The organism is Streptomyces rishiriensis (assembly GCF_030815485.1).
Lineage (GTDB): Bacteria > Actinomycetota > Actinomycetes > Streptomycetales > Streptomycetaceae > Streptomyces > Streptomyces rishiriensis_A.
This window is the reverse complement of the sequence record NZ_JAUSWV010000002.1, coordinates 4,762,843-4,819,592: the sequence shown is the minus strand read 5'-3', so window position 1 is coordinate 4,819,592 and position 56,750 is coordinate 4,762,843. Positions and strand designations below refer to the sequence as shown.

Genomic DNA, 56,750 nt, shown 5'->3' with positions numbered 1-56,750 from the left:
ACGCCCATGTCCTTCATCTCGACGCTGTTCTGCGCGACCAGCATCGTGATCTGCATGAGGCAGCCCATGCCGAGACCGACGACGGCCATGAACACACCGGAGGTGAAGCGGCTGGTCCCGGTGTCCATGGTGGACAGCAGGTACAGGCCGATGACCATCGCGACACTGCCGACGAGCGGGAAGATCTTGTACTTGCCGCTGTTCGTGGTCACCCGGCCCGCCACCATCGAGGTGACCAGCATGGCGCCGAGCATCGGCAGGAGCAGCAGACCGGAGTTGGTCGCGGAGGCGCCCTGCACCGACTGCTGGTACAGCGGCAGGAAGAGGGTGGCGCCGAACATCACGAAGCCGGTGACGAAGCCGATGATCGACATCAGGGTGAAGTTGCGGCTGCGGAAGATGTGCAGCGGCACGATCGGCTCGGCGGCCCTGGTCTGCCAGAAGACGAACCCGATGAGCGAGGCGACGCCGATCCCGATGAGCTCCATGATCCGCGCGGACGACCAGGCGTACTCGGAGCCGCCCCAGGTGGTGACGAGGACGATGGAGGTGATGCCGACGGTCAGCAGGGTGGCGCCCAGGTAGTCGATCCGCGACTGCGAACGCTTCTTCGGCAGGTGCAGGACGGCGCTGATGAGGGCCAGCGACACCACGCCGAGCGGCAGGTTGATGTAGAAGGACCAGCGCCAGCCCCAGTTGTCGGTGATGGTGCCGCCGACCAGCGGTCCGCCGATCATGGCGAGCGCCATGACGCCGGCCATCATGCCCTGGTACTTGCCGCGCTCCCGCGGCGGGATGAGGTCACCGATGATCGCCATGACGCCGACCATCAGACCACCGGCGCCGAGGCCCTGGATCGCGCGGAAGCCGATCAGTTCGCCCATGTTCTGGGCCATGCCGCTCAGCGCGGAGCCGACCAGGAAGATCACGATCGATGTCATGAAGGCGCCCTTGCGCCCGTGCATGTCGCCGATCTTGCCCCAGATCGGGGTGGAGGCCGCGGTCGCGAGGGTGTACGCGGTCACGACCCACGAAAGATGTTCGAGCCCACCGAGTTCGCCGACGATCGTCGGCATCGCCGTGCCCACGATCATGTTGTCGAGCATCGCGAGCATCATTGTGATCATCAGCGCGAGCAGGACGACCCGCACGCTACGAGGCTGTTTCTCGGCCTCGGTCCCCGCCGTCTTCGTGTCCGCCATGTCTGCCACTCCCCTGGGCTTCCCCCCGGTCGGCCACTTACTTGCCGCCCGGCTAGTTCACTACACTGGGAAGGTAGACCTGCAACTAGCCGGGCGTCAAGTAAGTTACCGCCTCTGACTAGCCGGACGGCAAGTAAGTTCAAGCGGAGCGCTAAGACCACGAGAATGGACGTCACCATGGACGGCACGAAGCAGCAGCGGCGCGGTAACACCCGCCAGCGCATCCAGGACGTTGCACTCGAACTCTTCGCCGAGCAGGGCTACGAGAAGACCTCGCTCCGCGAGATCGCGGAGCGCCTGGACGTCACCAAGGCGGCCCTGTACTACCACTTCAAGACCAAGGAAGAGATCATCGTCGGCATCTTCACGGATCTGACGAAGCCGATCGAAGACCTCATCGACTGGGGCAGGAGCCAGCCGCACACCTTGGACACCAAGCAGGAACTCATCCGGCGCTACAGCCGGGCCCTCTCCGAGGCCACCCCGCTCTTCCGCTTCATGCAGGAGAACCAGGCGACAGTGCGGGAACTGCAGATCGGCGACTCGTTCAAGGACCGCATGCGGAGTCTGCGCGACATCGTCATCGACCCGGACGCGCCCCTCACCGACCAGGTCCGCTGCGTGAGCGCCATCTTCACGCTGCACGCCGGCATGTTCTTCCTCCAGGACCTCGAAGGCGACCCCGAGGACAAGCGCGCAGCCGTCCTCGAGGTCGCCATCGATCTGGTGACACAGGCGCACCAGGGCGCCTGATCACCTCGGCGTCAGACCTTCACGCCCTTGCTGTGCAGGAAGGTGACCGGGTTGATCGCCGAACCGTAGTTCGCGGTCGTACGGATCTCGAAGTGCAGGTGGGGACCGCTGGAGTTGCCCGTGTTGCCGGACAGGGCGATCTTCTGGCCCGTCTTGACGATCTGCCCGACCTTGACGTTGATGTGCGACAGGTGGGCGTACTGCGAGTACACGCCGTTGGCGTGCTTGATCACGATGGCGTTGCCGTAGGCGGGGCCGTCACCGGCGCCGTTGCCACCGGCCTTGACCACGGTGCCGCCGTGCGCGGCCATGACCTTGGTGCCGCTCGGCACGGCGAAGTCCTGACCGCTGTGGGTGGACTGCCACATCGCACCGGCCTGGGCGTAGCCCGCGGAAAGCGTGTACTTCTTCACCGGGTCGATCCAGGAAGCGGCCGAGGCGGCCGTCTTGGCGGCCGCGGGCGCGGCGGCAGGCGCAGCGGCGGACGCCACTCCGGTCCCCAGCACGACCGAGGCGCCCAGGGCGACGGCGCCGACGGCCATGCGAGTGCGGAGCTGGGACGTACGGGAAGAACGGAACGTGACGCGCTGGAACATCGAAGACCTCATGGGGACGGGGACAGAAGAAACCACCCGGCGGGAACCTCCGCCGAAGTGGCCATCCCTTGGTAACCCCGAGGCCCACAGACCCCCAAACGTGTGATGTACGACGGAACCTAGTACTTCACCCCAAAACTTCATACTTCTTGACAGAAGCCCCTTTACGGACACACCCGACAGTCGCCCACGTCGGGGGCTGGAACGCGGATCCGGAGCCCAGGCAGATTAGCCCGATTTATTCCGATTCAGGTTACGACTACGCGAGCTAGTAGGGTCCTCATCGCCTGTGCGCCATGTCACCGGCCGCCCCCTGTACGGGACTTCGGAATGTGACGGCGACTACTCCCTTACCTCGCAGGGCACTTGTGACCCCGCTCACGTTCGTGTGCACGGGTCTGTGACCGGGCTCTCATCTGCCTCTACCGTCCAGTAACCCGCTGGTTCCCCTCCAGCCATTCCCAGCGATCAGCATGCTCACGACACCGGCAGCGCATGGACGCGAGAGGACCCCACACATGACCAGAGGCAGCTGGACGCGCCGCATCGCCATGACCGCCGTGGCGACGGCAGCCGTCACGGCGATGGCCGTCCCGGCCGGCGCCCAGGCCGCGACGGCCACCGGCACCTCCATCACCACCGCAGCCGCAGCCGCAGCCGCTGAGGACGTCGACTACGCGACCTGGCAGCAGGACTGCCAGGCCGTGATGGATCAGGCGCTGCCGACGCTGAAGCAGCGCATAGCCGCCACCAGGCCGGGTGAGAAGCAGGCGATCGTCCTCGACATCGACAACACCACGCTGGAGACCGACTTCGGCTTCAGCTACCCCCAGCCCGCCAACAAGCCGGTCCTCGACGTGGCCAGGTACGCCCAGGAGCACGGCGTCTCCCTGTTCTTCGTCACCGCCCGCCCCGGCATCATCGCCGGGGTGACCGACTACAACCTCAAGAACGTCGGCTACACGGTCTCCGGCCTCTACGTGCGCGGCTTCCTCGACCTCTTCAAGGACGTCGCCGCCTACAAGACCGCCCAGCGCGTCGCCATCGAGAACAAGGGCTACACGATCATCGCGAACATCGGCAACAGCGCCACCGACCTCTCCGGCGGCCACGCCGAGACGACGTACAAGCTGCCGGACTACGACGGCCAGCTGTCGTAGGGCCGCAAGACCGCAAGACCCGCAAGAGCTCGCAAGACCCGCAAGAGCCCGCAAGGCCGCGCGGTACCCGCGGAACGCATGCGAGAGGGGCCGGTGCTGTGAAGCACCGGCCCCTTTCTCCGCTCAGCCCCCGAAGGGTCAGGCGTCCTTGCTCAGGTTCGGTCCGGCGCCGCCGGCCGCCTGCTCGATCGGCGGGACGTCGGGCAGGGCCGACTTCTCCTCGCCGCGGAAGGTGAAGGCCTTGGTCTCACCCTCGCCCTCCGTGTCCACGACCACGATGTGACCGGGGCGCAGCTCGCCGAAGAGGATCTTCTCCGAGAGCGTGTCCTCGATCTCGCGCTGGATGGTGCGACGCAGCGGACGCGCACCCAGCACCGGGTCGTACCCCTTGGTGGACAGCAGCTCCTTGGCGGACTGGGAGAGCTCGATGCCCATGTCCCGGTCCTTGAGGCGCTCGTCGACCTTGCCGATCATCAGGTCGACGATCCGCAGGATGTCGGCCTGGGTCAGCTGCGGGAAGACGACCACGTCGTCGACACGGTTGAGGAACTCGGGGCGGAAGTGCTGCTTGAGCTCGTCCGAGACCTTGTTCTTCATGCGCTCGTAGTTCGACTTCTTGTCGCCCGAGGCCGCGAAGCCCAGGTTGAAGCCCTTGGAGATGTCCCGGGTGCCGAGGTTGGTCGTCATGATGATGACCGTGTTCTTGAAGTCCACGACCCGGCCCTGGGAGTCGGTCAGGCGACCGTCCTCCAGGATCTGCAGCAGCGAGTTGAAGATGTCCGGGTGGGCCTTCTCGACCTCGTCGAAGAGGACGACGGAGAACGGCTTGCGACGGACCTTCTCGGTCAGCTGGCCGCCCTCTTCGTAGCCCACGTATCCGGGGGGCGAACCGAAGAGCCGCGACACCGTGTGCTTCTCGCTGAACTCCGACATGTCGAGGGAGATCAGCGCGTCCTCGTCACCGAAGAGGAACTCGGCGAGCGCCTTGGACAGCTCGGTCTTACCGACACCGGACGGACCGGCGAAGATGAACGAACCACCGGGCCGCTTCGGGTCCTTGAGGCCCGCACGCGTACGACGGATCGCCTTCGACAGCGCCTTGACGGCGTCGATCTGGCCGATGACCCGCTTGTGGAGCTCGTCCTCCATGCGCAGCAGACGGCTCGACTCCTCCTCGGTCAGCTTGAAGACCGGGATGCCGGTGGCGGTCGCGAGGACCTCGGCGATCAGCTCGCCGTCGACCTCGGCGACGACGTCCATGTCGCCGGCCTTCCACTCCTTCTCCCGCTTGGCCTTGGCGGCCAGGAGCTGCTTTTCCTTGTCGCGGAGGGAGGCGGCCTTCTCGAAGTCCTGCGAGTCGATCGCGGACTCCTTGTCGCGGCGGACGCCGGCGATCTTCTCGTCGAACTCGCGCAGGTCCGGCGGCGCGGTCATCCGGCGGATGCGCATCCGGGAACCGGCCTCGTCGATCAGGTCGATCGCCTTGTCCGGCAGGAAGCGGTCCGAGATGTACCGGTCGGCCAGGGTGGCGGCCTGGACCAGCGCCTCGTCGGTGATCGAGACACGGTGGTGCGCCTCGTACCGGTCACGCAGACCCTTGAGGATCTCGATCGTGTGCGGCAGCGACGGCTCCGCGACCTGGATGGGCTGGAAACGGCGCTCGAGGGCCGCGTCCTTCTCCAGGTGCTTGCGGTACTCGTCCAGCGTGGTCGCACCGATGGTCTGGAGCTCACCGCGGGCCAGCATCGGCTTCAGGATCGAAGCGGCGTCGATGGCGCCCTCGGCGGCACCCGCACCGACCAGCGTGTGCAGCTCGTCGATGAACAGGATGATGTCGCCGCGGGTGCGGATCTCCTTGAGGACCTTCTTCAGGCGCTCCTCGAAGTCACCGCGGTAGCGGGAGCCGGCGACCAGCGCGCCGAGGTCCAGGGTGTAGAGGTGCTTGTCCTTGAGGGTCTCGGGCACCTCGCCCTTGACGATGGCCTGGGCGAGGCCTTCGACGACGGCGGTCTTGCCGACGCCGGGCTCACCGATCAGGACCGGGTTGTTCTTGGTACGGCGGGACAGCACCTGCATGACCCGCTCGATCTCCTTCTCGCGCCCGATGACCGGGTCGAGCTTGGACTCACGAGCGGCCTGGGTGAGGTTGCGGCCGAACTGGTCGAGGACCAGGGACGTCGAGGGGGTGCCCTCGGCAGGCCCGCCACTGGCGCCGGCGGTCTCCTTGCCCTGGTAACCGGAGAGCAGCTGGATGACCTGCTGCCGCACCCGGTTGAGATCTGCGCCCAGCTTGACGAGGACCTGGGCGGCGACGCCCTCGCCCTCGCGGATCAGGCCGAGCAGGATGTGCTCCGTGCCGATGTAGTTGTGTCCCAGCTGAAGGGCCTCGCGGAGCGACAGCTCCAGGACCTTCTTGGCACGGGGGGTGAAGGGGATGTGCCCGGACGGGGCCTGCTGGCCCTGGCCGATGATCTCCTCCACCTGCTGGCGGACCGCCTCGAGCGAAATCCCGAGGCTCTCAAGGGCCTTGGCGGCGACACCCTCACCCTCGTGGATCAGGCCCAGGAGGATGTGCTCGGTGCCGATGTAGTTGTGGTTGAGCATCCGGGCTTCTTCCTGAGCCAGGACGACAACCCGCCGCGCGCGGTCGGTGAACCTCTCGAACATCGTTAATCGCTCCTCAGAGCGGTCAGGCAGTGGGGGGAACTTCCCCTCCCTGTCCTTCCGCAGCTTAGTCCCGCAAGCGGGGACCGCTCATTCCAACTGCCGACACCGTCGATGGCCTCCTGACCCCGAACGCCGACATCTGCTCCAACCCGATGGTGCGAGACGATGTTCCCGCAGGCCAGGCAGTTACCCCAGTCGCCAGTACGCCGATGGCGAACGTGAGACGGCCTTTCCTGCGTGTCGCCCCCTCCCACTAGGGATGTCTTACCCGCTGCAACCGACAGTCCATGCCGTGGGCACCGGTCCCCTCCGCTATGGGCGAACAACCTTCCGCCTCCCGCCGCCCCCACACGCCCCGTTTGTCGACACCGGGCGCATCCGTACAAACACCCAGCGTAACTCGCGGGCCTTTTCGGCGGTTGCACTTGGCATGGTTGGCTCAGTCCCGTCGGCTGTCTGCTCGGCCGCCGCCGCGATCCTCACGGTCCCCCTCCCCCGACGCCCCCTCGACCCGGACGATCCGGCCGACCGGCTCCGCGGCTGGTACGAGAACGAACTGGGCTGGCCGACGGTGCCCGGCGAGCCGGTACGACTTTCGGTGGGCGAGCGCTTCGACGTGCTGGACGTGCCGGCCGAGGCGGGCCTCCCGGCGCTGCGGCGACTCGCGCCGGGATCGCCGGTGGCCGTGCGGGGCGACCGGATGCGGCTGCTGATCGCGGCGGGCGGCTCGGAGGAGGTGCCGGGGATCCTCCAGTGGCTGGAGTGGGGCGCGCTGCCCCTGGATCTGACGGCGATCGGCGCGGGCGAGGTCATCGAGGCTCCGCTGCCGCCCCCCGGCGCGAGCCAGGGCCGCACTCCGGGCCCGCACCGCTCCGGGGCGGTGCAGGGGGCCGCCGTCTGGCTGCGGCCCCCCGTGGCAGGGTTCGAGACCGAGGCCTCGCTGCCGACGATGTCGGCACTGGGGGGCGTTGGGGGCGCCCCCGATCTCGTACGGCTGGTGGACACGCTGGCGACGCAATGTCACCGTGTCCGGCTGTGGCGCGCCAGCGCTCAGCCGTTGGCCTTCTCGTAAGCCTCGCGAATGGACGCCGGAACGCGGCCGCGGTCATTGACCTCGTGACCGTTCTCCTTGGCCCACGCGCGGATCTGCGCGGTGTCCTGGCTGCCACCGGTGGCGGCGCGTGCCTTTCCGCGGCCGCCGGAAGCACGGCCACCGGTACGCCGGCCACCCTTCACGTAGGGCTCGAGAAGTCCACGGAGCTTGTCCGCATTGGTAGTCGTGAGATCGATCTCGTACGTCTTGCCGTCCAGCGCGAACGTCACGGTCTCGTCCGCCTCGCCGCCGTCGAGGTCGTCGACAAGAAGGACCTGAACCTTCTGTGCCACCGGATTTCCTTTCATCGAAAACGTGAGGGCCGGGGGTCCGCGGCATCCGCCGTTTAGCCGCGCCCTGTTATATGCAGTACAGCAGTACGTCGGAAAGCAAACCGCTTTTGCTGGGAAAACACAAACCCCCGGCGGGGGCCCGCAGCCCGCTCCTCGCCCGGAAACGTGCGCGTTTCGGACATAGGGAACCCGGGCAAGGCGGCTCGGTGTGAATGGACGTCGACGATCACAGATGCAGAAGCATCCGGCTGTTGCCCAAGGTGTTCGGTTTCACTCGTTCGAGTCCGAGGAACTCCGCGACGCCCTCGTCATAGGAACGCAGCAGCTCCGCGTAGACATCGGTGTCGACCGGCGTCTCACCGATCTCGACGAAGCCGTGCTTGCCGAAGAAGTCGACTTCGAAGGTCAGGCAGAAAACGCGTCGAACCCCGAGCCAGCGCGCGGTGTGGAGCAACTTCTCCAACAACCGGTGGCCGATGCCCGCGCCCTTGAGGCCCGGCTTCACCGCGAGAGTGCGGACTTCCGCCAGGTCTTCCCACATCACGTGGAGGGCGCCGCAGCCGACCACCTCGGCGTTGTCGTCGCGTTCGGCGACCCAGAACTCCTGGATGTCCTCGTAAAGCGTCACCGTCGCTTTGTCGAGCAGGATGCCGCCGCGGACGTGGGCGTCAAGGAGACCGCGCACGGCGGAGACATCGCCGGTGCGGGCCCGGCGGACGGTGATGGCTTTAGCGGTGACTTCGGGGTTCTCGGCCGAGGGACTCTCTGCTGACATGTGGGGACGCTATCGCCCGTCGGCCTCCGTCGCCGAGCCGGGGTTCTCACCGGTACTCCGCGTACTCTCCGGACTCCCCGCAGTCGCGGGTCCGGCAGTTTCCGGGCCCTGGACCATACGTACGGCGTCGCGCAGCGCGTACCGCTGTTCCTCGCTCATCATCCCGAAGAAGGCGACGAGAGCGGCGGCGGGGTTGTCGCTCTGCGCCCAGGCGTCGTTCATCAGGGCGGCCGCGTAGGCGGCCCGGGTCGAGACCGCCTCATATCGATAGGCCCGGCCTTCGGCTTCACGGCGGACCCAGCCCTTCTGATGGAGATTGTCCAAAACGGTCATCACCGTGGTGTAGGCGATGGACCGTTCCTGCTGAAGGTCTTCCAGGACTTCTCGAACGGTCACCGGGCGGTTCCACTTCCACACCCGCGTCATGACCGCGTCTTCGAGTTCTCCCAATGGGCGAGGCACAGTTCAGAACAATAGTGGGAGATCTCGCCAATCGCGTGCCGGACGTGCGCTTTCATCGGCAAACGGGAACAAAAAGGGCGTGCGGCTCCGGAAAGAGCCGCACGCCAGGAGCTGTGCGGGAGTGTCGCGGGCCGGTCAGGCGTCGGGGCTCGCGGCGGCCTGACGGGCGCCGTCCGCGCGCGCGAGGACGGCGTCGACGGCCGCGTCCTCCTTGGCCTTGTTGGCGCCGCCCTGGGTCTTCACGATCACCCTGATCACACCGATGAAGAACACGGCCATGACGACGGGAGGCACGAGCGCGGAGACGTAGTCCATGGCTCCAGGGTAGCCAGGGCGGCACGGAACACCGGGGCGGGGTCGTGCGTGTCAGCCTGCCGCGAGCCTCTGCTGCTCCGGGTTGGCGGGCGGCGGGGTCGGTCTGCGGCGCGGGAAGACCTCGCCCGGCGTGGGAACGGGCCGTCGGCCCGGCTCCGGGGCGGGCTCGACGGGAACCGGTCCGGGAGCGGGCGTGGCGGGCTTGCCGGTCGGCTTCCTGCGCGGTTCCTCGACCGGCCGGCCGCCGGGATCGTCGGCGGCGAGGGACGGACGGGCGCAGCTGTCCCCGGAGAGGCCCCCGGGAAGGGCCAGAAGCCGGGTACGGGACGCCGGGACGGTGGGAGCGGCCTCCGGGGCCCTGCGGGTCGCCCGGCGTGCCAGGCGGGCGCGTACGTCCCGTTCGGCGAGCATCTGGCAGCGACCCAGGAGGGCGGCGGCCGTGGGGTTGCCGCGCAGGGCGCGCAGAGCGGCGAGGTCGTCGGGTTCGGGGCGGTAGCCGGTCGGCAGTACCTCTTCGAGAAGCGTGAGGTAGCCGGCGGCGGTGCCGGGGAGGGCGGCGCGGTACCGGGCGAGATCGGCCACCAGGAAGGCCCGCAGTCGGGCGGCCTCGCGCACCGCCTCGTCGAGGGACTCGGCGAGGCGATGACAGTCCTGGATGTCCTCGGCGGAGACGGGGCCGGGGTGGAGGGCGAGGGCGAGGGCGCGGCGGAGCACACGCAGCTCCTCCGTGCCGAACGCCATGCCGCCGCGGGATCCATAGGGCGTGGGCATGCCGTGACGATACGCGCTAATCAGACAAATTCGACATAAGGGACGGGTGTGGCGCGTCGGCGATCCGCCCCGGTGGCCCACGCACCGGTATCCGATCCGCCGAGGACCAACGGGCCATCCGCCCCCGCGCGCCGCCCCCGTCCACCGCGACTCACCGAGCCTCGGCGGCCCTGTTCTGCCTCCGACCGCGTCCGACCGCCTCCGCTCGTCCACGGAGGCGGTCGCGCTCACATACGGGACACGTTGCGCTCGTACACCAGGCGCAGTCCGATCAGCGTCAGCCAGGGCTCGTGCTCGTCGATCACGGAGGACTCGCCGAGCACGGTCGGTGCCAGCCCGCCCGTCGCGATCACCGTGACCTCGTCCGGGTCGTCCGCCAGCTCGCGGGCCATCCTGGTCACCACGCCGTCGACCTGCCCGGCGAACCCGTAGACGATCCCGGACTGCATCGCCTCGACCGTGTTCTTGCCGATGACGCTGCGCGGCCGGGCCACCTCGATCTTGCGGAGCTGTGCGGCCTTGACGCCCAGCGCCTCGACGGAGATCTCGATGCCGGGGGCGATGACCCCGCCGACGTACTCGCCGCGCGCGCTGACCGCGTCGAACGTCGTTGCCGTGCCGAAGTCGACGACGATCGCAGGGCCGCCGTAGAGCTCGTTCGCCGCGACCGCGTTGATGATGCGGTCGGCGCCGACCTCCTTGGGGTTGTCGAAGAGGATCGGCACACCCGTCTTCACGCCGGGTTCGACCAGCACGGCGGGGACGTCGCCGTAGTAGCGCCGCGTCACCTCGCGCAGCTCGTGCAGTACGGAGGGCACGGTCGCGCAGATCGCGATCCCGTCGATGCCGTCGCCCAGTTCCTCGCCGAGGAGCGGGTGCGTCCCCATCAGCCCCTGCAGAAGCACGGCCAGTTCGTCCGCGGTCCGGCGGGCGTCGGTGGAGATCCGCCAGTGCTCGACGATGTCCTCACCGTCGAACAGGCCGAGCACGGTGTGCGTGTTGCCCACGTCGATCGTCAGCAGCATGGCCGGTCCCCGTTCCCTACTCCGCCGCTCGCAGATCCAGACCGATGTCCAGGATCGGCGAGGAGTGCGTCAGGGCGCCCACGGCGAGGAAGTCGACGCCGGTGTCCGCGTAGGCCTTGGCGTTGACCAGGGTGAGCCGGCCCGACGCCTCCAGCAGGGCGCGCCCGCCGACGATGCCGACGGCCTCGGCGCACTCCGCGGGCGTGAAGTTGTCCAGCAGGATCAGGTCGGCGCCCGCGTCGACGACCTCGCGCAGCTGGTGCAGGGTGTCGACCTCGACCTCGATCGGGACGTCCGGGAACGTCTCCCGCACGGCCTGGAAGGCCTGGGCGACGCCGCCCGCGGCGACCACGTGGTTGTCCTTGACCAGCGCCGCGTCGGACAGCGACATGCGGTGGTTGACGCCTCCGCCGCAGCGGACGGCGAACTTCTCCAGGGAGCGCAGGCCAGGTGTCGTCTTGCGGGTGTCCCGCACGCGTGCCTCGGTGCCCTCCAGGGCGTCCGTCCACGCGCGCGTGGCGGTGGCGATGCCGGACAGCCGGCACAACAGGTTGAGCGCGCTGCGCTCGGCGGTGAGCAGGTCACGGGTGCGGGTGGTGACGGACAGCAGCTTCTGTCCCGCCTCGACCCGGTCACCGTCCTCCACGTGCCGCTCGACCTCGAACTCGTCCGTGCAGACGACCGAGACGACCGCCTCGGCGATCCTGAGGCCCGCCACCACGCCCGCCTCCCGCGCGGTGAAGTCGGCGGTGGCGACCGCCTCCTCGGGAATGGTCGCGACGGTGGTCACGTCCACGCCGTGGGCCAGGTCCTCCTGGATGGCGACGTTGGCGATGTCCTCGACCTCCACGGGGTCGAGTCCGGCGTCGGACAGCAGTTGGGCGAGCGCGGGGTCGAGCCCGCACTCCGCGTATTCGGCGTATCCCTCGCCGGCGAAATCGGTGTCTGCGTCGGCGCCACAGGCACAGCCGTCGCCGCAGCCGCCGCTCTGGGCGAGGGGAAGGTCGGGGGTGCTCACGTCTGTCACTGCTCCTGGAGGTGCTGCCGGGTCGGGGGGAAGTCTGCGGTATCGGTGGTGTGTACGGCGAGCGTGCGGTCCGGATTCAGCCGTACGACGATGTGGCGGCGCCAGTTCGCGTCGTCTCGGTCGGCATGGTCCTCGCGCCAGTGGCAGCCGCGGGTCTCCTCGCGCTGCCGGGCGGCGGCGACCAGGACCCGCGCCACGCACAGGAGGTTGGTGGCCTCCCAGGTGTCGACGCCGGGCTCGGCCGTCTTGCCGTTCTCGTCGAGGGCGTCACGGGCCTCGGCATGCAGCCGCACCAGCTGGCCGGCCGCCCTCTCCAGGGAGTCGGCGGAGCGCAGGACGCCCGCGCCGTCGGTCATGATCCGCTGGATGGCGAACCGGGCCTCCGCGGCGAGGAGCGGGTGCGCCGGCTTCTCCGGGTGCTCGACCGGCACGGGCACCCGCGCGTGCAGGCCGTCGTCCGTCCGGCTCGACACGATGTCGGTGACGATGCGCTCGGCGTAGACGAGGCCCTCCAGGAGGGAGTTCGACGCGAGCCGGTTCGCGCCGTGCACGCCGGTGCAGGCGACCTCGCCGCACGCGTACAGGCCCGGCACGGTCGTCCGGCCGTGGGAGTCGGTGCGCACGCCACCGGAGGCGTAGTGGGCCGCAGGGGCGACCGGGACGGGCTCGGTGACCGGGTCGATGCCGTGGACGCGGCAGGCGGCCAGGATCGTCGGGAAGCGGTGCTCCCACATGTCGGCGCCGAAGTGGCGGGCGTCGAGGAACATGTGCTCGGCGTCCTGCTCCTGCATGCGGCGCGTGATGCCCTTGGCGACGATGTCCCGGGGCGCCAGCTCGGCCAGCTCGTGCTGCCCCACCATGAAGCGCACGCCGTCCGCGTCGACCAGGTGGGCGCCCTCGCCGCGTACCGCCTCGGAGACCAGGGGCTGCTGGCCCTCGGCGTCCGCCCCGAGGAACAGCACGGTCGGGTGGAACTGGACGAACTCCAGGTCGGAGACCTCCGCGCCCGCGCGCAGGGCGAGCGCCACGCCGTCGCCGGTGGACACCGACGGGTTGGTGGTGGCGGAGAACACCTGGCCCATGCCGCCGGTCGCCAGGACGACCGCGGGGGCGTGCACGGCGCCCACACCGTCGTGCTGGCCTTCGCCCATGACGTGCAGGGTGACACCGGCGGTGCGGCCGGCGGCGTCCGTGAGCAGGTCCAGCACGAGTGCGTTCTCGATGGTGCGCAGACCACGCGCGCGCACCGCCTCGACGAGGGCGCGGGAGATCTCCGCGCCGGTCGCGTCGCCGCCCGCGTGCGCGATGCGGCGCCGGTGGTGGCCGCCCTCGCGGGCGAGCTCCAGGCCGCCTTCCTCGGACTCGTCGAAGTGGGCGCCGGTCTCGATCAGCCGGCGCACGGCGGCGGGGCCCTCGGTGACGAGGATGCGTACGGCGTCCTCGTCGCACAGGCCCGCGCCCGCCACCAGTGTGTCGTCCAGGTGCTGTTCGGGTGTGTCGCCCTCGCCCAGGGCCGCGGCTATGCCGCCCTGCGCCCAGCGGGTGGAGCCGTCGTCGAGCCGGGCCTTGGTGACGACGACCGTCGTCAGGCCGGCGGCCTCGCAGCGCAGGGCCGCGGTCAGACCGGCGACGCCGGAGCCCACGACCACCACGTCCGCGGTGATGTTCCAGCCGGGCGCGGGCGCGTGCAGTCGTATGCCTGTGCTGGTCACGAGGCGGCTCCGAAGGTGAGGGGGAGGTTGTCGATCAGCCGGGTCGTCCCGACCCTGGCGGCGACGGCGAGGACGGCCTCGCCGGTGAAGTCGTCCTCGATCTCGGTGATCTCCGTGAAGTCCGAGGGGTCGACCAGCGCGAGGTAGTCCAGTTCCAGCGGCGGGTCCAGCCGGGCGGCCTCGTCGAGGACCTGGCGGGCCGCCGCGCGAATGGCCGCCGGGTCGCCGGGGGCGGCCTTGGCGACGGCGTGTGTGTCGGCCGCCGCGCGGGACTCCCCTATGGCGCTGAGCGCCTCGGCACGCGCGCGGGTGGCGGGCACCTGACGGGCGCGTGCCCGCAGTGCCTCCTGCGCGGCGTGCCGGTCGCGGCCCGCGAACAGGGCCTGGGAGAGCGCCAGCGCGGTGCGTCGGCCCGCGGCGGACAGATAGCGGTTGCGGCTGGACAGGGCCAGCCCGTCCTCCTCGCGCACGGTGGGCACGCCGACGATCTCCACACCGAAGTTCAGATCCCGCGTCATACGGCGGATCAGGGCGAGCTGCTGGGCGTCCTTCTGCCCGAACAGAGCGGTGTCGGGCCGGGTGAGGTGCAGCAGCTTGGCCACGACGGTGAGCATGCCGTCGAAGTGTCCCGGGCGGGAGCTGCCCTCGAGCCGCTCGCCCATGGGGCCCGCGGTGATGCGGACCTGGGGCTCGCCGCCCGGGTAGACCTCGTCCACGGACGGGGCGAACACGACGTCCGCGCCGGCCTGCTCGGCGAGCGCGAGATCGGCGTCCAGGGTGCGCGGGTAGCGGTCGAGATCCTCGCCCTTGCCGAACTGGAGCGGGTTGACGAAGACCGTGACGACGACCTCGCCGTGCGGGCCGGCGAGTTCCCGGGCGGTACGGACGAGGGTGGCGTGGCCCTCGTGCAGGGCGCCCATGGTCATCACGACGGCCCGGCGGCCGCCACGCGTGCGTGCGTGCAGTTCGGCGGCGGTGCGCAACAGGGTGGTGGTCATCCGGCGTCTCCTTCGGAGCCGTGCGTGCCGGGGGCACCGGGGTGTCCGGGGGTGCCGTGGGTCTCGTCGGCGAGTACCCCGAGGAGGTCCTCGGCGAGTTCGGGCTTGAGGAGCCCGTGGGCGAGCGCGCGGTCGGCGGTCGCGCGGGCCATCGCCAGGTAGCCGGCCACGGTCTGCGGGGCGTGCTCACGCAGCTCGGCGACGTGCGCGGCGACGGTGCCCGCGTCCCCGCGCGCGACGGGGCCGGTGAGGGCGCCGTCGCCGGAGCGCAGCGCGTTGTCGAGGGCGGCGCCGAGCAGCGGGCCGAGCATCCGGTCGGGAGCCTCCACACCGGCCGCCCGCAGCAGTTCCATGGACTGGGCGACCAGCGTGACCAGGTGGTTCGCGCCCAGGGCGAGGGCCGCGTGGTAGAGCGGCCGGCTCTCCTCCGCGACCCACTCCGGCTCGCCGCCCATCTCGATGACCAGGGCCTCGGCGGCCAGCCGCAACTCGTCGGGCGCGGTGACGCCGAAGGAGCAGCCCGCCAGCCGTTGCACGTCGACGGCACTGCCCGTGAAGGTCATCGCCGGGTGCAGGGCCAGCGGCAGCCCGCCCGCGCGCAGGGCCGGGTCGAGGACCTTCGCGCCGTACCGCCCCGAGGTGTGCACGATCAACTGGCCGGGGCGTACGGCGCCGGTCTCGGCGAGGCCTTCCACGAGCCCGGGCAGGGCGTCGTCGGGGACGGTCAGCAGCACCAGGTCGGAGCGCTGGAGGACCTCGGCGGGCGGGAGGACGGGCACGTCGGGCAGCAGCAGCGCGGCTCGCCGCCTGGAGGCGTCGGAGACGCCGGAGACGGCGACCGGGCGGTGCCCGGCGAGTTGGAGGGACGCGGCCAGGGCGGGGCCCACCCGGCCGGCGCCGACCACGCCGACGGCGAGCCGCGCGGGGCGGTCCCTGGGGTCTGGCTGTTGGGCTGTACTCACGCGACGGAGGCCTTCCGTTCCAGTCCGCTCCGGGTACCGGACGATTTCTCGTCATGTTAACGCTATCCGTCCGGGGAGCGTCCGGTCGTCCACAGGCTGTGGGTAATCCCACCCGTTCCCGACCTGCGGCCCAGAGGGCGGGCGGGGCCGGAAACGCCCGTGACCCGGCGGGCCGCCGCACGGCATGATCCGGGACATGACGAACACGGCGGAACACGGCGAGGAGAAGTCGGCGCGGCAGCGCCTGCGGGAGCGGCGGGCGGCCGCCTACCGGACGGCGGAGCGCGTCCTGTCGCGCGACGGCGCCCGGGGCACCCTGCGGGACCGGCTCGCGTTGCTGCACGAGGCCGCGCCGCAGGTCCACGACCTGGACGAGCCCGCCGACCTCTATGGCGACGGTGTCGTGGCGGCCCTGGAGGAGCGGGTCGCCGGTCTGCTGGGCACGGAGGCCGCCGCCTTCTTCCCGACCGGCACGATGGCTCAGCAGGTCGCCCTGCGCTGCTGGGCCGGACGCACCGGCAACCCCACGGTCGCGCTGCACGCGCTCAGTCATCCCGAGGTGTGGGAGCGGGGCGCGTTCAGCGCCGTCAGTGAACTGCGCACGGTCCGGCTGACGCGCGAGCCCCGGCTGCCCACCGCCGAGGAGGTGCGGGCCTTCGAGGAGCCCTTCGGGGCGCTGATGCTGGAGCTGCCCCTCAGGGACGCCGGTTATGTGCTCCCCTCCTGGGAGGAGCTGACCGAGGTCGTGGAGGCGGCACGCGAGCGTGACGCGGTGGTGCACTTCGACGGTGCGCGTCTGTGGGAGACGACCCATCACTTCGGCCGGCCCCTGCGGGAGATAGCGGACCTGGCCGACAGTGTCTACGTGTCGTTCTACAAGTCACTCGACGGCTTCGGCGGGGCCGCGCTCGCCGGCCCGAAGACGCTGGTGGAGGAGGCGAGGACGTGGCGGCACCGCTACGGCGGGGCGGTCTTCCAGCAGTTCCCCACCGCCCTGGCGGCGCTCGTCGGCCTGGAGCGGGAACTGCCCCGGTTGCCCGACTACGTCGTCCACGCGCGCGTGGTGGCCGCCGCGCTGCGCGAGGGGTTCGCCGCGGCGGGCGTGCCGTGGGCGCGCGTGCACCCCGAGGTGCCGCATACGCACGAGTTCCAGGTGTGGCTGCCGTACGAGGCCGATGTGCTCTCCGAAGCGGCGGTGCTCCAGGCCGAGCGGACGAAGGAGATGCTCTTCGCGGGCGCCTGGAGCCGCGGCGGGCCGGGGTTGTCGTACACCGAGGTCACCGTCAGCGCCGCCGGACTGACGTGGACGGCGGACGACGTGAGGGGGGCGGTCGTGGACTTCGCGGGCCGGGTGGCCGAGGTGGTCAGCAGGTAGGACGCGGGCGCAGTCGACGGGCCAGCGCCCGCCGCAGCCGCCCGTGGGCGGGTCGGCCCGCGAGGACCGCGCGGAACTGCCGGTAGTCGCGCAGTTCACGCATCACCTGCCAGTCGTGGGCGCCCGGCGCGGGCACGGCGGGCGCGCCGTGCCGCCACGCGCGGTAGGTGTCGAGGGCGTACTGCTGGGTGATGCTCATGACTGATCCCTCTCGGAACGAACGTGGGTCGGCCAGGTTCTGGACGTGACCCGGACGGGCCTCGCACGGGCCTCGGGCGGTGGCTCGGAGGTGGCTCGGGCGGGCTTGGACAGGGGAGGAGGTGGTCCGGACGTGGCCCGGGCAGGAGAGGGCGTGCGGGAGGAAGTCCGGAGGGCTGCTCCCCGGCTGCCCCGACTGCCCCGGCCTGTGCAGCCTGCGCCCGGCCCGTGCCCGTCGTCGCGTCGATTGACGGCGGCCGTCAATCGAGGACCGCGTTGTCAGTGGTGGGGTGCACCATGAGGTCATGAGCCTGAGCATCGACATCGCGGGGCTGCGGCCGGAGAGGGTCGCGGTCGTGCCGTCGCCCCTGGCCGAGCTCGGCATGGCGCTGCACGCGCTGTCCGAGCCGGGGCACCATCCCGGCCTCCAGGGCTGGGTCACCGGTGTGACCGCCGGGCTCGACTCGCATCTGGCGGACCGGATGTGCGAGGCCGACTTCCTGTGGCGGACGACGTACTCGGACATCTTCCTGCCGTACGCGGGCATCCCGGGCAGAAGCACACTCCCCGGGGCCTCGCTCGCCGAGGAGCTCGACCTCCTGGACAAGCTGACGGACGAGCAGTTCGTGGACTCGGCACTGGAGTTCACCTGCGCGCCCGGGTACGACGTACCGAGCCCCAGCGTGCTCGCCGACCCCGAGCTGCGCCGGCGCGCCTTCGAACTGGCGGCCACACGCGGTCCGCGGCAGGTGCGGTTCACCCAGCGGCTGCTCGACGACCCGCCCCGGGTGCGTGCCTGGCTGAGGCAGTTCCTGAAGGACTGCGACGAGGCGTTCTTCGCCGACGTATGGGCCCGGGTGCGCCTCCCGCTCGCCACGGACGCCCGCTACAAGACGGATCTCCTGCGCCGCAAGGGCCTGGCGGAGGCCCTCGCCTCGGTCTCCTCGGCGGTGACGCTCGACGCGGACGCCGCGCGCATCACCGTGGACAAGCTGGTCCAGGGCCGCAGCGCCACGGGGGACGGCGGCCTGCTGCTGGTGCCGACGAGCCTCGGCTGGCCGCACTTGATGGTGCTGCACCGGTACGGCTGGCAGCCCGTGCTGCACTACCCGGTCGGCTCGCCGGAGCTGGCCTCACCGCCCTCGGTGGAGCAGCTGACCCTGCGGATGACGGCGCTGTCCCACCCCGTGCGGATGCGGATCTGCCGCCTGCTGGCCCGCAGCGCGTACACCACGACCGAGCTGGCCCAGGTGCACGGCATGACGGCCCCCGAGATATCCCGGCACCTCGCGGTCCTGAGGAAGGCGGGCCTGCTCACCACCCGTCGGCGCGGTCGTTACGTACTGCACCAGCTCGACGTGACGGTGGTGGCCCGACTGGGCAGCGACTTCCTGGAAGGGATGCTCCGCTAACCGTCGGCGACCCGCCGGACCCGTGCGGGTCACGTGGACCCGCACGGACTCTCATGGGCCCGTGCGGACTCTCATGGGCCCGTGCGGACTCTCATGGGCCTGGGCCCGCGCGGGTCAGCCGTGGCCGCCGGCCCGGACGATCCCGGTCTCATACGCGAGGACCACCACCTGGACCCGGTCGCGCAGCCCCAGCTTGGTCAGGATGCGACCCACGTGTGTCTTCACGGTCGCCTCGGACAGCACCAGCCGGGCCGCGATCTCCCCGTTGGACAGCCCGTGGGCGACCAGCACCATGACCTCGCGCTCCCGCTCCGTGAGCCGCTCCAGCTCCTTGTGGCGGGGCTCCCTGCCGGTGGTGGGCAGCATCGGCGCGAACCGGTCGAGCAGGCGGCGGGTGGTGGACGGAGCGACCACCGCGTCACCGCTGTGCACGGAGCGGATGGCGGCGAGGAGCTCGCCCGGCGGCACGTCCTTGAGCATGAAGCCGGAGGCGCCCGCCTTCAGTCCGGAGAACGCGTACTCGTCCAGGTCGAAGGTGGTCAGGATCAGCACCTTCGGCGGTTCGGGCTCGGCGCAGATGCGCCGGGTGGCCTCCACACCGTCCAGCTTCGGCATGCGGACGTCCATGAGCACGACGTCGACCGCCGTGGAACGCACCACCTGGAGGGCCTCGACGCCGTCGCCCGCCTCCGCCACGACCTCCATGTCCGGCTGGGCGGCGAGCACCATCCGGAACCCGGTGCGCAGCAGCACCTGGTCGTCGACGAGCATCACGCGGATCGCCATCGAGTCCTCTTCCGTTTCTGCTGTTTCTGCTGTTTCTTCGGGTTCTTCGGTTTCCGTCAACCGGTACGAGTGGCCCCGAGGGACGTGACAGGTGTCACCAGGGGCGTGCGTCGGCTTCAGTGCGCGGGTTTGAGCGGGAGCAGCGCGCTGATGCGGAATCCTCCGCCGGGCCGCGGGCCCGCGTCCAGGGTGCCGCCCACCATGCCGACCCGCTCGCGCATGCCGATCAGGCCGTGACCCGCGCCGTCGGCGCCGCCCTCGCCGTACAGCTCGTGCGGGGCGCCCTTGCCGTCGTCCTCGACGAGCAGGCCGAGGCCGTCGTCGAAGTAGACCAGGCGCACGCTCGCGCCCGTGTTGGGCCCCCCGTGCTTGCGCGTGTTCGTCAGCGCCTCCTGGACGATGCGGTACGCGGTCAGCTCGACGCCACTGGGCAGCGGCCGTGGCGTGCCCTCGACCTTGAAGTCCACGGGCAGGCCCGAGCCGCGGCACTGCTCGACGAGGTCCTCGATCTGCTCGACGTCCGGCTGCGGCACGTACTCGCCGCCCTCCTGGTGCTCGCCGGTACGCAGCACGCCCAGCAGGCGGCGCATCTCGGCGAGGGCCTGGCGGCCCGTGGAGGAGATCGTCTCCAGGGCCTTCTTCGCCTGGTCGGGCGCGGCGTCGAGGACATAGGCGGCGCCGTCGGCCTGCACCACCATCACCGACACGTTGTGCGCGACGACGTCGTGCAGCTCTCGCGCGATGCGGGCGCGCTCGGCGGCGACCGCGACCTTCGCCTGCGCCTCGCGCTCCTTCTCCAGGCGGGCCGCGCGCTCTTCCAGCTGCGCGAAGTACGCGCGACGGGTGCGGATGGAGTCGCCCAGCACCCAGGCGAGGGCGAACGGCACCGTCTGGAAGACGATGACCGCGACCTGGCCCGGCACGCTGGCGTTCTCGTGCGGCCAGCGCACCTGCGCCAGGGTGGCCGCGCTCAGCGCCATGACCAGGGCGAGACGGGAGGCCCAGCGGGCACCGTTCGCGGCGACCGTGTAGACGATCACCAGCAGGGCGAAGTCGGCGGCCGTGACCCCGACGTTCAGCACCAGCTGAGCCAGTCCGAGCGCCGCGGCGAGCACGAGCATCTGCTCCGGCATACGCCGACGCAACGCGATGACCAGGCACAACAGGAACACGACCGGCACCAGCAGCGCCATGGAGTCGGTGCCGCCGCGATCTTGTCCCGCGGTCCCGGCGGCCGCGGAGATCCCGAACAGGACGAGGGCCCAGAAGGCGTCGACCCCGGTCGGGTGTCTGCGGAGGAAGTCATAGAGGCGCTGCACGTAACCCAGCGTAGGGAAGCCCGATGCGTGCAGGGGTCAACCGGAGGGCCGATCCGGTCCGGGCGCGCGTACTCCGCAAGGTGGATGCCGTGATCACCTGTACGCCTAGTCTGACCGGGTGGAGGACGACGGGACGGGCTCGGGCGGATGGCGTGGCTGGCGGGCGGCGACGCAGGCGGCCCTGTACGGCGTGGACGGAACGGGCGGCTTCTACCGGCGCTCCGAGGGACCGGTCGGACACTTCCGTACGTCCGTGCACGCGTCGCGGCTGTTCGCCGGGGCCGTGGCCGGGCTGCTGTGCCGGGTCGACGAGGCGCTGGGCCGTCCCGCGTCGCTCGACTTCGTCGACATGGCCGCCGGCCGGGGCGAACTGGTCACCGGTGTGCTGGCCGCGCTCCCCGCCGATGTGGCGGCCCGCACGCGCGCGTGCGCCGTCGAGGTCGCCGGCCGCCCCGCCGGTCTCCCTCATCGGATCGAGTGGCTGCCCGAGCCCCCGCAGCGGCTCACCGGACTGCTGTTCGCCAACGAGTGGCTGGACAACGTGCCCCTCGAGGTCGCCGAGGTGGACTCCGCGGGCGTGGCCCGACTGGTGCTCGTGCGGGACACCGGGGCCGAGCGGCTCGGGGATCGGGTGTCCGGCGCGGAGGCGGAGTGGCTCGCGCGGTGGTGGCCGACGGCGGGCGAGGAGGGGGTGCGGGCGGAGATCGGGCTGCCCCGGGACACGGCGTGGGCGTCTGCCGTCTCCCGCGTCGAGGCCGGGCTCGCGGTGGCGGTGGACTACGGACACACGGCGGACGCGCGCCCCCCGTTCGGAACGCTCACCGGCTTCCGGGAGGGACGCGAGACGGCACCCGTGCCGGACGGTTCCTGCGACATCACGGCCCATGTCGCGCTGGACGCGTGCGCTGAGGCCGGAGCGGCAGCGGCAGCGGCAGCGGCAGCGGCAGCGGCAGCGGCAGCGGCACCAACGGCTGGGAGGGGCGCGGCGCGTGAACCCGCCTGCGCGCGCCTGCTCACGCAACGCGCCGCGCTGCGCGCCCTGGGCATCACCGGCGCCCGCCCTCCGCTGGCACTGGCGTCCACGGACCCCTCCGCGTACGTGCGCGCCCTCGCGAGCGCCGGCGAGGCCGCCGAGCTCCTGGCGCCGGGCGGACTGGGCGGCTTCGGATGGCTGCTCCAGCCGGTCGGCATCCCCGACCCGCTGGGCCCGGGACCCGAGACCGGCTGACCTCCCGCGACGGCCTCCTCCGCCGCCGCGGCCCACCTGCGTCGCGTCGCCCGCCTACTTGTCGATGTCCCCGACCACGAAGAACATCGACCCCAGGATCGCCACCATGTCCGAGACCAGCGTGCCCGGCAGCAGTTCGGTGAGGGCCTGGATGTTGTTGTACGAGGCCGAGCGGAGCTTCAGCCGGTACGGCGTCTTCTCGCCCTTGCTGACGAGGTAGTACCCGTTGATGCCGAGGGGGTTCTCGGTCCACGCGTACGTGTGCCCCTCGGGCGCCTTGAGGACCTTGGGGAGCCGCTGGTTGATCGGGCCGGGCGGCAGCTCCGCCAGACGGTCCAGGCAGGCGTCCGCGAGGTCGAGCGCGTTCCGCGTCTGCTCCAGGAGGCACTCGAAGCGCGCGAGGCAGTCCCCCTCGGTCCGGGTCACCACCTTCAGGGTGTCCTGAAGCTCCCCGTACGCGAGATAGGGCTCGTCGCGGCGCAGGTCGAAGTCGACACCGGAGGCGCGCGCGATCGGCCCGCTCACGCCGTACGCGTGCACGTGTTCCGGCGCGAGCGTTCCCACGTCCCGCGTGCGCCCGCGGAAGATCTCGTTGCCGAGCACCAGATCGTCGAAGACGTCCATGCGCGAGCGCACGGCGGCGACAGCGCCACGCGCGCGTGCGGCCCAGCCGGCCGGCACGTCCTCCTTGAGGCCGCCGACCCGGTTGAACATGTAGTGCATGCGCCCGCCGGAGACCTCCTCCATCACGTTCTGCAGCACCTCGCGCTCACGGAAGGCGTAGAAGACCGGGGTGATGCCGCCCAGCTCCAGGGGGTAGGACCCCAGGAACATCAGGTGGTTCAGCACCCGGTTCAGCTCCGCGAGGAGGGTGCGGGTCCACACCGCGCGCGGGGGGACCTCCATGCCGAGCATCCGCTCCACCGCGAGGACCACGCCCAGCTCGTTCGAGAACGCCGACAGCCAGTCGTGGCGGTTGGCCAGCATGACGATCTGGCGGTAGTCGCGTGCCTCGAACAGCTTCTCCGCGCCACGGTGCATATAGCCGATCACCGGCTCCGCCTGCCGGATGCACTCACCGTCCAGGACGAGCCGCAGACGCAGCACACCGTGTGTGGAGGGATGCTGGGGGCCGATGTTGAGCACCATGTCGGTGCTCTCCGCGGCACCGCCGATCCCGACCGTGGTCTCCGTCGTAGGAGTCATGGGCACAGTCTCCCCTACGCGCTCGCCTACGTACGCTGACGGTATGGAAACGGGGAGCCCGGGTGGCGCGGGGACGACGGCGGCCGGACCGGTGTGGATCGGGCTGCCGCCGGGACTGCTGCGGATGCGTCGGCTGCTGCTGGTGGTGTGGCTGGGGTCTGCGGCCGTCGGCGCCGGGCTGCTGCTCGGGCTGCTCGTCGGCCCCGCGTGGGCGGCGTTCGCCCTGCTGCCCCTGGTCGGCATCGGATGGGGCTGGGTGCTGCTCGGCCGCAACTGGCACTCCTGGCGGTACGCCGAGCGGGCCGACGACCTGCTGATCAGCCGGGGCGTGCTGTGGCGGGAGGAGACCGTCGTGCCGTACGGGCGCATGCAGCTCGTCGAGGTCACCTCCGGGCCCGTCGAACGGCACTTCGGGCTGGCCAGCGTCCAGTTGCACACGGCGGCCGCCGCGACCGACGCGACCATCCCCGGCCTGGACCCGGCCGAGGCGGAACGGCTGCGCGACCGGCTCACCCAGCTCGGCGAGGCCCGATCGGCGGGCCTGTGACGACGCGGGGCGTCGAGGACGGCGTACCCGAGGTACCCGACGTGCCCCCCACCGCAGACGCCACGCACCTCACCGACACGCCGAACACCCGACGCACCACCGGCACCACCGGCACCACCGGCACCAAAGACACCAAAGACACCGGCAGCGACCCAGGCACCTCGGGCACCGCACATGCGCCTGCCGCAGATGTCACGGAGACGACGGACCCGGCCGGCAACCGACCCGAACGGTCCGTCGCCGAGCGTCGGCTGCACCCCGTGACCCCTTTTCGGCGGGCGTGGGCGCCGATCGCGGTCCTCGTCGGGTGGGCCGTGCACGATCCGAACCAGGCGCAGGCGCAGCTGACCCGGCTGACCACGACGACCTTGCTGATCGCGCTCGCCGTCCTCGTTCCCGCGGCCTCCCTCTACGGCTTCCTGACGTGGTGGTTCACCCATTTCTCGGTGACCGACAGCGAGCTGCGGATCCGGACCGGCCTGCTGTTCAGGCGCGCCGCGCACATCCGGCTGGAGCGCATCCAGGCGATCGACGTCAGTCAGCCGCTCCTGGCGCGGATCGCGGGTGTCGCGAAGCTCCGGCTCGACGTGGTCGGCGCCGAGAAGAAGGACGAACTGGCCTTCCTGGGCGAGCAGGAGGCCCGGGTGCTGCGGGCGGAGCTGCTCGCGCGGGCGGCGGGTTTCGCGCCGGAGACGGCACACGAGGTGGGCGAGGCGCCCGCGCGCGAGTTGTTGCGCGTCCCGGCGCGCGAGCTGGCGATCGCGTTGGTACTGACGGGTGCGACCTGGGGCGCGCTGGTCGCCGCGCTCGTGGTGCCGCCGGTGCTGTGGCTGGCCACCCACAGCGTGTGGACGGTGCTCGCGACGGGCGTGCCGCTGCTCGGCGCGGCGGGCGCGAGCAGCGTGGGACGGTTCGTCGGCGAGTACGACTGGACGGTCGGCGAGTCGCCGGACGGGCTGCGGATCGACCACGGGCTGCTGGACCGTACGCACGAGACGGTGCCGCCCGGGCGGGTGCAGACGGTGCGGATCGTGCAGCCGCTGCTGTGGCGGCGGCGCGGTTGGGTCCGGGTCGAGCTCGACGTGGCCGGCTCGGCCAACTCCGTACTGGTCCCGGTCGCCCCGCGCGCGGCCGCGGAGGCCGTCGTCGCGCGCGTGCTGCCCGGGGTGAGCGTCCCGGCCGCCACCTCGCTGTCGCGCCCGCCGCGGCGGGCCGGGCGGTGTGTGCCGCTGTGGTGGCGGGGCTACGGGATCGCCGTCACGGACGCGGTGTTCGCCACCCGGCACGGCCTGCTGCGCCGCAGCCTGGCGCTCGTCCCGCACGCCAAGGTGCAGAGCGTGCGGCTGACGCAGGGCCCCTGGCAGCGCCTGTGGCGGCTTGCGGACGTCCATGTGGACACGGGGGCCGACAAAACCGTCACAGCTCGGCTGAGGGACGCGCAGGAGGCCGAGGAGCTGCTCCGGGGTCAGGCCGAGCGGTCACGGACCGGGCGCCTGGACGCCCGGCCCGACCGGTGGATGTCGTAGGACGCCCGGGGACGCCTCAGGAGACGGCGCTGCGCAGTCCCTGAAGGTCGATGTGCTCCGTCTCGTCGTGCGCGGTCAGGTCGATCACCTGACCGATACCGCGCGCCGCCTCGTCCAGCGGCTTGAACTCCGCCTCGGACTCGGCCTTGTGCAGGGCGAGGGCCTCCTGGCCGACGACATCGGCCAGGTCCTCGTTCTGCACCGCCTCCAGGGCCTGAGGCGTCGAATCGCCCTTGGTCCCGAAGAAGTCGAAGCCGCCCTCGGCCGTCGGACGCCGTACGGGATACGCGGCCGGTACGACGGCCACGGCGGTCGGCACGGCGAAGTGGCCGGAGGGACGGCGCTCAACGGCGCCGGCGGGACGGGGGACGAGCGCACCGGTCCCCGCGGCGGCGACGGGGGCGGAGACGCCGGTGCCCGAGAGGGCGGCGAGGCCCGAGGGAGCGGGATGCACCGGCGGCGCGGGCCGCTCGCTCTCCGTGTGGTCCACGTGTCCGCCGACCTCGGAAGCTTCCGGGGCCGCCGGTTCCGCCGCGTTGCCCTCCGCCTCGTCCGCTTCCGCAGCGGTGGAAGCCGGATCGTCCGGAGCCTGGTGGTGGTCCGGAGTCCGGTGGACCCCGGCCTGACCCTCCGGGCTCCGGTCCTCCGAGACCGCGTCGGCCTCGGCAGCTGCGTGGGGGGCGGTCGCGCGCGTGTGCTCGTCGACCGCCTCGGGCTTCCCCTGCGCCTCGTCCTCCTGCGCGGCCTCCGTGTCGCCGCCGGCTGTGGCGCCGACGTCCGCGGAAGTCGCCTGCGCGGGCGCCTCCTCGGCGCTGTGCCCGGCCGTCGTCGCCTGGACGCCGTCGGTGTCGAACCGGTCCAGGGCCGCCTGGGCCCGCAGGAACAGCTTGGACCCCTCGGGAGAGAAGACCGCCGCAGCCGTCGGCTCCTCCTCGGTCTTCTCGGTCTCCTCGGCGCCATCGGTCTCCGCGACCGGTTCGGCGCCATCGGCGGAGTCGTCGGGGGTACCGGGGTCGACAGAGCCGTCGGACGCGGCTTCCTCGACCGTCCCCTGGGCTTCGGCCGCCGCCTCGTCGGCGTCCGCGCCTTCGGTGACCTCGCCGTCGTCGGTGTCCTCCGCGTCCCGCGCGACGACCGTGCCGGTCGGCTCGGCGTCCCGCGCCGCGCGTGCGGCGGGCAGCGCGGGCGTGGGAGCCGCCTCTATCTCGAGCAGCCGGCGGCCCTCCAGGGCGCTGGCCCGCTCGGTCTCGGCCGTGGCGTAGCGGCGCAGCAGCGCGGCGTGCTCGTTGCGCAGACCCGCCAGTTCGGTGCGCTTGGCCCGCAGGCGCTGCTCCAGCTTGACGCGCAGCTCACGTGATTCGTCGAGGTCGCTCTCCAGCTCGGCGACCCGTTCCTCGTAGCGCCACTCGTCACTGGCACGCGCGCGTGCCAGGTCGGCGACCTGTTTGCCGGCCTGCATGTCCCAGCGGCGCATCACGTACGCGCCGAGGATCGCCGTCGCCGCGGCAGCCGCGGCCAGACCGCGGAGCGCCATGGGTTCCGTGAACACCCAGGGACCGAGGGCGCAGACAAGGGAGACGCCTGCGATTGCCGAGGGAGGCAGCAGCCTGTGCAAAGGCGGGGAATGGCGGTGACGTCCACGTGGCATGGCCAGAAACTTACCGCGCGTAGGCGAATGTTGGCGCCCCGCCCCGCAAAAAGGCGGCCATACCGAAGTCTTCACACGGCATCAGGAAACAGAGCGGTCACGGAATTCGACAAGAAGCAAGATCATTTCTCGTCGGGGCGCCCCGGGCAGCCCTCATGAACCCCGGTCGGCCGCCCACCCTTACCGGCCCGCGACGCCGCCCAGGGCCCCCGGTCCCGGGCCCCCCGACGCCCACCGACCCTCGCCGCGACGGGCGTCGGCCCCGTCACCGACGTCCGATGTCCACCGCCGGCTCCCGGCGTCGGGCGTCGGGCGCTCACCGGTCGCTCAACCGTCCGCTGATCCACTCGAGGGTCGGCGGGATCTCCCGCCGCCAGGTGTTGAAGTTGTGCCCGCCGCTTTCCAGGATGATCGACGAGATCCTGGTCGTGCCCGTGGCCTTCGCCAGCTCTATGAACTTCTGCGTGGCCTTGAAGTTGGATTCTCCGACCCGGCTGCTGGTGACGAGCAACGAGGTGGCGGGAGCGGAACGATTCTTCAGAAACCAGTGCAGATCCGCCTCGTTGCGCAGGGTGGTGTTGCCGTGGAAGAGGTCGCCGGTGGTCGGATCGCTCGGCGCCTTGTAGTACGCCGACAGGCCCGCGCCCGCCGCGTAGACCTCCGGGTGGTGCATCGCCAGCTTCAGCGCGCAGTAGCCACCCGTGGAGTCCCCGACGATGCCCCAACTGCCGGCCTTGCGACCCACCCGGTAGTGGGCCGTCACGGCGTCCGGCAGGTCCTTGGCGAAGAACGACTCGGCCTGCGGGCCGCCCGGGATGTCCACGCACTCGGTGTCCCGCGGCGGCGCCACGGTCGGCCGCAGCATCACCAGGATCATCGGCTGCATGCGCCCGTCCCTGGCGAGCTGCCGCGCGGTGCGCGGGTAGTGCAGCTTGTCCACGAGCGCCTCCGCCGTTCCGGGGTAGCCCGTGAGGACGACGGCCGCGGGGAACGTACGCGTGCGGTACTGCGGGTCGAAGTACTCCGGCGGCAGATACACGTACGCCGGTGTGGCTATATGAGTCGTACGTCCGTTGACGGCGACCTTCTGGATCTGTCCGCCGAACTGCGGACGCCCGCCGCCGCCACTGTCCACGCCCCGCGTGTCGAGCACCCGCAGCGGCCCCGCCGGGGCGCCACCGGCCGCGTGGTCGACGACCACGCCCTGGTCGGTCTCCCGGCCGAACAGATCCGCCCAGCTGGCGTAGAAGCCGAACGCCTGGTTGGCGGTGAGGCCGACCGACACGAACAGCGCCAACTGGGTGGCGAGCAGCAGCCCGACCCGCCCGCTGACCGCCCGCCAGCCGGTCCGGGCCAGCCTCGGCCACAGCCACACCGTGCCGACGAACAGCAGTAAGGCGAACAGCACTGACAGCAGCAGCGTTTTGTCGCTCGTGAGCCCCATGCGGTGATTTCCTGCCTGCTCTCCGTCCGGGATCCCGCCCGCTCCCCCCGACTCCTTCGCGAGGGCTTGTCCCGGACTTTCCTTGGCCTTTTCAGTGGCTTTGAGAAGACGAGTGAACCTCTCTCCTCAAGACACCGTCCTAGAGGGCGCAATGTCGCCGGATGCCCGAATCGGGCCCGGGTCGAAGGTCTCTCGCGGAACTACGGGATGCGATGTCTGTCACTCAAGATGGGGAAATGTCGGGCGGGGTTCCGCACCGATCAAGCCGGGTGCGGCAGATAGTGCGAGGTCCGCGCCCCGAGTCCGTTCCCGCGCTCGTCGCCAGAGCCTGCGCCCTGGTCGGTCTGCTGGACGTCGCCGCGGGCGTCTTCCCGCGGTTCCGGCACAGCCGTATGCACTCCTTCGCCGAGGTGCTGCCGGGCTCCTTCGGGCCGTTCGCGGCCGCGCTGTCCCTCAGCGCGGGCGTCCTGCTGCTGCTGCTCGCCCACGGCCTCAGGCGGGGCAAGCGGCGCGCGTGGCGCGCGGCGGTGGTGCTGCTGCCGGCGGGCGCGGTGGCCCAGTTCGTGTACCGGCACTCGATCGTGGGCGCGCTCATCTCGGTCGCGCTGCTGGCACCGCTGCTGCTGCACCGCGACCAGTTCGCGGCGCTGCCCGACCCGCGCAGCCGCTGGCGCGCGCTCGCCAACTTCGTCCTCATGGGCGCCGGTTCCCTCGCTCTGGGACTGGTCATCGTCAGCGTCCACCCCAACCGCCTGATCGGCGACCCGAGCCTGGCCGATCGCATTACGCACGTCCTGTACGGCCTCTTCGGATTCGAGGGCCCGGTCGACTACCAGGGCAACACCTCGTGGACGGTCGCCTTCTCCCTCGGCGCCCTCGGCTGGATCACCGCGGTCACCACGATCTACTTCGCCTTCCGCCCCGAGCACCCGGCCGCCCGCCTCACGGAGGAGGACGAGGTGCGCCTGCGCGCCCTGCTGGACAAGCACGGCAGGCGTGACTCCCTGGGTCACTTCGCGCTGCGCCGTGACAAGGCCGTGGTCTTCTCCCCCAGCGGCAAGGCGGCGGTGACCTACCGCGTCGTCTCCGGCGTGATGCTCGCCAGCGGTGACCCCATCGGCGACGTCGAGGCCTGGCCCGGCGCCATCGAACGCTTCATGGACGAGGCCAAGGCCCACTCCTGGACGCCCGCCGTCATGGGCTGCTCGGAGACGGGCGGCGAGGTCTGGACCCGTGAGACCGGCCTCGACGCGCTCGAGCTGGGTGACGAGGCGGTGGTGGACGTAGCGGATTTCTCCCTGGCCGGCCGCGCGATGCGCAACGTGCGCCAAATGGTCAAGCGCATCGACCGCGCCGGTTACGAGACCCGGGTACGGCGCGTCCGTGACCTCGGTGAGGCCGAACTGGAGCGCATCCGGCGGGCCTCCGAGGACTGGCGCGGCACCGACACCGAGCGTGGCTTCTCGATGGCCCTGGGCCGCGTCGGCGACGCGGCCGACGGCGACTGCCTCATCGCCACCGCGCACAAGGCCGACGAGGTCCCGGGCGAGTACGGCGATCTCAAGGCGATCCTGCACTTCGTGCCCTGGGGCCCGGACGGCGCCTCCCTGGACCTGATGCGCCGCGACCGCGCGGCCGACCCCGGCATGAACGAACTCCTGATCGTCGCCGCCCTCCAGGCCGCCCCGAAGTTCGGCATCGTGCGCGTGTCGCTGAACTTCGCCATGTTCCGCGCGGCGCTCGCCCGCGGCGAGAAGATCGGCGCGGGCCCGGTACTGCGGGCCTGGCGCGGGCTGCTGGTGTTCCTCTCCCGCTGGTTCCAGATCGAGTCGCTGTACAAGTTCAACGCCAAGTTCCAGCCGCGCTGGGAGCCCCGCTTCGTCGTCTACCGGGCCTCCGGCGACCTCCCTCGCATCGGCTTCGCCGCCATGCAGGCCGAGGGCTTCGTCAACCTCGCCCTCCCGCTGCCGCGCTTCCTGCGCCGCCGTTCCGCGGCGGCACGCGTGTGTACGCACGCGGTGGCGGAGCGAGACGTACGGGCGGCGTAGCCGCGGCGCTGCCGGCCCGGCGGGCGCGGGCCGGGACCACCGGCCGGCCCGGGAGGCGGCCCCGCCTCCTCCCGGCTCCGGGGCTTGCACCCGGGCCGCACCGCGGCGCGGCCCGGTCCTGGGCCTACGCTGAACGCATGAGCAAGCAGAGCGGACGCGGGCGCGTCGTCGGCCTTCCGGAATGGGACCGCTGCGCGGTCCTGGGAGTCGTCAACGTGACCCCCGACTCCTTCTCCGACGGCGGCCGCTGGTTCGACACGACGGCCGCCGTCAAACACGGCCTCCAGCTCGTCGCCGAGGGCGCGGACTTCGTGGACGTCGGCGGCGAGTCCACCCGCCCCGGCGCCAGCCGGGTCGACGAGACCGAGGAACTGCGCCGGGTCGTCCCCGTGGTCCGCGCCCTCGCCTCCGAGGGTGTCGTCGTCTCCGTCGACACGATGCGCGCCTCCGTCGCCGCCCAGGCCCTCGCGGCCGGCGCCGCCCTCGTGAACGACGTCAGCGGCGGTCTCGCCGACCCGGCGATGATCCCGGCCGTCGCGGACACGGGCGCCCCCTTCGTCGTCATGCACTGGCGCGGCTTCCTCGAGGGCGGCAACGTCAGGGGCGTCTACGCCGACGTCGTCGCCGAGGTCGTGGACGAACTGCACGCGCGCGTGGACGCCGTCCTTGCGGGCGGCATCTCCCCCGACCGCATCGTCGTCGACCCGGGCCTCGGCTTCTCCAAGGAGGCCGATCACGATCTGTCCCTGCTGGCCCACCTGGACCGGCTGCACGCGCTCGGTCACCCGCTGCTCGTCGCGGCCTCCCGCAAGCGGTTCCTCGGCCGTGTCCTGGCCGGCCCTGAGGGCGCACCGCCGCCCGCGCGCGAGCGCGACGCCGCCACCGCCGCCGTCTCGGCCCTCGCGGCGCAGGCAGGCGCCTGGGCGGTCCGCGTGCACGAGGTGCGCGCGACGGCGGACGCGGTACGGGTCGCCCGCGCGGTGGAGGGGGCGCGCACCGAGAGCGTCGCGCCCGGCGCGGGCGCACCACGCCCGGCGCATCACGCCATGGGCGGACCCGCGACACCGGACGCACACCACGGCGGGCGCGGCACGAACGGCGCGGAAGGAGCCCGGTGAGCACCCCCGACACCGACGTCGAGCAGGTCGAGGCCGCCAACGCCGCCTTCTACGAGGCGCTGGAACAAGGCGATTTCGACGGCGTGTCGGCGCTCTGGCTCACCCCGGCCGACCTGGGCGTGGACGAGACGTATCACGACCCGGCGGACGTCGGCGTGGTCTCCTGCGTGCACCCCGGCTGGCCGGTGCTCACCGGCCGGGGCGAGGTGCTGCGGTCGTACGCGCTGATCATGGCGAGCACCGACTACATCCAGTTCTTCCTCACCGACGTGCATGTCTCCGTCACCGGCGACACCGCGCTGGTGAACTGCACCGAGAACATCCTCAGCGGCGGTCCCGCGCCGGAGGACGGCGAGGAGCTCGGGCCGCTCGTCGGCCAGCTGGTGGTGGCAACCAACGTGTTCCGCCGCACTTCCGACGGCTGGAAACTGTGGTCGCACCACGCCTCCCCGGTACTGACGGAGAGCGACGAGGCCGACAGCCCCGAGGACTCCGAGAGTGACGAGAACCCCTCCTGAACGGGTAGGCGGTCCGCAGGAAGGGACAGGAAGCCCTGAGATGCCCCGCAGGGACCAAGAAGTGGTTGGAATCACGAACCGCGGGTAGGGGCGGCTACCAGCCCGTGAGCAGCCGGGTCCCGTAAGGGAAACGCCCGGTGAAAAGTCCTGGCTCCGGCCCGGGCCACCGTCGCCGGTGCCCGGCTCTGTCCGTGCTCGCGGGTAGATTCGTTCCAGGCCGGGGCGCCGACCGCACCCGGACGCACCGGCCCAAACCGACGACTGCAGGAGTGATTCGCGTGGATCGTGTCGCGCTGCGCGGCCTGAAGGCCCGCGGGTACCACGGCGTGTTCCCCAAGGAACGCGAGGAGGGCCAGACCTTCATCGTGGACCTCGTGCTGGGCCTGGACACCCGACCGGCCGCGGCCGACGACGACCTGGCGAAGACCGTCCACTACGGCATCGTGGCGGAGGATGTCGTGGCCGTCGTCCAGGGTGACCCCGTCGACCTCATCGAGACGCTCGCCGAGCGCATCGCCCAGGCCTGTCTGAAGCACGAAGAGGTTCAGGAGGTCGAGGTCTGCGTCCACAAACCCGACGCCCCGATCACGGTCCCCTTCGACGACGTGACCGTCACCATCATCCGGAGCCGAGTATGACCGCGTTCTTCGCCGAGGGTCAGAGCGACCCGACCGTACAGCCGGTGCCGGCCTCCGTCGTCGAGAAGGTCGACGCCGCCGACACCACCCTGCACAACCCGCAACGGGCCGTGATCGCCCTCGGCTCCAACCTCGGCAACCGCCTGGAGACCCTCCAGGGCGCCATCGACGCCCTCGAGGACACCCCGGGCGTACGGATCAAGGCCGTCTCCCCGGTGTACGAGACGGAGCCGTGGGGCGTCGAGCCCGGCAGTCAGCCGTCGTACTTCAACGCGGTGGTCGTGCTGAAGACGACCCTCCCGCCGTCCTCCCTGCTGGAGCGGGCCCACGCGGTCGAGGAGGCCTTCCACCGGGTGCGGGACGAACGCTGGGGTGCGCGCACGCTCGACGTCGACATCGTCGCGTACGCCGACGTCGTGGACGACGATCCGCGCCTCACGCTCCCCCACCCCCGCGCCCACGAACGCGCCTTCGTCCTCGCTCCCTGGCACGACGTGGAGCCCGAGGCCCAGCTGCCCGGCCGCGGCACGGTCGCCGGTCTGCTCGACACCGTGACCCGCGAGGGCGTCGCGGCACGCAAGGACCTGGAACTCCACCTGCCCGAGTAGTCGTTAAGGTCGACAGGACCACTGCCCGCGGGATGTCCATGCCCGCGGGCTCGGGGGAGTTGAAGGGACACCGTGAGAGAGCTGCGCATCAGGGTGCTGGCCGGCGTGTTCGGCGTGGCCGCGATCCTGTCCTGGGCGGGCGCCCGCCTCTGGAACTCGGTCGGGACCCTCCCCAGCGTCCCGCTGGCCGCGCCCATCGTCCTCGCTTTGATCGCCGTGGTGCTCACGGCCACCGCGCTGTCGCTGCGCGCCCGTCTCAAGGCCCAGCGTGAGCGCCGCCCCGAGGCCAAGGGTGTCGATCCCCTGATGGCGGCCCGCGCGGTCGTGTTCGGCCAGTCCAGCGCGCTGGTGGCCGCCCTCGTCTCCGGCATGTACGGCGGGACGGGCGTCTTCCTGCTGGAGTCCCTGGACATCCCCGCCCGCCGCGACCAGGCGATCTACGCCGGTTTCTCGGTTCTGGCGGGGATCGCGGTCATAGCGGCGGCCATCTTCCTGGAGCGCGTCTGCAAACTGCCCGAGGACGACGACCAGGACAAGGGGGCGACGTCACCGGCGTGACGTCGCCCGGGTGGACGCAGGCCCGTCAGCGGGCCATGATCAGGCTCATCGCCTCGTTGCGCGTCGCCGCGTCCCGCAGCTGTCCCCGCACCGCCGAGGTGATGGTCTTGGCGCCGGGCTTGCGGATGCCCCGCATGGACATGCACATGTGCTCGCACTCGATGACGACGATCACCCCGCGCGGCTCCAGGATCTCCATCAGGGAGTCGGCGATCTGCGTGGTGAGACGTTCCTGCACCTGCGGACGGCGCGCGTAGACGTCCACGAGACGGGCGAGCTTGGACAGGCCGGTGATCTTCCCCGTGGTGGACGGGATGTAGCCGACGTGGGCGACGCCCCTGAACGGCACCAGGTGGTGTTCGCAGGTGCTGAACACCTCGATGTCCTTCACGAGCACCATCTCGTCGTGCCCCAGGTCGAAGGTCGTCGTCAGCACGTCCTCCGGCTGCTGCCAGAGCCCCGCGAATATCTCCTTGTACGCCCGCGCCACCCGCGCCGGCGTCTCCCGGAGGCCCTCGCGGTCCGGATCCTCGCCGACCGCGATCAGCAGCTCGCGTACGGCGTTCTCGGCGCGCTTCTCGTCGAACTCGCCGATGGCGCCCTCGCCGTCCAGCGTCACGGGGTCGGTCATGTGGTGCCTCGTTCCTGTGCGGGTCGCGCGTGTGGGTCACGCGCCTCATCGCGGCACCGACGGACGTCGGACGAAAATGCCGCGCCCCCCAGGCTAGAACCTGGGGGGCGCGGCATCCATTCCGGGCCTGGTGGGGCACCCGGGAGCCTGATCAGCTCTCGGGGCGGTCCTCCGGGGCCGGCTCGGTCACCGGGGTGGGCTCCACCGCGGTGGACTTCGCCGTGGAGATCGCCGGTGCCGCACCGTTGGCGCCGTTCGTCAGTGCGAGCTCCCTGGGGGAGAGCACCGGCGGACGGGTGGACGGCGTGCGCCGCGAGGAGCCCGTCCAGGCGGGCCGCGCCGGGCGCTTGACGATGGCGGAGAAGACCTCGGCGATCTGCTCCTTGTTCAGCGTCTCCTTCTCGAGCAGCTGAAGCACCAGGTTGTCGAGCACGTCGCGGTTCTCGACCAGGATCTCCCAGGCCTCGTTGTGCGCGTTCTCGATGAGCTTCTTGACTTCCTCGTCCACCAGCGCGGCGACCTCTTCCGAGTAGTCGCGCTGGTGAGCCATCTCACGGCCGAGGAACGGCTCGGTGTTGTCGCCGCCGAACTTGATCGCGCCCAGACGCTCGGTCATGCCGTACTGGGTGACCATCGCGCGGGCCGTGGCGGTGGCCTTCTCGATGTCGTTCGCGGCGCCGGTGGTCGGGTCGTGGAAGACCAGTTCCTCGGCAGCGCGGCCACCCAGCATGTAGGCCAGCTGGTCGAGCATCTCGTTGCGCGTGGTCGAGTACTTGTCCTCGTCCGGCAGAACCATCGTGTAGCCGAGGGCCCGTCCGCGCGACAGGATCGTGATCTTGTGGACCGGGTCGGAGTTCGGGGAAGCCGCAGCGACCAGGGCGTGGCCGCCCTCGTGGTACGCGGTGATCTTCTTTTCCTTGTCCGACATGATCCGGGTCCGCTTCTGCGGGCCCGCCACGACGCGGTCGATGGCCTCGTCCAGCGAGTGGTTGTCGATGAGCTTCTTGTCGCTGCGCGCCGTGAGGAGCGCCGCTTCGTTCAGCACGTTCGACAGGTCCGCGCCGGTGAAGCCCGGGGTACGGCGGGCGACGGCCGACAGGTCGACGTCCGGGGCGACCGGCTTGCCCTTCTGGTGAACCTTGAGGATCTCCAGACGGCCCTGCATATCCGGACGGTCGACCGCGATCTGGCGGTCGAAGCGGCCGGGACGCAGCAGTGCCGGGTCGAGGATGTCCGGGCGGTTCGTGGCGGCGATGAGGATCACGCCGCCCTTCACGTCGAAGCCGTCCATCTCGACGAGCAGCTGGTTCAGCGTCTGCTCGCGCTCGTCGTGACCGCCGCCGAGGCCGGCGCCGCGATGACGGCCGACCGCGTCGATCTCGTCGACGAAGACGATCGCCGGGGCGTTCGCCTTGGCCTGCTCGAAGAGGTCACGGACCCGGGAGGCGCCGACGCCGACGAACATCTCGACGAAGTCGGAACCCGAGATCGAGTAGAAGGGAACGCCCGCCTCGCCGGCCACGGCGCGCGCGAGCAGCGTCTTGCCGGTACCGGGCGGGCCGTACAGGAGTACGCCCTTGGGAATCTTGGCGCCGACGGCCTGGAACTTCGCCGGTTCCTGGAGGAACTCCTTGATCTCGTGGAGTTCCTCGACGGCCTCGTCCGAGCCCGCGACGTCGGCGAAGGTCGTCTTCGGGGTGTCCTTGGTGATGAGCTTGGCCTTGGACTTCCCGAAGTTCATGACTCGGGAGCCGCCGCCCTGCATCTGGTTCATCAGGAACAGGAAGACGACCACGATGAGGACGAAGGGGAGCAGGGACAGCAGAATCCCGACGAAAGCGTTCTGCTTCGTCGGCGAGACTGTGTATCCGTCCGGGATCTGCTTGTCCTGGTACTTGGTCTGCAGCGTGTTGGCAATGGTCACGCCCTGGTCGCCGATGTAGCTCGCCTGGATCTTCGAGCTGTCCTTGACCTTTTCGCCGTCCTTGAGCGTGACCTTGATGGTCTGCTCGTCACCGGTGGTGAGCTTGGCCGACTCGACCTTGTTGTCGTTGATCGCTGCAATGACCTGGCCGGTGTCCACCGTCTTGTAGCCGCCGGACGAGCCGACGACCTGCATCAACACGACCACGGCAAGGACGGCCAGCACGATCCACATGACCGGCCCACGGAAGTATCGCTTCACGTCCATCCATACGGAGCGGTGTCGCCCCGTCCCTCCTGCCATAGTGAGTTTGATAAGACAGTTCTTCTGACGGTACCCCAGCTTCGTCGCGCGGAGCCGCACGGGAAGGCTGGCGCACCCGTCTGCATGCTCCAACGGTGAAAGGCCCGCCGAGGTTCCCGATCTTCGTTCGGGGCTTGGGCCCTTCGGGTTTCAGCCGCCGTAGACGTGGGGCGCGAGCGTACCGACGAACGGGAGGTTGCGGTACTTCTCGGCGTAGTCGAGGCCGTAGCCGACGACGAACTCGTTGGGGATGTCGAAGCCGACCCACTCGACGTCGATGGCGACCTTGGCGGCCTCGGGCTTGCGCAGCAGCGTGCACACCTTGAGGGTGGCGGGCTCGCGCGAGCCGAGGTTGGAGATCAGCCAGGACAGCGTCAGACCTGAGTCGATGATGTCCTCGACGATCAGGACGTGGCGGCCCTTGATGTCGGTGTCCAGGTCCTTGAGGATCCGCACGACACCGGAGGACTGGGTGCCCGCGCCGTAGGACGACACGGCCATCCAGTCCATGGTGACGGGGGTGGACAGGGATCGGGCGAGGTCGGCCATGACCATCACGGCGCCCTTGAGGACACCGACGATGAGCAGGTCCTTGCCCGCGTACTCCGCATCGATCTTCGCGGCCAGATCGACCAGCTTCGCGTCGATCTCTTCCTTGGTGATGAGCACCTCTTTGAGGTCGGTGCCCATGTCTTTCGCGTCCACCCGCATCACTTTCGGTTGTCCCAGCGGCCACCGGGACCGCCCACGACCACGTAAGCGGTCCTGCCGGAGGGCCCGGATTCAGCCTTGCCGAATCACCAGTCTGCCACCCTGGCGCTGGGCGAGGACTTTGCCGGGGAGATTGATGACCCCCTGGCCGCGCCAACCGGTGATCAGCCGGTCGACCTCCTCGATGTGCCGGGCGAAGAGGGAACCGGCCGGAGCGCCCGCCTCGATGGCGGCGCGGCGCAGGATCCGACGGCGTACGGCGGGCGGCAGGGCGTAGAGCTTGGCGCACTCCAGAAGACCGGCGGCGTCCCGTACCGAGGACTCGGCCTGGCCCGCCCAGGCGTCGAGGGCGTCGGCGTCGTCACGGGAGAGCTGGGCCGTACGGGCGAGAGCCTCGACGACGCCCTTGCCGAGGGCCTTCTCCAGGGCGGGCAGCCCCTCGTGGCGCAGCCGGGAGCGGGTGTAGGCCGGGTCGGCGTTGTGCGGGTCGTCCCAGACGGGCAGGGACTGGACCATGCAGGCCTTGCGGGCGGTCTGCCGGTCGAGCTGGAGGAAGGGGCGGCGGTAGCGGCGGGCGGCCCCCGGACCTCCGGAGACGGCCGCCATCCCGGACAGGGAGCGGATGCCGGAGCCGCGGGCGAGGCCGAGCAGTACGGTTTCCGCCTGGTCGTCACGGGTGTGGCCGAGCAGGATCGCGACGGCGTCGTGGCGGACGGCGGCTGCGTCGAGGGCGGCGTAGCGCGCGTCGCGAGCGGCGGCCTCGGGACCGCCTTCGCGGCCGACGGTCACGGCCGTGGCCTCGACGGGATCGAGGCCGAGTTCGCGCAGGCGCAGGACGACTTCCTCGGCGCGCAGGTCGGAGCCGGGCTGGAGGCCGTGGTCGACGGTGACACCGCCGGCGCGGATGCCGAGCCGGGGTGCCTCGAAGGCGAGGGCGGAGGCGAGCGCCATGGAGTCGGCGCCACCGGAACACGCCACGAGCACGAGCGGCGGTGCCGGTCGCTCGTGGGAGCCTGTCTCGGGGGCGGGGTGGTCGTTGAGGATGTCGTGGAGTACGCGGCGGACCGCCAGGCGTATCGCCGCGACCGCAGGATGGGGACCCACTGTCCGGTTCCCTTCATGAAGTTGTCGGGGGTGAACCCGAGGTTCGGTCACGCAGAGTGTGTAGATGGTGACAGAACCGGGGCGTTCCCCGAGCATTGCACGCCTGCCAAGGGCTCACGGTCCCTCGGACGGGTGATTGAAGGGGCGTTCGCCTGCCGTCGGCCGGATACGGTCCACCGTCGTACCGGCGGGTTCATGACTCGGCCTTGCGGTGCACCCGTGCGACCCACTCCGCGGGCTGGGCGATCTCGGCCTTGGTCGGAAGTGTGTTCGGGGAGGTCCATACGCGGTTGAAGCCGTCCATGCCGACCTGGTCGACGACGGCCCGCACGAAGCGCTCGCCGTCCCGGTACTGCTTGAGCTTGGCGTCCAGGCCGAGCAACTTGCGCAGCGCGATGTCCAGTCGGGAGGCGCCCTTGGCGCGGCGCTGCTGGAACTTCTCGCGGATCTCGGCGACGGACGCCACGACTTCCGGGCCCACTCCGTCCATGACGAAGTCGGCGTGCCCCTCCAGGAGGGACATCACGGCGGTCAGACGGGTCAGGATCTCCCGCTGGGCGGGCGTCTGCACCAGTTCGACCAGGGAGCGGCCGCCGTCGTCCTCCTCGCCCTCGGGCCGGCCGCCGGCGAGGGACTGCGCCGCTTCCCTGACCCGCTCCAGGAACGTCATGGGGTCGACGTCGGTCTCGCCCAAGAACGACTGGATCTCGCCCTCGAGGTGGTCCCGCAGCCAGGGCACGGCCGAGAACTGGGTGCGGTGCGTCTCCTCGTGGAGGCACACCCACAGCCGGAAGTCGTGGGGCTCGACGTCGAGTTCGCGTTCCACGTGGACGATGTTCGGCGCGACGAGCAGCAGACGGCCGCCGCCATTGGCCCCGGCGGGGAGCTCACGCGTGGCGGGGGCGAAGGTCTCGTATTGACCCAGGACGCGGGAGGACAGGAAGGACAGCAGCACTCCGAGTTCCACGCCGGTGACCTTGCCGCCGACGGCGCCGAGGACCGCGCCGCCGGGGGTGTTGCCGCGCCGTTCCTGCATCTTGTCGAGGAGGGGCTTGAGGATCTCGCGGAAACCCGCCACGTTCGCCGCCACCCAGCCCGGGCGGTCGACGACGAGGACCGGGGTGTCGTGGATGGCCTCGGTGCCCATACGAGTGAAGCCCCGGACGTGTTCCTCCGAGGCCTTGGCGTGTCGGCGCAGTTCCGCGACGACGGCACGCGCCTCGTCACGGCTGACCTCCGGTCCCGGCCGAACGAGCCGGGTCGCGGTCGCCACCGCGAGATTCCAGTCGACCATCCCCGAAGAAGCAGCGCCACCGATGCTCGTCATGCGTCAACCGTACGTGAGCGCCGCCATTGGGGGCAGGCCATGGGAGACCGGTCAGGGAGATGTCAGGGTCGGGACCGGGGACGGCTCGGGGGCGCCGGGGCCGCGGCCCGTCAGCGGCAGCCGCACCCCGCCAGCGCCGTCGCCGCCCGGTCCAGCGCCGCCTGGGCCGCCGCCGGGTCGGTCGTGCCGGCGGCCAGGAGGGCGAACGCGAGGAGACGGCCGTCCTGGTCGACGACCGTGCCGGCGAGGGTGTTCACACCGGTCAGGGTGCCGGTCTTGGCGCGCACGACACCGGCCGCGCCCTCGGTGTAGCGGCTGGTCAGGGTGCCGGTGAAGCCCGCGACGGGGAGGCCGGTGAGGACGGGGCGCAGCTCGGGCCGGGTGGCGTCGCCGGCCTTGACCAGGAGGGCGGCCAGAAGGTTCGCCGTGAGCCGGTCCTCGCGGTCGAGTCCGCTGCCGTCCTTGATCCGGACGCCTTTCAACGGCAGTCCGAGCTTCCTCAGTTGGGCCTGGACGGCCTTCCCCGCGCCGGCGAAGTCGGCGCGGCCACCGGTCGCGACGGCGGTCTGGCGGGCGAGAGCCTCGGCGATGTCGTTGTCGCTGTTGGTCAGCATCCGTTCGACCAGGACGGACAGCGGGGGCGAGGACACCGTGGCGAGGGTCTTCGCGCGCGTGGTGGCCTTGGAGGGCCCGGGGGCCGAGGTCTTGATGCCGGCGGCCTTCAGGAACTCGCCGAACTTGACGGTCGCGTCGGCCGCCGGGTCGCTCACCCGGGTCGTCGGGCCGCTGGTGGAGTCGTCGGTACGGCCCTCGTCGGCGGACAGGGCGGTGACCGGGGCGAGGTTGGGGTTGACCCCGATGGGGTGAATCCGGGTTCCGGCGAACAGCGTCGTGTCGTACGAGAGCGTCACCTTGGTGAGACCGCTCTTCTTGAGGGCGGCGGCCGTGGAAGCGGCGAGGGTGCGCAGGTCGGCCCAGCCCTCGGCGTCCGCGCGCGCCGTCAGGGTGGGGTCGCCGCCGCCGACGAGGACGACTTCCTCGGTGTCGGGTTCCAGCGCGGCGCGGGTGGTGAGGCGGTGGTCGCCGCCCATCGCGGAGAGCGCGGCGGCAGCGGTGGCGATCTTCGTGGTGGACGCCGGGGTCAGCGCCAAGTCGGCGCCGGAGCCGTACAGCCGCTTGCCGGTGGCCACGTCGACGACGACGGCGGTCCGCCGGGCGCCGAGGGCCGGATCGCCCAGGAGGGGGTCCAGGACGCCCGCGATGCCCGTGCCGGCGGGAAGGGCGTCCGGGGCGGACTTCACGGCGTTGGCGGTGCCGCCGAGGCCCGTGAGGACGGAGGCTGCGCTCGGCGCCGGACGCGGCGCTCCGGCCGCCGTGTCGGAGGTACCGGACGAATCGTCCGTTCGGCCGTGATCTGTGCCACCCACCCGTTCCAGGGCGGCTGCCCGGTCGCGCTCCGCCGTACGCTGACCGGTGGAGTCCCAGGGGCCGGCGACGGTCACCACACCGGCGGCCAGTGCCAGCCCGGCGGTCGCCGCACCCGCGGTGTACTGCCAGGACCTGGTGTTCGGACCGGCCTTCGTGATCCGCTCGAGCCGCGGCTTCGCCGCCTGTGTGAGCCGTGCCACCTGCGGCTTCGCGGCCGCCGTCACCCGTGCGAGACGAGGTCGTACGATCCCTGCGGTCCGTGCCAGACGCGGTCGTACGGCGTCCGCGACCCGCACCATGTGCGGTCTCACGGCCCGCCAAGGCCTCAGCTCTGGCACGAACACCAGCCCCTTTCGCGATCACACTGTGGCGTGAGGGACACTTAACCACCAGAACTATGTGCTGATCATGGAGGAGCCACCGGTGGAGTTCGACGTCACGATCGAGATTCCGAAGGGTTCGCGGAACAAGTACGAGGTGGACCACGAGACCGGTCGGATCCGCCTGGACCGTCGACTCTTCACTTCGACCGCCTACCCGACCGACTACGGATTCGTCGAGAACACTCTCGGCGAGGACGGCGACCCGCTCGACGCGCTGGTCATCCTGGACGAGCCGACGTTCCCGGGCTGCCTGATCCGCTGCCGCGCGATCGGCATGTTCCGGATGACGGACGAGGCCGGCGGGGACGACAAGCTGCTGTGCGTCCCGTCGACCGACCCGCGCGTGGAGCACCTGCGGGACATCCACCACGTGTCGGAGTTCGACCGCCTGGAGATCCAGCACTTCTTCGAGGTCTACAAGGACCTGGAGCCCGGCAAGTCCGTCGAGGGCGCCGACTGGGTCGGCCGCACCGAGGCCGAGGCCGAGATCGAGCGGTCCTACAAGCGTTTCAAGGACCAGGGCGGCCACTGAGGCCTTTGTCGTCTGATGCTGCGGAAGGGCCGCACGCGTACGCGTGCGGCCCTTCCGCGCGTCTGTGCGCATACTGAGGCGTAGTACGGAACGTGTCGTTCAGGGAGCGTTGCTGAGTGTCGGAGGCGGAGGACCGCAAGCCGCAGTCGGACGAGGCGAGGAGCGGGTTCGACCCCGAGATCACGTCCGAGTTCGCGATCCCGGCGGGGCTGGCCGTCCCCAGAACGGGCGGTGAGCCGGAGACCACGTCGGAGTTCGCCGTCCCGAACGGGCTGGACGTGGGCCCGCCCGCCGCCGCGGAGGGCGAGGGATCGGCGTTCAGCCTGCCGAGCACGTACAGCGCCCGCCAGGCTCCGGCCGCCTTCACACCGGCCGAGGGCGTGCCGGTGGTGAGTCTGATCAAGGACCTGCCCTGGCAGGACCGGATGCGCACGATGCTGCGGATGCCGGTGTCCGACCGGCCCGCGCCGGAGCCGGGGCCGAAGGCCGAGGAGGGCGGTCCGGCCGTCCCGCGCGTGCTCGACCTGACGCTGCGCATCGGCGAGCTGCTGCTCGCGGGCGGCGAGGGCGCCGAGGACGTGGAAGCCGCGATGTTCGCGGTCTGCCGCTCCTACGGGCTCGACCGCTGCGAACCCAACGTCACGTTCACCCTGCTGTCGATCTCGTACCAGCCGTCGCTCGTGGAGGACCCGGTGACGGCGTCCCGGACGGTCCGGCGCCGGGGCACCGACTACACACGCCTGGCGGCCGTCTTCCGGCTCGTGGACGACCTGAGCGACCCGGAGAGCCATCTCTCCCTGGAAGAGGCCTACCGGCGGCTCGCGGAGATGCGCCGCAACCGGCATCCGTACCCGGGATGGGTGCTGACCTCGGCGAGCGGACTGCTCGCGGGCGCGGCCTCGGTGCTGGTCGGCGGCGACCTGGTCGTGTTCGTGGCGGCGGCGCTCGGCGCGATGCTGGGTGACCGGCTGGCGTGGCTCTGCGCGGGGCGCGGGCTGCCGGAGTTCTACCAGTTCCTGGTCGCCGCGATGCCGCCGGCCGCGATCGGCATCGCGCTGACACTGGCGGACGTCGATGTGAAGGCGTCCGCGGTCATCACGGGCGGGCTGTTCGCGCTGCTGCCCGGACGGGCGCTGGTGGCGGGCGTGCAGGACGGTCTGACCGGTTTCTACATCACCGCGGCCGCGCGCCTGCTGGAGGTCATGTACTTCTTCGTGGGCATCGTGGCGGGCGTCCTGGTGATGCTCTACGTCGGTGTGCAGCTCGGCGCGCATCTGAATCCCGACGCGGCCCTGGGGATCACCGAGCGGCCGCTGTGGCAGATCGGCGCGTCGATGCTGCTGTCGTTGACCTTCGCGGTGCTGCTCCAACAGGAACGGTCCACCGTGCTGGCCGTCACCCTGAACGGCGGTGTGGCGTGGTCGGTGTACGGCGCGATGCACTATGCCGGGGAGATCTCGCCGGTCGCCTCGACGGCCGTCGCGGCGGGCGTCGTGGGGCTGTTCGGGCAGTTGCTCTCGCGGTACCGGTTCGCTTCCGCCCTGCCGTACACCACCGCCGCGATCGGCCCTCTGCTGCCGGGTTCTGCGACCTACTTCGGGCTGCTAGCCATCGCGCAGAACGAGCTGGACGCGGGGCTGGTGTCGATCACCAAGGCCGCGGCGCTGGCGATGGCCATCGCGATCGGCGTGAACCTCGGGTCCGAGATCTCGCGGCTGTTCCTGCGGATCGGCTCCGCCGAGAAGCGCCGGGCCGCCAAGCGGACGCGAGGCTTCTGAGCCTCTAGTAGCCCTGGTCGTCGTAGGGGTACTGGCTGTTCTGCTGAGCGCCGTACGGCTGCTGCTGGGGCTGCTGCTGCCAGTCCTGGGGGTACTGCTGCTGTTGCGGGTACGGCTGCTGTTGCGGGTACGGCTGCTGCTGGGGGTACTGCTGCTGACCGTAGTAGTCGTGCTGTTCAGCCGGGCCCTGGTTCTGACCGTGATGCTGGCCCTGGTTCTGGCCGTGGCCCTGGTACTGGCCCTGGTGGCCGTACTGGTGCTGCTGGTCGGGCTGGTACTGCTGCTCGTGCCGGTACTGCTCGTCGGGCTGGTCGATCCGGCGGAGCTGGGTCGTCGCGTCGTCCATGACCGGGGCCTGCTGGTGCTGCTGCTGCCCGGGAGTCCGCGCCGGGGTCTGCTGCGGGTTCTTCTTGGCCTTCGAGCGGGCCCTCAGGAACTCGATGGCGATCGGGACCACGGAGACGAGGACGATCAGGATGAGGATCGCTTCGATGTTCTTCTTGACGAAGTCGATGTTGCCCAGCCAGGAGCCGAGCAGCGTGACACCCGCGCCCCACAGGACGCCGCCGATGACGTTGAAGACCAGGAAGGAGCGGTACCGCATGCCGCTGACACCGGCGATGATCGGCGTGAACGTGCGCACGATGGGCACGAAGCGGGCCAGGACCAGGGACTTCGGGCCGTACTTCTCGAAGAACTCGTGCGCCTTGGTGACGTTCTCCTGCTTGAACAGCCGGGAGTCCGGCCGGTTGAACAGCGACGGCCCGACCTTCTTGCCGAACATGTAGCCCGCCTGGTCGCCGAGGACGGCGGCGAGGCAGATCAGGGCGACCGCGCCCCACAGCGGGAAGTCCAGCTGGTTCGACGTGATCAGCAGGCCGGCGGTGAACAGCAGGGAGTCACCGGGCAGGAAGAACCCGATCAGCAGGCCGGACTCCGCGAAGACGATGAGCAACAGGCCCCAGAGACCGAAGTTGTCGAGCAGGTAGTTGGGGTCCAGCCAGCTCGGTCCGAGGGCGATCGTCGTCACGGTTCCGGGCTCCTGATGGGTGGGGGAAGGTACGGCGTCCATGGTGCAGCCGCACAAAGCTATCAACGCAACGGGTCCGCCCCAGGTTCCACGGACGCCTCCGGGATGCACTGTGGGCCCCGCTGGGACGAAGCTGTGAGCCATGGGCATCGAAGACTACGGCGGCGGGCAGGGCCCCGAGCCGGACGTACTGGTCGTCACCACGAACGACGTACCCGGGTTCCGGGTGGAGCGGGTCATCGGCGAGGTCTTCGGGCTGACGGTGCGTTCACGGCACCTGGGCAGCCAGATCGGCGCCGGCCTCAAGTCGATGATCGGCGGCGAGCTCAAGGGCTTGACGAAGACCCTCGTCGAGACCCGCAACCAGGCCATGGAGCGCCTCGTCGAGCAGGCACGCGCGCGTGGGGCCAACGGCGTCCTGATGTTCCGCTTCGACGTGACGGAGGCGGCGGAGGTGGGCACCGAGGTGTGCGCGTACGGGACCGCGGTGGTCCTGGTCCGGGAGTAGCCCCCGGACCAGGACCGACAGAACCACGGGACCCTCAGGACCGACAGAACCACGGGACCCACGGGACCCACGGGACCCACAAGGCCCGCAGGACCGTCCTATGCCGTGTGCCGGGCCGCGTTCGCCGTGATCGCCTCCTCGAGGTGTTCGGCGAGGCCCGGGCGCATCGCGTCGTAGAACGCCTTGAAGCGCTCGTCGGAGACGTACGTCTCCCCCAGACAGCGGTGCGTCTCGTACGAGCAGTCGTAGAACCACCTGCTGATGTGCTGCCGGTGTTCCTCGGCCATGCCCATCGCCGCGTCGCCGGTCGGCGGCTCACCGGCGGACATGAGGCCCTCGTAGCGCGCGCCCCAGTCGAGGACCTCGTCCTGCATGCGCTTCCAGTCGTCCTTGGTGTAGCGGGCGGCGCGGCGCTGCGACTCCGCGTAGGCCTCGGTGCCGCCCCAGCGCTGCTCCGCCTCTTCGGCGTACCGCTCCGGGTCCTTGTCGCCGAAGACCTCGAATTTCTCCTCGGGCGTGAGGTTGATGCCCATCTCGCGTGCCTCCATCGCGTGTTCCACGGCCGCGGCCATCTTCTTCAGCTGCTCGATCCGGGCGGTCAGCAGTTCGTGCTGCCGGCGCAGGTGCGCGCGCGGGTCGGCCGCCGGATCGTCGAGCAGGGCCGCGACGTCCTCGAGCGGGAAGCCGAGCTCGCGGTAGAACAGGATCCGCTGGAGCCGGTCGAGGTCGGCGTCGTCGTAACGCCGGTGGCCCGCGTGGCTGCGTCCGCCGGGGACGAGCAAACCGATGTCGTCGTAGTGGTGCAGCGTGCGCACCGTGACACCGGCGAACCCGGCGACCTGCCCTACGGAGTACTGCCCTACGGAGTAGCTCACTTCGTCCGCTCCCTTCTCGGTACGCGCTCCACGGTGCGTCCTCACGCCACGTGAGGTGCAAGGCGCATTCGGCCGCGTGCGCCGCCGTCCGGATGTCACGTCCGATTTGCCCGCTTATCGTGAGCTCGTGGCCCAGGACACCGCACAGCAGCCTCCCAGCGCTCCGGCGAGTCCGGCACGCGCCCTGCTGCCGTCGATCCTGCCCGCTCTCGTCATCGGCGTACTGGCGAGCCTCGTCCTCCTGCTGGTGGAGGGGGCGGCCGAGCAGTTGCAGCACGTGCTGTGGCAGAACCTCCCGGACGCGCTGGGCGTGGGCCGGTACTCGGTGCTCTGGATGATGGTCATGCTGACCTCGACGGGCGTACTGGTCGGGCTGGTGGTGTGGAAAGCGCCGGGGCACGCCGGTCCCGACCCGGCCACGATGGGCCTGGACGCGCGCGTGCTGCCGCCGGTGGTCCTGCCCGGGCTGCTGGTGGCGACCGCGCTGATGCTGGCGGGCGGGCCGAGTCTGGGCCCGGAGAACCCGGTCATCGCCGTGAACGTGGCGGTCGTCTTCTGGCTGGGCCACCGGTTGCGGCCGCAGGCGCCGGGCGAGGGGTGGGTGGTGCTCGCCGAGGCGGCGACCATCGGCGCGCTGTTCGGCACGCCGGTGGCGGCGGCGCTGCTGATCTCCGAGGCACTGGCCGGCCGGCAGACCAAGGGGCCGCTGTGGGACAGCGTCTTCGCGCCGCTGGCCGCCGCCGCGGCCGGCGCGATCACGACCACCCTCGTGGCCCAGCCGAGCTTCGACATGCACCTGCCCCCGTTCGGACAGCCCGGCTGGGACGACGTGCTGGCGTCGGTCGTCGTCGCGTCGGCGGGCGCGCTGCTCGGCCTGTGCGGCGTCTACGCCTTCCCGTACGTTCACAGCGGGTTCGCGCGGCTGCGGCACCCGATGCTGATCCTCCCGGCCGGTGGGGTCGTGCTGGGGCTGCTGGCCGCCCTGGGCGGCCATCTGACGCTCTTCAAGGGGCTGGACGAGGTCGCGGAGCTGGCCGCCGATCCCGACGGCTGGACGGCCGGGCAGTTCGCCACGATGACGGTGGTGAAGATGGCCGCGCTGGTCGTCGCCGCGGCCTCCGGTTTCCGGGGCGGGCGCATCTTCCCGGCCGTGTTCGTGGGCTCCGCCCTCGGTCTCACCGCCCACGCGCTCGTGCCGGGCGTCCATCCGGCGGTCGGCGTGGCAGCGGGGGTACTGGGCATCCTCCTGGCCATCACCCGGCAGGGCTGGGTGAGTCTCTTCGTCGCGGCCGTGCTGGTCGCCTCGCCCTCGATCATCGCCCTGCTGTGCATCGCCTCGCTGCCGGCCTGGCTGCTGGTGACGGGGCGGCCGCAGATGCAGTTGCGCGAGGACGGAACTCCGGTCCGCTGACACCCGTTCGATCCATCAGGAGGCAGTCCATGCCGTTGCACAAAGGGCCTGAGAAGGCCGACGAGCGCCCACTGTCCGTCAACCCCTTCTACGGCGAGGCCGATCCGGTCAGCGGCATGACGGAGGCGCCGCCCAAACACAGGCTGCCGGACGGCCCGACGCCGCCGTCGGCGGCGTACCAGCTGGTGCACGACGAGCTGATGCTGGACGGCAACTCGCGGCTCAACCTGGCCACCTTCGTCACCACCTGGATGGAGCCGCAGGCGGGCGTCCTGATGGCGGAGTGCCGGGACAAGAACATGATCGACAAGGACGAGTACCCGCGTACCGCCGAACTGGAGCGGCGCTGTGTGGCGATGCTCGCCGACCTGTGGAACGCGCCCGACCCGTCGGCGGCCGTGGGCTGTTCCACGACCGGGTCGAGCGAGGCGTGCATGCTGGCCGGGATGGCGCTGAAGCGGCGGTGGTCGCAGCGCGTCGGCGACCGCTACCCGGGCGCCCGGCCGAACCTGGTGATGGGCGTCAACGTCCAGGTGTGCTGGGAGAAGTTCTGCAACTTCTGGGAGGTGGAGGCCCGGCTGATCCCCATGGAGGGGGACCGCTTCCACCTGGACCCGCAGGCCGCGGCCGAGCTGTGCGACGAGAACACCATCGGGGTCGTCGGCATCCTCGGCTCCACCTTCGACGGGTCCTACGAGCCGATCTCCGAGCTGTGCGCGGCCCTGGACGCCCTTCAGGAGCGGACCGGCCTCGACATCCCGGTGCACGTCGACGGCGCGTCCGGCGCGATGGTCGCGCCCTTCCTCGACGAGGACCTGGTGTGGGACTTCCGCCTCGCGCGCGTGGCGTCCATCAACACCTCGGGGCACAAGTACGGGCTGGTCTATCCGGGCGTCGGCTGGGCGCTGTGGCGCGACAAGGAGGCCCTGCCGGAGGAACTGGTCTTCCGGGTGAACTACCTGGGCGGGGACATGCCGACCTTCGCCCTCAACTTCTCGCGGCCGGGCGCCCAGGTCGTCGCGCAGTACTACACGCTGCTGCGGCTGGGCCGCGCGGGCTACCGGGCGGTTCAGCAGACCACGCGGGACGTGGCCCGCGGCCTCGCCGACCGGGTGGAGGCGCTCGGCGACTTCCGGCTCCTCACCCGGGGCGACGAGCTGCCGGTGTTCGCCTTCACCACCGCCCCGGGCGTGGACTCGTACGACGTCTTCGACGTCTCTCGGCGGCTGCGTGAGAGCGGCTGGCTGGTGCCCGCGTACACCTTCCCGCCGAACCGGGAGGACCTGTCCGTCCTGCGGGTCGTGTGCAGGAACGGCTTCTCGGAGGACCTCGCCGACCTGTTCGTGGAGGGCCTGACCCGGCTGCTGCCGGAACTCCGCCGGCAGTCGGGCCCGCGAACCCGGGACAAGAGCGCGGCAACCGGGTTCCACCACTAGGTCGTGTCCGCGAAGCAGCGCCCTCTGCCCGGAGGGCGGGGCTCGCAGCGTCCGGTGCGCCCGATCGCAAGGGGCAGGAGCGGCCTCCTACCGGGTGCGCGTGGGCAATCCCCACAACGCGGCGAGCGTGCGTGCCGGGCGTCGCGAGCCGGCTCGGGGCCTCACGGACACGACCCCGGTGAGTGCTGTCCCCCACCAGGGCCCGTCCTCTCAATGGCTCATGCGGGCGAACTTCCGGACCGCCAGCGGGAAGAAGACCGCCAGCAGTGCCAGGGGCCAGGCGACGGCCGTCCAGAGGTGGCCCGGGTCGGCGCCTGCGCCGCCGAGCAGGTCGCGTGTCGCGGTTGCCGTCCGGGACATCGGGTTCCATTCGACGGCCGTGCCCAGCCAGCCCGGCATGGAGGTGGGGGCGGCGAGGGCGTTGGAGAGGAAGCCGACCGGCCAGACGAGGATCTGCACGGCCTGCACCATCTCCGGCTTCCCGGCCACCAGCGCCAGATGGATGCCGATCCAGAGCATCGCGAAGCGGAAGAGGAGCAGCAGCCCCACCGCGGCCAGGAAGGCGCCAGGGCCGCCCTGGGGGCGCCAGCCGAGCGCGAGACCGACGGCGATGAGCACGGCCAGGCCCACGGCCGACTGGAGCATGTCCGCCGCCGAACGGCCCACCAGGACCGCGCCGTCGGCCATCGGCATGGCGCGGAACCGGTCGATGACACCCTTGTTGAGATCCTGGGTGACGGCGAGCATCGTGCCCTCCAGACCGAAGGCCATGGTGAGCGCGAGCATGCCGGGCATCAGGTAGTGGAGGTAGTCGCCGCTCACCCCGCGGCCGCCGCCGACCAGATAGCCGAACATCAGCAGCAGCATCACAGGGAAGGCGAGACCGACGACGAGGCGGCCCGGTTGCCGTGCCCAGTGGGCGAGTTCGCGCCGGGTCATGGTCCAGGAATCGGTCAGCGCGTACGTACTCACACGGTCTCCTTCGTACGGTCGTCCTGCCCGGTCAGGTGCAGGAACACCTCGTCCAGGGTGGGGCGGCGCAGCGCCACGTCCTCCGCCTCGACGCCGGCCTCCTCCAGGGCCCGGACGACGGCGGAGAGGGCGGCCATGCGGTCGGTGACCGGGGCGCTGAGCAGGCGGCGGTCGGGATCGACGGTGACGTCCGCCCCGGGCAGGGGCAGCAGCGCGCGGGCCTCGCCCAGCCGGTCCGCGTCGCGCAGGACGACGTCGATGCGGTCGCCGCCCGTCAGCGCCTTCAGCTCGTCCGCCGTGCCGTCGGCGATCACGCGGCCCCGGTCGACGACGGAGATCCGGTCGGCGAGCTGGTCGGCCTCCTCGAGGTACTGGGTGGTGAGCACCACGGTCGTCCCGCCGCCCACCAGCGAGCGGACCGCGGACCACACCTCGGCGCGCCCGCGCGGGTCGAGGCCGGTGGTCGGCTCGTCCAGGAAGAGCACCTCCGGGTCGGTGCCGTGCCGGTTGCCGATCAGGGACGCGGCCAGGTCGAGGCGGCGGCGCATTCCTCCGCTGTAGGCGTGGACCGGTTTGCGGCCGGTGGCGGTGAGGTCGAAGCGCTCCAGGAGTTCACCGGCGCGCACGCGCGCGTGGCGGGCGCCCAGGTGGTGGAGGCGGCCGAACATCTCCAGGTTCTGGCGGCCGCCCAACTCCTCGTCGAGAGCGGCGTGCTGGCCGAGCAGGCCGATGCGCAGACGGACCTCCCGGGCCTGGCGCACGACATCGTGTCCGGCCACCTCGACCCGTCCGGAGTCCGGCCGCAGCAGCGTGGACAGGATCCTGACCAGGGTCGTCTTGCCGGCTCCGTTCGGTCCGAGAACGCCGTGCACCGTGCCGCGGGCCACCGTGAGGTCGATCCCGTCCAGTGCCCGGGTGTCGCCGTATCTCTTGTGTGCTCCTTCGACGGTGATCGCTGCGTCGGCCATGAAGTCTCCCCACCTGCCTTTAGTCAAACTTGACTACTTGGGTAAGGTAACGCGTCGATCCGCAGTCGTCAAACTTGATTAATGTGCATCCCCCGGATGACGCTCATCCGTGGCGTACGGGTTCTCCTCGCCCTCCGCAAGGACGCCCACGAAGGGATCGCCCTCCCCCGCGAAGGTGTACGCGCCGCGCTCGATCCGCGCGATCAGGCCCCGCGTCCAGGTGGCCTCGGCGTCGGCCGTGTGGATCCAGAGGTTCATGATCTCCCCGATGTGGCCCAGTTGTTCCGGCCCGTCCTCGGGGACGTAGTGCTCGGTGACGGCGGAGCGCCACTTCTCGATGCCGTGAATGCGTTCCCTCAGAAGCGACACGGCCTCCGCGCGCGGGAGGTCGACCACGAAGCCGATGGCCGCCGACTTCACGTCCGTCTTCTGGTCGTACGAGGTCAGCGCCTCGCGCAGCAGCCTGAAGTACTCCTCGGTGCCGGCCTCGGTGATCTCGTACTCGGTGCGCGGCGGGCCGCCCGCGGTGGACGGGGCGGTCTCGTGCTCGCGCAGCAGCCCCTGCTTCGCCATCTGCTTCAGGGCGTGGTAGATCGAGCCCGGCTTGGCGTTGGACCACTCGTGGGCGCCCCAGTACTCCAGGTCGCCGCGCACCTGGTAGCCGTGGGCCCGCCCGTGCTGACGCACGGCGCCCAGCACGAGAAGACGGATCGCTGACATGCGCCCAGGTTATGGCGTGGCGGACACGAGCCCGTCAGGCGCCCGGGCGCATGTCCGCCGTGCCGCCGATGCCGCGGTCGCAGCCCTCAGGGACCCGGGCGGCTCAGAACGGGAATCCGCTGCGGCCGTGCTGGACCGAGATCCACTTGGTGGTGGTGAAGGCCTCCAGGGTCGTCTCGCCGTTGAGCCGGCCGACGCCGGAGTTCTTCTCGCCGCCGAAGGGGACGATCGGCTCGTCGTGGACCGTGGCGTCGTTGACGTGGAACATGCCGGTGACGATCTGCTTGGCGAAGGCGACGCCCCGCTCGATGTCGGCGGTGTGGACCGCGCCGCTGAGGCCGTACGGCGTGTCGTTGGCGATGCGGACCGCCTCCTCCTCACCGTCGAAGGTGTTGATGAAGACGACCGGGCCGAAGACCTCCTGCTGGAGCAGGGCGGAGTCGTCCGGCAGGCCTGCCAGCACCGAGGGCTCGACGAGGTTGTCCGTGGTCGCCCCGTGCAGCAGGGCGGTCGCGCCCTCGGCGATCGCCTGCTCGACGGCGCCGGTGACGGCCTCCGCCTGCTGGGAGTTGATCACCGGCCCGATGACGGTCTGCGGGTCGCGCGGGTCGCCGGCCTTGAGGGTCTTCACCTTGGCGACGAACTTCTCGGTGAACTCGTCCGCGAGCGAGCGGTCGACCAGGATGCGGTTGGCGGCCATGCAGACCTGGCCCTGGTGGACGAAGCGGCTGAAGACGGCCGCGTCGACCGCGTAGTCGACATCCGCGTCGTCCAGGACGACGAAGGCGCTGTTGCCGCCGAGTTCGATGATGGACCGCTTGAAGTGCGAGGCGGCGACCGTGGCGACATGGCGGCCGACCTTGTCGGAGCCGGTGAAGGAGATGACCCGCGGGATCGGGTGCTCCAGGAAGGCGTCGCCGATCTCGGCGATGTCGGTCACCACGACGTTCAGCAGACCCGGGGGCAGACCGGCGTCCTCGAAGAGCTTGCCGATCACCGTGCCGCCGGCGATCGGGGTGTTCTGGTGCGGCTTGAGCACCACACCGTTGCCGAGGGCCAGCGCGGGAGCGACGGACTTCAGCGACAGCAGGAAGGGCACGTTGAACGGGCTGATCACACCGACGACGCCGACCGGCTCCCGGTAGACGCGGTTCTCCTTGCCGTCGATCGGCGAGGGCAGGATGCGGCCCTCGGGACGCAGCGCCAGGTGGATCGACTCGCGCAGGAACTCCTTGGCGAGGTGCAGTTCGAAGGCGGCCTTGCCAAATGTGCCGCCGGCCTCGGCGACGAGGATCTCGCTGATCTCCGCCTCGCGCTCCTCGACCAGCCGCAGCACCTTCTCGAAGACCGAGCGGCGGGCATAGGCGTTGGTCGCGGCCCACTGCTTCTGGACGCGGGCGGCGGCACGATAGGCGTCGTCGACCTCTTCGACGGTGGCTATGGTGATCGAGGCCAGCTTCTCGCCGTCGTAGGGATTGAAGTCGATGATGTCCCAGGACCCGGTCCCCGGACGCCACTTACCGTCGATGTACTGCTGGGCCAGGTCAGTGAAGTAGGACGACATGTGATCCCTCAATCCCCTGCTGCGATCGGCTGTGATCGATCGGCATCACGATCTGATCACACGTCATCGTACGGGGGTTTCAAGGGAGTTGGGGTCGTTACAGAGGTGCTCCAGGGGAATCCCTATGACAGCTGGATCAGCCCGCGCAGGAGGTCACGGCTCTCGTCCGGACCGGGGCTGTCCTGCTGGAGTTCCTTCAGCGCCTGCTCGTACTGCGCGACGTCCTCGCGCTTGTCGAGGTACAGGGCGCTGGTGAGCTGCTCCAGGTACACGACGTCCTGAAGGTCGGACTCCGGGAAGCTCAGGATGGTGAAGGCGCCGGACTCACCGGAGTGCCCGCCGAAGCTGAACGGCATGACCTGGAGCCGCACGTTGGGGCGCTCGGAGATCTCGATCAGATGCTGGAGCTGTCCGCGCATCACCTCGCGGCCACCGTACGGCCGGCGCAGCGCCGCCTCGTCGAGGACGATGTGGAAGTCGGGCGCGCTCTCGGCGACGAGGTACTTCTGCCGCTCCAGGCGCAGCGCCACCCGCCGGTCGATGTCGGCCGCGCTCGCACCCTTCATGCCCCGGCTGACGACCGCGTGGGCGTACGCCTCGGTCTGCAGCAGGCCGTGCACGAACTGGACCTCGTACGCCCGGATCAGCGCGGCCGCGCCCTCCAGACCGACGTAGGTGGGGAACCAGTTGGGCAGGACGTCCGAGTAACTGTGCCACCAACCCGCCACGTTGGCCTCACGGGCGAGCCCGACGAGCGACTGGCGCTCGGTGTCGTCCGTGATGCCGTACAGCGTCAGCAGATCCTCGACGTCCCGGGTCTTGAAGCTCACCCGGCCCAGTTCCATCCGGCTGATCTTCGACTCGGAAGCCCTGATCGAGTATCCCGCCGCCTCGCGCGTGATGCCGCGGGCCTCACGCAGTCGCCGTAGTTGCGAGCCGAGCAGCATCCGCCGCACCACCGATCCGGGCTCTCCCGCGCTCACGTTCGCCAGCCTCCCCAACCGTCTTAGGGGCCGCAGTCTGCCACTAAAACACTTCGAGCAGTACTCGTCCGATTACAGAGATGGAAAGAAGACAAAGGATACGTACAGAGTGATGCGAAGGAACAGTGAGGAGAAAGCAAGAGAAGTGGACCTGATGGGCGAGAAGTTGGCGGAAAAAATGGCCAAGAAGCGGTACGGGCGGGTTCATTTCGGTCACGTGCACGTGCATCTGCCCTTGCATCCGCAGTGCGCATCCGAAACCATGGTCTCGCGCCACCGCTGCATCGCAACGACCGCGAATCCCGGGAGTGCCTCGCATGGGGACGAATGGATCGACCATGCTCGAGCCGTTACGGCAGGGCCTTCCGCCGCTGGATCCCGCGGCCGTGTCCAACGCCGCCTCATGCGCTCTGCCCGCCCGCTTCGAAGCGGTCCGCGAGGCGCGGCAGTTCACCAAGAGAACCCTCGGCCAGTGGGACGTCGGCGACCGTTTCGACGATGCCTGTCTGGTCGTCTCGGAGCTGGTGACCAACGCGCTGAGACACGGACTGTCCCCCGACGAGGTCCCGCACGTACCGGATCGGCAGCATCCGCCGGTGCGGCTGCACCTGATGCGCTGGACCGAGCGGCTCGTGTGCGCGGTGCGCGATCCCAGCCGGGAGAGTCCGCTGCCCCGTGAGAGCGAGGACTTCTCGGCGGAGTCGGGCCGCGGCCTGTTCCTCGTCGACTCCTTCGCCGACGGCTGGGGCTGGCACCCGCTGTCCGGCAGCCTGGGCGGCAAGGTCGTCTGGGCGCTGTTCCGGCTGCACACAGCTGCCGAATGACGAACCGCGGCGCGCTCCCACGCCGCGGTTCTACGCGCGTCGCCCGCCGTTTTCACGCGATAAATCCGCAATTCCGGTAGGGGCGGCAGGAAGGCGAGAGGGGCGTAGGGGAAGGCTCGGAACCCTTCGCGGACGTCGGGAGACGTCAGCTCGCGATCAGGTGGTCGAACTCGCCGTCCTTGATGCCGAGCAGCATCGCCTCGATCTCCGCACGGGTGTAGACGAGAGCGGGACCGTCGGGAAAGCGCGAGTTGCGCACGGCCACGTCACCGCCCGGCAGCCGCGCGAACTCGACACAGGAACCCTGTGAGTTGCTGTGCCGGCTCTTCTGCCAGGCAACCCCGTACAGCTGTGTGGCCGTCATGCCGTTGTACACGTCGTGCCCCCCGTCATCGTGGTGGTCCACAGGTCGCTCCCTGGTGGTGCACTGGCTCGTGTGGCCATTGGTGCCGTGGTCAACTTTCCCGGATCATAACCCCGTTCATGTGCACACGCATGAGCAGATGCACGTGCACGCGGGGTGGCTGCGCGGTTACAGCGTTGACGCCCGCTTTACCCGGCGTTCCGTCCCGCGCGTCCGCGTGCGCGCCCCACGGCGGCTGCGGGCGAGAGTCGTTCGGATCGAACCACCCGTGCACTAGGAACAGACGCGTGGCAGGGCCGTCCTGTTCCGTCGGCGCGGCAACGGATCGGCTGGCCGGAGCCCGCGTGCGGCGCCGGGACCCTCCCGAAGGAAGCGATTCCGGCGGATGCCCTCCGTCCGTTCGGCGCGGCAGGACGTCCCTCCCGATGCGGCTCCGCCCGGTGTGCGCGACTGATGCGGGGCGGCGGGGGGCGAGGGCGGGCGGTCGCACCCCCGACATCCCGCCCGCGACCCGTAACCGCCCGACACCTGCCGTCCGAGGACGCCGCCACCGGTCGGTCACCCGCGGCGGGAGCGGGGACACCCCGCACCACGACGGCCGCCGACGACAAGCCGCCGCCCTCACGCACGACGGCGAAGTCGGTCGCGAGAACGGCATCGGAACGGCCCTACGCCGTACCCACGACTCGGCTCACCGTCCGGCCTACGGCTGCTTCGTACGGCCAGGTCCATTAGACGGGATACGTGAATCCGCTCGTACGGGCGAGGGACGTGCCGTACGGCGGTGGCGGAGCCCGGCCTACGCAGGGAGCGGCTCCCGGGCGGGCGTGAGTGGACGGGAAGGACGTGTACAGGACAGATGCGGAGGGCCGGGGGCGGGGGTCCAGCGCGGACACGGCGGGCATGGCGGGCAGGTAAGCAGGCAGGCAGGCAGGCAGGCAGCGTGGCGGGCATGGAGGACGTGGCGGACATCGTCGGCGTGGCGG

Annotated in this window: 53 protein-coding genes (1 of these 53 running past the window's edge); 20 read left to right on the top strand and 33 right to left on the bottom strand. The window is 70.8% G+C overall.

Annotated features, from left to right (window positions below; translation table 11 throughout):
• Positions 1-1,202 carry the 5' portion of an MDR family MFS transporter gene (locus tag QF030_RS23950; RefSeq protein ID WP_307164693.1) on the bottom strand. The gene continues 379 nt to the left of window position 1, outside the view, so 1,202 of the gene's 1,581 nt are visible here — the first part of the coding sequence; the start codon lies at positions 1,200-1,202; its stop codon lies off the left edge, out of view.
• A 165-nt stretch (positions 1,203-1,367) separates the two neighbouring features.
• On the opposite strand from QF030_RS23950, the gene QF030_RS23945 reads away from it, so the two are divergent.
• Complete coding sequence (locus QF030_RS23945) at positions 1,368-1,955, top strand: TetR/AcrR family transcriptional regulator (protein WP_307164692.1); 588 nt, start codon at positions 1,368-1,370, stop codon at positions 1,953-1,955.
• 11 nt (positions 1,956-1,966) lie between these two features.
• Here QF030_RS23945 and QF030_RS23940 read toward each other — a convergent pair whose 3' ends face one another.
• Positions 1,967-2,551 (bottom strand): M23 family metallopeptidase, encoded by a 585-nt coding sequence (locus tag QF030_RS23940; protein WP_307164691.1) that lies wholly within the window; start codon positions 2,549-2,551, stop codon positions 1,967-1,969.
• Positions 2,552-3,069: 518 nt separating this feature from the next.
• On the opposite strand from QF030_RS23940, the gene QF030_RS23935 reads away from it, so the two are divergent.
• A complete protein-coding gene (locus tag QF030_RS23935; protein WP_307164690.1) occupies positions 3,070-3,711 on the top strand; it encodes an HAD family acid phosphatase in 642 nt (213 codons plus the stop codon).
• Between the two features lie 138 nt (positions 3,712-3,849).
• Here QF030_RS23935 and QF030_RS23930 read toward each other — a convergent pair whose 3' ends face one another.
• The gene (locus tag QF030_RS23930) at positions 3,850-6,378 is read right to left on the bottom strand and encodes an ATP-dependent Clp protease ATP-binding subunit (protein ID WP_307164689.1); all 2,529 of its coding nucleotides are present in this window, start codon (positions 6,376-6,378) and stop codon (positions 3,850-3,852) included.
• 430 nt (positions 6,379-6,808) lie between these two features.
• On the opposite strand from QF030_RS23930, the gene QF030_RS23925 reads away from it, so the two are divergent.
• Positions 6,809-7,450 carry an SCO3374 family protein gene (locus QF030_RS23925; protein ID WP_307164688.1) on the top strand — a complete coding sequence of 214 codons (642 nt, stop codon included), beginning with the start codon at positions 6,809-6,811 and terminating at the stop codon, positions 7,448-7,450.
• Here the strand turns inward: QF030_RS23925 and QF030_RS23920 are convergent.
• The 10 genes from QF030_RS23920 to QF030_RS23875 form a co-directional block, all read right to left on the bottom strand.
• Positions 7,429-7,764, bottom strand: coding sequence for a histone-like nucleoid-structuring protein Lsr2 (locus QF030_RS23920; protein WP_020132476.1), 336 nt, complete (start codon positions 7,762-7,764; stop codon positions 7,429-7,431). The two genes, QF030_RS23925 and QF030_RS23920, sit on opposite strands and share 22 nt — an antisense overlap.
• Positions 7,765-7,990: 226 nt before the next feature.
• The gene (locus tag QF030_RS23915) at positions 7,991-8,539 is read right to left on the bottom strand and encodes an amino-acid N-acetyltransferase (protein WP_307164687.1); all 549 of its coding nucleotides are present in this window, start codon (positions 8,537-8,539) and stop codon (positions 7,991-7,993) included.
• 9 nt (positions 8,540-8,548) lie between these two features.
• Positions 8,549-8,989: a BlaI/MecI/CopY family transcriptional regulator gene (locus QF030_RS23910; RefSeq protein WP_307164686.1), complete on the bottom strand. Its 441-nt coding sequence runs from the start codon at positions 8,987-8,989 to the stop codon at positions 8,549-8,551.
• 147 nt (positions 8,990-9,136) lie between these two features.
• Positions 9,137-9,316, bottom strand: a complete 180-nt coding sequence (locus QF030_RS23905; protein WP_307164685.1) for a hypothetical protein — start codon at positions 9,314-9,316, stop codon at positions 9,137-9,139.
• Between the two features lie 51 nt (positions 9,317-9,367).
• Positions 9,368-10,057 (bottom strand): hypothetical protein, encoded by a 690-nt coding sequence (locus tag QF030_RS23900; RefSeq protein ID WP_307167670.1) that lies wholly within the window; start codon positions 10,055-10,057, stop codon positions 9,368-9,370.
• Positions 10,058-10,314: 257 nt separating this feature from the next.
• Positions 10,315-11,112 carry a type III pantothenate kinase gene (locus tag QF030_RS23895; protein ID WP_020132481.1) on the bottom strand — a complete coding sequence of 266 codons (798 nt, stop codon included), beginning with the start codon at positions 11,110-11,112 and terminating at the stop codon, positions 10,315-10,317.
• 16 nt (positions 11,113-11,128) lie between these two features.
• The gene (nadC, locus tag QF030_RS23890; protein ID WP_307164684.1) at positions 11,129-12,130 is read right to left on the bottom strand and encodes a carboxylating nicotinate-nucleotide diphosphorylase; all 1,002 of its coding nucleotides are present in this window, start codon (positions 12,128-12,130) and stop codon (positions 11,129-11,131) included.
• A gap of 5 nt (positions 12,131-12,135) precedes the next feature.
• On the bottom strand, positions 12,136-13,851 hold the full coding sequence (locus QF030_RS23885) for an L-aspartate oxidase (RefSeq protein WP_307164683.1): 1,716 nt from the start codon (positions 13,849-13,851) through the stop codon (positions 12,136-12,138).
• Complete coding sequence (panC, locus tag QF030_RS23880) at positions 13,848-14,849, bottom strand: pantoate--beta-alanine ligase (RefSeq protein WP_307164682.1); 1,002 nt, start codon at positions 14,847-14,849, stop codon at positions 13,848-13,850. Before panC ends, QF030_RS23885 begins: the two co-directional genes overlap by 4 nt.
• On the bottom strand, positions 14,846-15,811 hold the full coding sequence (locus QF030_RS23875; protein WP_307164681.1) for a Rossmann-like and DUF2520 domain-containing protein: 966 nt from the start codon (positions 15,809-15,811) through the stop codon (positions 14,846-14,848). Before QF030_RS23875 ends, panC begins: the two co-directional genes overlap by 4 nt.
• A 196-nt stretch (positions 15,812-16,007) precedes the next feature.
• Between QF030_RS23875 and QF030_RS23870 the strand changes: the two genes are divergently transcribed.
• Positions 16,008-17,186 carry a threonine aldolase family protein gene (locus tag QF030_RS23870; RefSeq protein ID WP_307164680.1) on the top strand — a complete coding sequence of 393 codons (1,179 nt, stop codon included), beginning with the start codon at positions 16,008-16,010 and terminating at the stop codon, positions 17,184-17,186.
• On the opposite strand, the gene QF030_RS23865 is transcribed toward QF030_RS23870, so the two are convergent.
• On the bottom strand, positions 17,176-17,385 hold the full coding sequence (locus tag QF030_RS23865; RefSeq protein WP_307164679.1) for a hypothetical protein: 210 nt from the start codon (positions 17,383-17,385) through the stop codon (positions 17,176-17,178). The genes QF030_RS23870 and QF030_RS23865 overlap by 11 nt on opposite strands.
• A 304-nt stretch (positions 17,386-17,689) precedes the next feature.
• On the opposite strand from QF030_RS23865, the gene QF030_RS23860 reads away from it, so the two are divergent.
• Entirely contained in the window at positions 17,690-18,796 is a 1,107-nt protein-coding gene (locus QF030_RS23860; protein WP_307164678.1) for a DUF5937 family protein, read from the top strand.
• A gap of 114 nt (positions 18,797-18,910) precedes the next feature.
• On the opposite strand, the gene QF030_RS23855 is transcribed toward QF030_RS23860, so the two are convergent.
• The gene (locus QF030_RS23855; RefSeq protein WP_307164677.1) at positions 18,911-19,582 is read right to left on the bottom strand and encodes a response regulator; all 672 of its coding nucleotides are present in this window, start codon (positions 19,580-19,582) and stop codon (positions 18,911-18,913) included.
• Positions 19,583-19,698: 116 nt separating this feature from the next.
• Positions 19,699-20,901: a sensor histidine kinase gene (locus QF030_RS23850; protein ID WP_307164676.1), complete on the bottom strand. Its 1,203-nt coding sequence runs from the start codon at positions 20,899-20,901 to the stop codon at positions 19,699-19,701.
• A gap of 118 nt (positions 20,902-21,019) precedes the next feature.
• On the opposite strand from QF030_RS23850, the gene QF030_RS23845 reads away from it, so the two are divergent.
• Positions 21,020-22,129: an SAM-dependent methyltransferase gene (locus tag QF030_RS23845; protein ID WP_307164675.1), complete on the top strand. Its 1,110-nt coding sequence runs from the start codon at positions 21,020-21,022 to the stop codon at positions 22,127-22,129.
• 54 nt (positions 22,130-22,183) lie between these two features.
• Here the strand turns inward: QF030_RS23845 and QF030_RS23840 are convergent, their stop codons facing one another.
• A complete protein-coding gene (locus QF030_RS23840) occupies positions 22,184-23,335 on the bottom strand; it encodes an NADH-quinone oxidoreductase subunit D (protein WP_307164674.1) in 1,152 nt (383 codons plus the stop codon).
• A gap of 43 nt (positions 23,336-23,378) precedes the next feature.
• Here QF030_RS23840 and QF030_RS23835 point away from each other — a divergent pair, with 43 nt between their 5' ends.
• Positions 23,379-23,882, top strand: a complete 504-nt coding sequence (locus QF030_RS23835; RefSeq protein ID WP_307164673.1) for a PH domain-containing protein — start codon at positions 23,379-23,381, stop codon at positions 23,880-23,882.
• A 251-nt stretch (positions 23,883-24,133) separates the two neighbouring features.
• Positions 24,134-25,408, top strand: a complete 1,275-nt coding sequence (locus tag QF030_RS23830; protein WP_307167669.1) for a PH domain-containing protein — start codon at positions 24,134-24,136, stop codon at positions 25,406-25,408.
• Between the two features lie 16 nt (positions 25,409-25,424).
• On the opposite strand, the gene QF030_RS23825 is transcribed toward QF030_RS23830, so the two are convergent.
• Together QF030_RS23825 and QF030_RS23820 are read right to left on the bottom strand one after the other, a co-directional pair.
• A complete protein-coding gene (locus QF030_RS23825; RefSeq protein ID WP_307164672.1) occupies positions 25,425-27,056 on the bottom strand; it encodes a hypothetical protein in 1,632 nt (543 codons plus the stop codon).
• 316 nt (positions 27,057-27,372) lie between these two features.
• Positions 27,373-28,500, bottom strand: a complete 1,128-nt coding sequence (locus QF030_RS23820; protein ID WP_307164671.1) for an alpha/beta hydrolase — start codon at positions 28,498-28,500, stop codon at positions 27,373-27,375.
• 236 nt (positions 28,501-28,736) lie between these two features.
• Here QF030_RS23820 and QF030_RS23815 point away from each other — a divergent pair, with 236 nt between their 5' ends.
• The 6 genes from QF030_RS23815 (at position 28,737) to QF030_RS23790 (ending at position 33,988) form a co-directional block, all read left to right on the top strand.
• On the top strand, positions 28,737-30,548 hold the full coding sequence (locus QF030_RS23815) for a phosphatidylglycerol lysyltransferase domain-containing protein (RefSeq protein WP_307164670.1): 1,812 nt from the start codon (positions 28,737-28,739) through the stop codon (positions 30,546-30,548).
• Positions 30,549-30,685: 137 nt separating this feature from the next.
• On the top strand, positions 30,686-31,666 hold the full coding sequence (folP, locus tag QF030_RS23810) for a dihydropteroate synthase (protein WP_307164669.1): 981 nt from the start codon (positions 30,686-30,688) through the stop codon (positions 31,664-31,666).
• Complete coding sequence (locus tag QF030_RS23805; RefSeq protein WP_307164668.1) at positions 31,663-32,184, top strand: nuclear transport factor 2 family protein; 522 nt, start codon at positions 31,663-31,665, stop codon at positions 32,182-32,184. The genes folP and QF030_RS23805 overlap by 4 nt, the downstream gene beginning before the upstream one ends.
• 278 nt (positions 32,185-32,462) lie before the next feature.
• On the top strand, positions 32,463-32,822 hold the full coding sequence (gene folB, locus QF030_RS23800; RefSeq protein WP_307164667.1) for a dihydroneopterin aldolase: 360 nt from the start codon (positions 32,463-32,465) through the stop codon (positions 32,820-32,822).
• The gene (gene folK / locus QF030_RS23795; RefSeq protein WP_307164666.1) at positions 32,819-33,430 is read left to right on the top strand and encodes a 2-amino-4-hydroxy-6-hydroxymethyldihydropteridine diphosphokinase; all 612 of its coding nucleotides are present in this window, start codon (positions 32,819-32,821) and stop codon (positions 33,428-33,430) included. Before folB ends, folK begins: the two co-directional genes overlap by 4 nt.
• A gap of 72 nt (positions 33,431-33,502) precedes the next feature.
• Positions 33,503-33,988 (top strand): DUF3180 domain-containing protein, encoded by a 486-nt coding sequence (locus tag QF030_RS23790; RefSeq protein WP_307164665.1) that lies wholly within the window; start codon positions 33,503-33,505, stop codon positions 33,986-33,988.
• A gap of 25 nt (positions 33,989-34,013) precedes the next feature.
• Here QF030_RS23790 and folE read toward each other — a convergent pair whose 3' ends face one another.
• The 6 genes from folE to dacB all read right to left on the bottom strand — a co-directional run bounded on the left by folE (position 34,014) and on the right by dacB (position 41,715).
• Entirely contained in the window at positions 34,014-34,619 is a 606-nt protein-coding gene (gene folE / locus QF030_RS23785) for a GTP cyclohydrolase I FolE (protein WP_054241753.1), read from the bottom strand.
• A 151-nt stretch (positions 34,620-34,770) separates the two neighbouring features.
• Positions 34,771-36,810 carry an ATP-dependent zinc metalloprotease FtsH gene (gene ftsH, locus QF030_RS23780; RefSeq protein ID WP_307164664.1) on the bottom strand — a complete coding sequence of 680 codons (2,040 nt, stop codon included), beginning with the start codon at positions 36,808-36,810 and terminating at the stop codon, positions 34,771-34,773.
• 186 nt (positions 36,811-36,996) lie between these two features.
• Positions 36,997-37,557, bottom strand: a complete 561-nt coding sequence (gene hpt, locus QF030_RS23775; RefSeq protein WP_307164663.1) for a hypoxanthine phosphoribosyltransferase — start codon at positions 37,555-37,557, stop codon at positions 36,997-36,999.
• A gap of 72 nt (positions 37,558-37,629) precedes the next feature.
• The gene (gene tilS / locus QF030_RS23770; RefSeq protein ID WP_307164662.1) at positions 37,630-38,661 is read right to left on the bottom strand and encodes a tRNA lysidine(34) synthetase TilS; all 1,032 of its coding nucleotides are present in this window, start codon (positions 38,659-38,661) and stop codon (positions 37,630-37,632) included.
• 193 nt (positions 38,662-38,854) lie between these two features.
• The gene (locus QF030_RS23765; RefSeq protein ID WP_307164660.1) at positions 38,855-39,988 is read right to left on the bottom strand and encodes a zinc-dependent metalloprotease; all 1,134 of its coding nucleotides are present in this window, start codon (positions 39,986-39,988) and stop codon (positions 38,855-38,857) included.
• 110 nt (positions 39,989-40,098) lie between these two features.
• Positions 40,099-41,715 carry a D-alanyl-D-alanine carboxypeptidase/D-alanyl-D-alanine endopeptidase gene (gene dacB, locus QF030_RS23760; protein ID WP_307164659.1) on the bottom strand — a complete coding sequence of 539 codons (1,617 nt, stop codon included), beginning with the start codon at positions 41,713-41,715 and terminating at the stop codon, positions 40,099-40,101.
• Between the two features lie 124 nt (positions 41,716-41,839).
• Between dacB and QF030_RS23755 the strand changes: the two genes are divergently transcribed.
• Together QF030_RS23755 and QF030_RS23750 are read left to right on the top strand one after the other, a co-directional pair.
• Positions 41,840-42,331, top strand: coding sequence for an inorganic diphosphatase (locus tag QF030_RS23755; RefSeq protein ID WP_003975424.1), 492 nt, complete (start codon positions 41,840-41,842; stop codon positions 42,329-42,331).
• A gap of 116 nt (positions 42,332-42,447) precedes the next feature.
• A complete protein-coding gene (locus QF030_RS23750) occupies positions 42,448-44,109 on the top strand; it encodes a threonine/serine exporter family protein (RefSeq protein ID WP_307164658.1) in 1,662 nt (553 codons plus the stop codon).
• Positions 44,110-44,113: 4 nt separating this feature from the next.
• Here QF030_RS23750 and QF030_RS23745 read toward each other — a convergent pair whose 3' ends face one another.
• Positions 44,114-45,139 (bottom strand): DedA family protein, encoded by a 1,026-nt coding sequence (locus QF030_RS23745; RefSeq protein ID WP_307164657.1) that lies wholly within the window; start codon positions 45,137-45,139, stop codon positions 44,114-44,116.
• A gap of 142 nt (positions 45,140-45,281) precedes the next feature.
• Between QF030_RS23745 and QF030_RS23740 the strand changes: the two genes are divergently transcribed.
• Positions 45,282-45,647: a YbjQ family protein gene (locus QF030_RS23740; protein ID WP_020132511.1), complete on the top strand. Its 366-nt coding sequence runs from the start codon at positions 45,282-45,284 to the stop codon at positions 45,645-45,647.
• A gap of 98 nt (positions 45,648-45,745) precedes the next feature.
• On the opposite strand, the gene QF030_RS23735 is transcribed toward QF030_RS23740, so the two are convergent.
• Complete coding sequence (locus tag QF030_RS23735; protein ID WP_307164656.1) at positions 45,746-46,522, bottom strand: MerR family transcriptional regulator; 777 nt, start codon at positions 46,520-46,522, stop codon at positions 45,746-45,748.
• 127 nt (positions 46,523-46,649) lie between these two features.
• Here QF030_RS23735 and QF030_RS23730 point away from each other — a divergent pair, with 127 nt between their 5' ends.
• Both QF030_RS23730 and QF030_RS23725 read left to right on the top strand, forming a co-directional pair.
• Positions 46,650-47,933 (top strand): ion channel protein, encoded by a 1,284-nt coding sequence (locus tag QF030_RS23730; RefSeq protein ID WP_307164655.1) that lies wholly within the window; start codon positions 46,650-46,652, stop codon positions 47,931-47,933.
• Between the two features lie 29 nt (positions 47,934-47,962).
• Positions 47,963-49,369 carry a glutamate decarboxylase gene (locus QF030_RS23725; RefSeq protein WP_307164654.1) on the top strand — a complete coding sequence of 469 codons (1,407 nt, stop codon included), beginning with the start codon at positions 47,963-47,965 and terminating at the stop codon, positions 49,367-49,369.
• A 210-nt stretch (positions 49,370-49,579) separates the two neighbouring features.
• On the opposite strand, the gene QF030_RS23720 is transcribed toward QF030_RS23725, so the two are convergent.
• The 5 genes from QF030_RS23720 to QF030_RS23700 all read right to left on the bottom strand — a co-directional run bounded on the left by QF030_RS23720 (position 49,580) and on the right by QF030_RS23700 (position 54,540).
• Positions 49,580-50,341: an ABC transporter permease gene (locus QF030_RS23720; protein WP_307164653.1), complete on the bottom strand. Its 762-nt coding sequence runs from the start codon at positions 50,339-50,341 to the stop codon at positions 49,580-49,582.
• Positions 50,338-51,309, bottom strand: coding sequence for an ATP-binding cassette domain-containing protein (locus QF030_RS23715; protein ID WP_307164652.1), 972 nt, complete (start codon positions 51,307-51,309; stop codon positions 50,338-50,340). The genes QF030_RS23720 and QF030_RS23715 overlap by 4 nt, the downstream gene beginning before the upstream one ends.
• A 78-nt stretch (positions 51,310-51,387) precedes the next feature.
• Positions 51,388-52,029, bottom strand: coding sequence for a PadR family transcriptional regulator (locus QF030_RS23710; protein ID WP_307164651.1), 642 nt, complete (start codon positions 52,027-52,029; stop codon positions 51,388-51,390).
• Between the two features lie 103 nt (positions 52,030-52,132).
• Positions 52,133-53,593, bottom strand: coding sequence for an aldehyde dehydrogenase family protein (locus QF030_RS23705; RefSeq protein WP_307164650.1), 1,461 nt, complete (start codon positions 53,591-53,593; stop codon positions 52,133-52,135).
• A 122-nt stretch (positions 53,594-53,715) separates the two neighbouring features.
• Complete coding sequence (locus QF030_RS23700) at positions 53,716-54,540, bottom strand: helix-turn-helix domain-containing protein (RefSeq protein ID WP_307167668.1); 825 nt, start codon at positions 54,538-54,540, stop codon at positions 53,716-53,718.
• A 374-nt stretch (positions 54,541-54,914) separates the two neighbouring features.
• On the opposite strand from QF030_RS23700, the gene QF030_RS23695 reads away from it, so the two are divergent.
• Positions 54,915-55,400 (top strand): ATP-binding protein, encoded by a 486-nt coding sequence (locus tag QF030_RS23695; protein ID WP_307164649.1) that lies wholly within the window; start codon positions 54,915-54,917, stop codon positions 55,398-55,400.
• Between the two features lie 145 nt (positions 55,401-55,545).
• On the opposite strand, the gene QF030_RS23690 is transcribed toward QF030_RS23695, so the two are convergent.
• Positions 55,546-55,764 carry a DUF397 domain-containing protein gene (locus QF030_RS23690; protein WP_052183895.1) on the bottom strand — a complete coding sequence of 73 codons (219 nt, stop codon included), beginning with the start codon at positions 55,762-55,764 and terminating at the stop codon, positions 55,546-55,548.
• Between the last annotated feature and the right edge of the window lie 986 nt (positions 55,765-56,750).

Coding starts and splice junctions, on each gene's coding strand:
- QF030_RS23945 (WP_307164692.1), top strand. CDS start 1,368: ATGGACGTCACCATGGACGGCACGAAGCAGCAGCGGCGCGGTAACACC.
- QF030_RS23940 (WP_307164691.1), bottom strand. CDS start 2,551: ATGTTCCAGCGCGTCACGTTCCGTTCTTCCCGTACGTCCCAGCTCCGC.
- QF030_RS23935 (WP_307164690.1), top strand. CDS start 3,070: ATGACCAGAGGCAGCTGGACGCGCCGCATCGCCATGACCGCCGTGGCG.
- QF030_RS23930 (WP_307164689.1), bottom strand. CDS start 6,378: ATGTTCGAGAGGTTCACCGACCGCGCGCGGCGGGTTGTCGTCCTGGCT.
- QF030_RS23925 (WP_307164688.1), top strand. CDS start 6,809: ATGGTTGGCTCAGTCCCGTCGGCTGTCTGCTCGGCCGCCGCCGCGATC.
- QF030_RS23915 (WP_307164687.1), bottom strand. CDS start 8,539: ATGTCAGCAGAGAGTCCCTCGGCCGAGAACCCCGAAGTCACCGCTAAA.
- QF030_RS23905 (WP_307164685.1), bottom strand. CDS start 9,316: ATGGACTACGTCTCCGCGCTCGTGCCTCCCGTCGTCATGGCCGTGTTC.
- QF030_RS23900 (WP_307167670.1), bottom strand. CDS start 10,057: ATGGCGTTCGGCACGGAGGAGCTGCGTGTGCTCCGCCGCGCCCTCGCC.
- QF030_RS23895 (WP_020132481.1), bottom strand. CDS start 11,112: ATGCTGCTGACGATCGACGTGGGCAACACGCACACCGTGCTCGGCCTG.
- panC (WP_307164682.1), bottom strand. CDS start 14,849: ATGACCACCACCCTGTTGCGCACCGCCGCCGAACTGCACGCACGCACG.
- QF030_RS23870 (WP_307164680.1), top strand. CDS start 16,008: ATGACGAACACGGCGGAACACGGCGAGGAGAAGTCGGCGCGGCAGCGC.
- QF030_RS23865 (WP_307164679.1), bottom strand. CDS start 17,385: ATGAGCATCACCCAGCAGTACGCCCTCGACACCTACCGCGCGTGGCGG.
- QF030_RS23860 (WP_307164678.1), top strand. CDS start 17,690: ATGAGCCTGAGCATCGACATCGCGGGGCTGCGGCCGGAGAGGGTCGCG.
- QF030_RS23855 (WP_307164677.1), bottom strand. CDS start 19,582: ATGGCGATCCGCGTGATGCTCGTCGACGACCAGGTGCTGCTGCGCACC.
- QF030_RS23840 (WP_307164674.1), bottom strand. CDS start 23,335: ATGACTCCTACGACGGAGACCACGGTCGGGATCGGCGGTGCCGCGGAG.
- QF030_RS23835 (WP_307164673.1), top strand. CDS start 23,379: ATGGAAACGGGGAGCCCGGGTGGCGCGGGGACGACGGCGGCCGGACCG.
- QF030_RS23825 (WP_307164672.1), bottom strand. CDS start 27,056: ATGCCACGTGGACGTCACCGCCATTCCCCGCCTTTGCACAGGCTGCTG.
- QF030_RS23820 (WP_307164671.1), bottom strand. CDS start 28,500: ATGGGGCTCACGAGCGACAAAACGCTGCTGCTGTCAGTGCTGTTCGCC.
- QF030_RS23815 (WP_307164670.1), top strand. CDS start 28,737: ATGTCGGGCGGGGTTCCGCACCGATCAAGCCGGGTGCGGCAGATAGTG.
- folP (WP_307164669.1), top strand. CDS start 30,686: ATGAGCAAGCAGAGCGGACGCGGGCGCGTCGTCGGCCTTCCGGAATGG.
- folK (WP_307164666.1), top strand. CDS start 32,819: ATGACCGCGTTCTTCGCCGAGGGTCAGAGCGACCCGACCGTACAGCCG.
- folE (WP_054241753.1), bottom strand. CDS start 34,619: ATGACCGACCCCGTGACGCTGGACGGCGAGGGCGCCATCGGCGAGTTC.
- ftsH (WP_307164664.1), bottom strand. CDS start 36,810: ATGGACGTGAAGCGATACTTCCGTGGGCCGGTCATGTGGATCGTGCTG.
- hpt (WP_307164663.1), bottom strand. CDS start 37,557: ATGCGGGTGGACGCGAAAGACATGGGCACCGACCTCAAAGAGGTGCTC.
- QF030_RS23765 (WP_307164660.1), bottom strand. CDS start 39,988: ATGACGAGCATCGGTGGCGCTGCTTCTTCGGGGATGGTCGACTGGAAT.
- dacB (WP_307164659.1), bottom strand. CDS start 41,715: ATGGTGCGGGTCGCGGACGCCGTACGACCGCGTCTGGCACGGACCGCA.
- QF030_RS23740 (WP_020132511.1), top strand. CDS start 45,282: ATGGGCATCGAAGACTACGGCGGCGGGCAGGGCCCCGAGCCGGACGTA.
- QF030_RS23725 (WP_307164654.1), top strand. CDS start 47,963: ATGCCGTTGCACAAAGGGCCTGAGAAGGCCGACGAGCGCCCACTGTCC.
- QF030_RS23715 (WP_307164652.1), bottom strand. CDS start 51,309: ATGGCCGACGCAGCGATCACCGTCGAAGGAGCACACAAGAGATACGGC.
- QF030_RS23710 (WP_307164651.1), bottom strand. CDS start 52,029: ATGTCAGCGATCCGTCTTCTCGTGCTGGGCGCCGTGCGTCAGCACGGG.
- QF030_RS23705 (WP_307164650.1), bottom strand. CDS start 53,593: ATGTCGTCCTACTTCACTGACCTGGCCCAGCAGTACATCGACGGTAAG.
- QF030_RS23700 (WP_307167668.1), bottom strand. CDS start 54,540: ATGCTGCTCGGCTCGCAACTACGGCGACTGCGTGAGGCCCGCGGCATC.
- QF030_RS23695 (WP_307164649.1), top strand. CDS start 54,915: ATGCTCGAGCCGTTACGGCAGGGCCTTCCGCCGCTGGATCCCGCGGCC.
- QF030_RS23690 (WP_052183895.1), bottom strand. CDS start 55,764: ATGACGGCCACACAGCTGTACGGGGTTGCCTGGCAGAAGAGCCGGCAC.